The organism is Solidesulfovibrio aerotolerans, assembly GCF_009856865.1.
Classification (GTDB): Bacteria; Desulfobacterota; Desulfovibrionia; order Desulfovibrionales; family Desulfovibrionaceae; genus Solidesulfovibrio; species Solidesulfovibrio aerotolerans.
On sequence record NZ_WVUD01000019.1, the window covers coordinates 1 to 57671 of the forward strand.

Annotated in this window: 47 protein-coding genes (1 of these 47 running past the window's edge); 28 read left to right on the forward strand and 19 right to left on the reverse strand. The window is 65.2% G+C overall.

Annotation, left to right across the window (positions count from 1 at the left end):
• Positions 1-136: 136 nt before the first annotated feature.
• The 6 genes from GTA51_RS11330 to GTA51_RS11355 all read right to left on the reverse strand — a co-directional run bounded on the left by GTA51_RS11330 (position 137) and on the right by GTA51_RS11355 (position 8264).
• Entirely contained in the window at positions 137-2392 is a 2256-nt protein-coding gene (locus GTA51_RS11330; RefSeq protein WP_160961183.1) for a DUF3536 domain-containing protein, read from the reverse strand.
• A gap of 3 nt (positions 2393-2395) precedes the next feature.
• Complete coding sequence (locus GTA51_RS11335) at positions 2396-3859, reverse strand: hypothetical protein (RefSeq protein WP_160961185.1); 1464 nt, start codon at positions 3857-3859, stop codon at positions 2396-2398.
• An 11-nt stretch (positions 3860-3870) separates the two neighbouring features.
• Positions 3871-5034 carry a HAMP domain-containing protein gene (locus GTA51_RS11340; RefSeq protein ID WP_160961186.1) on the reverse strand — a complete coding sequence of 388 codons (1164 nt, stop codon included), beginning with the start codon at positions 5032-5034 and terminating at the stop codon, positions 3871-3873.
• A gap of 232 nt (positions 5035-5266) precedes the next feature.
• On the reverse strand, positions 5267-6028 hold the full coding sequence (pstB, locus tag GTA51_RS11345) for a phosphate ABC transporter ATP-binding protein PstB (protein WP_160961188.1): 762 nt from the start codon (positions 6026-6028) through the stop codon (positions 5267-5269).
• Positions 6029-6107: 79 nt separating this feature from the next.
• Positions 6108-7577: an ATP-binding protein gene (locus GTA51_RS11350; protein WP_160961190.1), complete on the reverse strand. Its 1470-nt coding sequence runs from the start codon at positions 7575-7577 to the stop codon at positions 6108-6110.
• 3 nt (positions 7578-7580) lie between these two features.
• Positions 7581-8264 (reverse strand): winged helix-turn-helix domain-containing protein, encoded by a 684-nt coding sequence (locus GTA51_RS11355; protein WP_160961191.1) that lies wholly within the window; start codon positions 8262-8264, stop codon positions 7581-7583.
• A gap of 247 nt (positions 8265-8511) precedes the next feature.
• On the opposite strand from GTA51_RS11355, the gene GTA51_RS11360 reads away from it, so the two are divergent.
• Positions 8512-9780 carry an ABC transporter substrate-binding protein gene (locus GTA51_RS11360; RefSeq protein WP_160961193.1) on the forward strand — a complete coding sequence of 423 codons (1269 nt, stop codon included), beginning with the start codon at positions 8512-8514 and terminating at the stop codon, positions 9778-9780.
• Between the two features lie 2 nt (positions 9781-9782).
• Positions 9783-12251: an ATP-binding protein gene (locus GTA51_RS11365; protein WP_160961194.1), complete on the forward strand. Its 2469-nt coding sequence runs from the start codon at positions 9783-9785 to the stop codon at positions 12249-12251.
• 198 nt (positions 12252-12449) lie between these two features.
• Here GTA51_RS11365 and GTA51_RS11370 read toward each other — a convergent pair whose 3' ends face one another.
• From GTA51_RS11370 to GTA51_RS11380, 3 genes are all read right to left on the reverse strand, one after another.
• A complete protein-coding gene (locus tag GTA51_RS11370) occupies positions 12450-14000 on the reverse strand; it encodes a SidJ-related pseudokinase (protein ID WP_160961196.1) in 1551 nt (516 codons plus the stop codon).
• Positions 13997-14377, reverse strand: coding sequence for a response regulator (locus GTA51_RS11375; protein WP_160961198.1), 381 nt, complete (start codon positions 14375-14377; stop codon positions 13997-13999). Before GTA51_RS11375 ends, GTA51_RS11370 begins: the two co-directional genes overlap by 4 nt.
• Positions 14378-14552: 175 nt before the next feature.
• The gene (locus GTA51_RS11380; protein WP_160961199.1) at positions 14553-15425 is read right to left on the reverse strand and encodes a transaldolase family protein; all 873 of its coding nucleotides are present in this window, start codon (positions 15423-15425) and stop codon (positions 14553-14555) included.
• A 255-nt stretch (positions 15426-15680) separates the two neighbouring features.
• Between GTA51_RS11380 and rpiA the strand changes: the two genes are divergently transcribed.
• Positions 15681-16412, forward strand: a complete 732-nt coding sequence (rpiA, locus tag GTA51_RS11385; protein ID WP_160961201.1) for a ribose-5-phosphate isomerase RpiA — start codon at positions 15681-15683, stop codon at positions 16410-16412.
• Between the two features lie 315 nt (positions 16413-16727).
• Here rpiA and GTA51_RS11390 read toward each other — a convergent pair whose 3' ends face one another.
• Both GTA51_RS11390 and GTA51_RS11395 read right to left on the reverse strand, forming a co-directional pair.
• Positions 16728-17162, reverse strand: coding sequence for an arsenate reductase ArsC (locus tag GTA51_RS11390; protein ID WP_160961202.1), 435 nt, complete (start codon positions 17160-17162; stop codon positions 16728-16730).
• 147 nt (positions 17163-17309) lie between these two features.
• Positions 17310-17762 (reverse strand): arsenate reductase ArsC, encoded by a 453-nt coding sequence (locus GTA51_RS11395; protein ID WP_160961204.1) that lies wholly within the window; start codon positions 17760-17762, stop codon positions 17310-17312.
• Between the two features lie 625 nt (positions 17763-18387).
• Here GTA51_RS11395 and GTA51_RS11400 point away from each other — a divergent pair.
• The 15 genes from GTA51_RS11400 (at position 18388) to GTA51_RS11470 (ending at position 33706) form a co-directional block, all read left to right on the forward strand.
• Positions 18388-19569, forward strand: a complete 1182-nt coding sequence (locus GTA51_RS11400; RefSeq protein WP_160961205.1) for an iron-containing alcohol dehydrogenase — start codon at positions 18388-18390, stop codon at positions 19567-19569.
• 508 nt (positions 19570-20077) lie between these two features.
• Positions 20078-20638 (forward strand): 4Fe-4S dicluster domain-containing protein, encoded by a 561-nt coding sequence (locus GTA51_RS11405; protein WP_160961207.1) that lies wholly within the window; start codon positions 20078-20080, stop codon positions 20636-20638.
• Entirely contained in the window at positions 20635-21516 is an 882-nt protein-coding gene (locus GTA51_RS11410) for a CoB--CoM heterodisulfide reductase iron-sulfur subunit B family protein (protein ID WP_160961208.1), read from the forward strand. The genes GTA51_RS11405 and GTA51_RS11410 overlap by 4 nt, the downstream gene beginning before the upstream one ends.
• 15 nt (positions 21517-21531) lie before the next feature.
• Positions 21532-23490, forward strand: coding sequence for a CoB--CoM heterodisulfide reductase iron-sulfur subunit A family protein (locus GTA51_RS11415; RefSeq protein WP_160961210.1), 1959 nt, complete (start codon positions 21532-21534; stop codon positions 23488-23490).
• Positions 23478-23966, forward strand: coding sequence for a hydrogenase iron-sulfur subunit (locus tag GTA51_RS11420; protein WP_160961212.1), 489 nt, complete (start codon positions 23478-23480; stop codon positions 23964-23966). Before GTA51_RS11415 ends, GTA51_RS11420 begins: the two co-directional genes overlap by 13 nt.
• Positions 23953-24924 carry a 4Fe-4S dicluster domain-containing protein gene (locus tag GTA51_RS11425; protein WP_160961213.1) on the forward strand — a complete coding sequence of 324 codons (972 nt, stop codon included), beginning with the start codon at positions 23953-23955 and terminating at the stop codon, positions 24922-24924. The genes GTA51_RS11420 and GTA51_RS11425 overlap by 14 nt, the downstream gene beginning before the upstream one ends.
• Positions 24924-25970 carry a 4Fe-4S dicluster domain-containing protein gene (locus tag GTA51_RS11430; RefSeq protein WP_160961215.1) on the forward strand — a complete coding sequence of 349 codons (1047 nt, stop codon included), beginning with the start codon at positions 24924-24926 and terminating at the stop codon, positions 25968-25970. Before GTA51_RS11425 ends, GTA51_RS11430 begins: the two co-directional genes overlap by 1 nt.
• 10 nt (positions 25971-25980) lie before the next feature.
• On the forward strand, positions 25981-26817 hold the full coding sequence (locus GTA51_RS11435) for an FAD/NAD(P)-binding protein (protein WP_160961216.1): 837 nt from the start codon (positions 25981-25983) through the stop codon (positions 26815-26817).
• 115 nt (positions 26818-26932) lie between these two features.
• Positions 26933-27424 carry a ferritin-like domain-containing protein gene (locus GTA51_RS11440; protein ID WP_160961218.1) on the forward strand — a complete coding sequence of 164 codons (492 nt, stop codon included), beginning with the start codon at positions 26933-26935 and terminating at the stop codon, positions 27422-27424.
• A gap of 119 nt (positions 27425-27543) precedes the next feature.
• Positions 27544-28389, forward strand: a complete 846-nt coding sequence (locus GTA51_RS11445) for a hypothetical protein (protein WP_160961220.1) — start codon at positions 27544-27546, stop codon at positions 28387-28389.
• Between the two features lie 24 nt (positions 28390-28413).
• Positions 28414-29841 carry a two-component system sensor histidine kinase NtrB gene (locus tag GTA51_RS11450; protein ID WP_246198102.1) on the forward strand — a complete coding sequence of 476 codons (1428 nt, stop codon included), beginning with the start codon at positions 28414-28416 and terminating at the stop codon, positions 29839-29841.
• Complete coding sequence (locus tag GTA51_RS11455) at positions 29841-31172, forward strand: sigma 54-interacting transcriptional regulator (RefSeq protein WP_160961221.1); 1332 nt, start codon at positions 29841-29843, stop codon at positions 31170-31172. The genes GTA51_RS11450 and GTA51_RS11455 overlap by 1 nt, the downstream gene beginning before the upstream one ends.
• 279 nt (positions 31173-31451) lie before the next feature.
• The gene (locus GTA51_RS11460; protein ID WP_160961223.1) at positions 31452-31784 is read left to right on the forward strand and encodes an HdeA/HdeB family chaperone; all 333 of its coding nucleotides are present in this window, start codon (positions 31452-31454) and stop codon (positions 31782-31784) included.
• 204 nt (positions 31785-31988) lie between these two features.
• On the forward strand, positions 31989-33182 hold the full coding sequence (locus GTA51_RS11465) for a potassium channel family protein (protein WP_160961224.1): 1194 nt from the start codon (positions 31989-31991) through the stop codon (positions 33180-33182).
• Positions 33179-33706: a cyclic nucleotide-binding domain-containing protein gene (locus GTA51_RS11470; RefSeq protein WP_160961226.1), complete on the forward strand. Its 528-nt coding sequence runs from the start codon at positions 33179-33181 to the stop codon at positions 33704-33706. The genes GTA51_RS11465 and GTA51_RS11470 overlap by 4 nt, the downstream gene beginning before the upstream one ends.
• A gap of 340 nt (positions 33707-34046) precedes the next feature.
• Here the strand turns inward: GTA51_RS11470 and GTA51_RS11475 are convergent, their stop codons facing one another.
• Entirely contained in the window at positions 34047-35165 is a 1119-nt protein-coding gene (locus tag GTA51_RS11475) for a DnaJ domain-containing protein (RefSeq protein ID WP_160961227.1), read from the reverse strand.
• 291 nt (positions 35166-35456) lie between these two features.
• Here GTA51_RS11475 and GTA51_RS11480 point away from each other — a divergent pair, with 291 nt between their 5' ends.
• Both GTA51_RS11480 and GTA51_RS11485 read left to right on the forward strand, forming a co-directional pair.
• A complete protein-coding gene (locus GTA51_RS11480) occupies positions 35457-35924 on the forward strand; it encodes a chemotaxis protein CheX (RefSeq protein ID WP_160961229.1) in 468 nt (155 codons plus the stop codon).
• Positions 35925-36028: 104 nt separating this feature from the next.
• On the forward strand, positions 36029-38065 hold the full coding sequence (locus tag GTA51_RS11485) for a cytochrome c biogenesis protein CcdA (protein WP_160961230.1): 2037 nt from the start codon (positions 36029-36031) through the stop codon (positions 38063-38065).
• Positions 38066-38260: 195 nt separating this feature from the next.
• Here the strand turns inward: GTA51_RS11485 and GTA51_RS11490 are convergent, their stop codons facing one another.
• Positions 38261-39403: a D-alanyl-D-alanine carboxypeptidase family protein gene (locus GTA51_RS11490; protein WP_160961232.1), complete on the reverse strand. Its 1143-nt coding sequence runs from the start codon at positions 39401-39403 to the stop codon at positions 38261-38263.
• Between the two features lie 368 nt (positions 39404-39771).
• On the opposite strand from GTA51_RS11490, the gene GTA51_RS11495 reads away from it, so the two are divergent.
• Both GTA51_RS11495 and GTA51_RS11500 read left to right on the forward strand, forming a co-directional pair.
• The gene (locus GTA51_RS11495; protein ID WP_160961233.1) at positions 39772-41253 is read left to right on the forward strand and encodes a sensor histidine kinase; all 1482 of its coding nucleotides are present in this window, start codon (positions 39772-39774) and stop codon (positions 41251-41253) included.
• A 27-nt stretch (positions 41254-41280) separates the two neighbouring features.
• A complete protein-coding gene (locus GTA51_RS11500; RefSeq protein ID WP_160961235.1) occupies positions 41281-41694 on the forward strand; it encodes a lysozyme inhibitor LprI family protein in 414 nt (137 codons plus the stop codon).
• Between the two features lie 153 nt (positions 41695-41847).
• On the opposite strand, the gene GTA51_RS11505 is transcribed toward GTA51_RS11500, so the two are convergent.
• Positions 41848-42282, reverse strand: a complete 435-nt coding sequence (locus GTA51_RS11505) for a hypothetical protein (protein WP_160961236.1) — start codon at positions 42280-42282, stop codon at positions 41848-41850.
• Positions 42283-42380: 98 nt separating this feature from the next.
• Here GTA51_RS11505 and GTA51_RS11510 point away from each other — a divergent pair, with 98 nt between their 5' ends.
• From GTA51_RS11510 to GTA51_RS21250, 4 genes are all read left to right on the forward strand, one after another.
• Positions 42381-43415, forward strand: a complete 1035-nt coding sequence (locus GTA51_RS11510; RefSeq protein ID WP_160961238.1) for a cobalt-precorrin 5A hydrolase — start codon at positions 42381-42383, stop codon at positions 43413-43415.
• Positions 43416-43459: 44 nt separating this feature from the next.
• The gene (cobJ, locus tag GTA51_RS11515) at positions 43460-44161 is read left to right on the forward strand and encodes a precorrin-3B C(17)-methyltransferase (RefSeq protein WP_246198104.1); all 702 of its coding nucleotides are present in this window, start codon (positions 43460-43462) and stop codon (positions 44159-44161) included.
• 119 nt (positions 44162-44280) lie between these two features.
• Entirely contained in the window at positions 44281-44670 is a 390-nt protein-coding gene (locus GTA51_RS11520) for a cytochrome c3 family protein (protein ID WP_160961241.1), read from the forward strand.
• Positions 44671-44754: 84 nt separating this feature from the next.
• The gene (locus GTA51_RS21250; RefSeq protein WP_160961243.1) at positions 44755-46980 is read left to right on the forward strand and encodes a hypothetical protein; all 2226 of its coding nucleotides are present in this window, start codon (positions 44755-44757) and stop codon (positions 46978-46980) included.
• An 81-nt stretch (positions 46981-47061) separates the two neighbouring features.
• On the opposite strand, the gene GTA51_RS11530 is transcribed toward GTA51_RS21250, so the two are convergent.
• Positions 47062-48681, reverse strand: coding sequence for a sensor domain-containing diguanylate cyclase (locus GTA51_RS11530; protein ID WP_160961245.1), 1620 nt, complete (start codon positions 48679-48681; stop codon positions 47062-47064).
• 166 nt (positions 48682-48847) lie between these two features.
• Between GTA51_RS11530 and GTA51_RS11535 the strand changes: the two genes are divergently transcribed.
• Positions 48848-51772 carry a DEAD/DEAH box helicase gene (locus GTA51_RS11535; RefSeq protein ID WP_160961246.1) on the forward strand — a complete coding sequence of 975 codons (2925 nt, stop codon included), beginning with the start codon at positions 48848-48850 and terminating at the stop codon, positions 51770-51772.
• 213 nt (positions 51773-51985) lie between these two features.
• Here the strand turns inward: GTA51_RS11535 and GTA51_RS11540 are convergent, their stop codons facing one another.
• From GTA51_RS11540 to GTA51_RS11555, 4 genes are all read right to left on the reverse strand, one after another.
• Positions 51986-52585 carry a peptidoglycan-binding protein gene (locus GTA51_RS11540; protein WP_160961248.1) on the reverse strand — a complete coding sequence of 200 codons (600 nt, stop codon included), beginning with the start codon at positions 52583-52585 and terminating at the stop codon, positions 51986-51988.
• Between the two features lie 115 nt (positions 52586-52700).
• A complete protein-coding gene (locus GTA51_RS11545; protein WP_160961250.1) occupies positions 52701-54074 on the reverse strand; it encodes a sigma-54-dependent transcriptional regulator in 1374 nt (457 codons plus the stop codon).
• 76 nt (positions 54075-54150) lie between these two features.
• Positions 54151-55599, reverse strand: a complete 1449-nt coding sequence (locus GTA51_RS11550; protein WP_160961251.1) for an ATP-binding protein — start codon at positions 55597-55599, stop codon at positions 54151-54153.
• 68 nt (positions 55600-55667) lie between these two features.
• The gene (locus GTA51_RS11555) at positions 55668-56846 is read right to left on the reverse strand and encodes a pyridoxal phosphate-dependent aminotransferase (protein WP_160961253.1); all 1179 of its coding nucleotides are present in this window, start codon (positions 56844-56846) and stop codon (positions 55668-55670) included.
• A 91-nt stretch (positions 56847-56937) separates the two neighbouring features.
• Here GTA51_RS11555 and sfsA point away from each other — a divergent pair, with 91 nt between their 5' ends.
• Positions 56938-57671, forward strand: the 5' portion of a protein-coding gene (gene sfsA / locus GTA51_RS11560) for a DNA/RNA nuclease SfsA (RefSeq protein ID WP_160961255.1). The gene runs 4 nt beyond the window's last position; only the first 734 of its 738 coding nucleotides appear in the window; the start codon lies at positions 56938-56940; the stop codon falls past the right edge of the window.

Consider the following 57671-nt stretch of genomic DNA (forward strand, 5'->3'; position numbering starts at 1 on the left):
GGCTTCTGCCCGGGGCCAGCGCCCCAATCCCGCCGCCCATTCTCTCACGTACCCCCACCCGCCCCATCGCGGGGGTCCGGGGGGATCATCCCCCCGGTGGGGTTCGGGGCAAAGCCCCGATTCTCTTCGCTTTCGCCTAGACCGCAAACCCGAGCGCCGACGCCAGTTCCCGGGCGCTGCCGGTAAACGGCCGCCGTTCCCACAGGGCGTTTTGGGCGGCCCACCAGTCGGGGTGCAGGTCGAGGTCGGCGGCGTGGGCGATAAGGCGGGCGAGCAGTTGCCAGTCGGGGTCCGGTCGGCTGATGAGCCGGGCGGTTTCGGCGGCCAGGCGCGCTTCCAGGGCAGCTTTGACGGGCGAGTCGTGGCCGGTATTTTTGAGGAACAGGAGCAGCAGTTCGCGGCGTTTTTCGGCCAGGGGCAGTTCAAAGACTTCGTGCCAGATAAGTCCCGGCCACAGCGGCAGCAGCAGCGGCGCCAGGGTGATGGTCTGCTGGGCTTCCTGGCGTTCGGTGACTAGGGACCGGGCAATGGCGGCCTGGGCCAGATTGTCGGCGAAAAAGGCGGCCTCGGCGTGGCGGGTGAAGGCGTCGGCCAGGGCCTGGCGTTTGTTGACGGGCAGGCCGACGTTTTCAAAGCAAAAGCCTTGTTCCGGGCCACCGGTGGCGGGCTGGATGCTGGCGCAGCCCGCAAAGGGGTCGGCGGCGGTGGTCGGGGTGTAGGTCAGGGCGAAGACGTCGGCGGCGGTTTCCAGGCGGTAGAGGATGGCGGCGGTGCCGGAGATCCCTTTGCTGGCGGCGTCGTCGAGGCGGATGGTGACGTCCACGCCGGGCCAGAAGACGGTGGCGTCGTGGCCGCCGGCCGGGAGCCGGTTTTCCAGGGCCAGGGTCAATAACGCCTGGGTGACGAGGGTTTTCGGAGTTTCGCGCCGGGGTTTGGCCAGATTGTTCCAGATGTCGCGGCCGGTGCCCATGGCCGGCTCATTGGAGAGGGCCTCGGCCAGGATGGCGGTCACGTCGGGTTCGGGATCGGCCATGCCGGTGGCCCGGGCCAGTTCGGCGGCGCGCAGGGCAAAGGTCAGGGCATTAACGGGTTCCAGGCGGGATATTTCGTCGAAAAACCAGGCGCAACTGGCAAACGAGGCCAGTCCCCAGGCCTGCATGGAGAGCAGTTTCCAGGCCATGCCGCGCTGGGTGGGGCTGGTTTTGGGGACCATATGGACGTGCTCGAAGGCTTCTTTGGAGACCACGCCGGCCAGGACGCCGCCGTAGGCGACAAGGGCCTTTTCGGCGTCGTTAAAAAGGGACGCGCCAGTGGTGTCGTAGTGGGCGTCCAGACGGGATTTGAGGAGATCAAGAGCGTTGCGCAAGGGGGCGCGCCAGCGTTGGTTGTAGCTGCCGGCGTGATCGCCGGCGGTGCAGCCGCAGTCCGAGCGCCAGCGTTCGACGCCGTGGGCGCAGCTCCAGGCCGAGACTTCGCGGATGCGCACGTATCGGCGGGGCGGGTTGGCGGCCAGATAGGCAGCGTAGTTGGTGAGTGTGAGGCCGTCGCGGCCGGACCGGGCCTGATCGAGGGCATAGGCCAGGGCCATTTCGCCGAATTTGAAATGGTGGCCGTAGGTTTCGCCGTCAGTAGCCAGGGATAAAAGGCCCGGCCCGGCCGCGCTGGAGAGGCGGCGGAAGAACTGTTCACCGTCGGCCAGCAGATGGTCGAAGGCCACGGCCTGGGACAGGGGGCCATGGTAGAAAAAAACGGCGATGCTGCGCCCGGACGGCAGACGCACGGCATAGGGTTCCCGGATATCCAGGGAGCCGGCGTCCACGTCGCGCCAGTTTTTGGCGTCGTCGCTGACCGCCGTGGCCTGGGACGGGGCCAGGATGGTGAAAAGGATGCCGGCGTCGGCGAGTGTTTCCAGGGTCGGGGTATCGACGGCGGTTTCGGACAGCCACATGCCTTCCGGGGCGCGTTTGAAGCGGGCGGTGAAATCGTCCACGGCCCAGCGGACTTCGAGCTGTTTGTCGCGCGGGGAAGCCAGCGGCATGATGACGTGGTGATAGATCTGGGCCAGGGCGTTGCCGTGGCCCAGGCGGGCCAGACTGTCGCGGTCGGCTTCGAGGATGCGCGCGTAGGTGTCCGGGGCGGAGCGGGCCATCCAGGACATGAGCGTGGGGCCGGCGTTAAAGCTCATCAGCGAATAGCAGTTGACGAGTTCGACGATGCGCCCGCTGCCGTCCTGGCGTCTGGCCCGGGCCATGGGGGCGTAGGATTCGCGGCAGATGCGTTCGTTCCAGTGAATGGCCGGGGCGGCGCTGCCTTCGGGCAGGATGCGGCCGAGCCAGGGATCTTCGCGGGGCGGCTGGTAAAAATGGCCGTGAATGCAAAGGGCGCGGTCCATGAATCACTCCTGTCCGTTGGTGCGTTCGATGCGGCTGCCCCCGCTGTCCGGGGGCGTAAAAGTCTTTTGATCCAGGACATCCAGGGCGCGCTCGGCCAGGGAGCCTTCGCGGCGACGCAGCAGCGAGGCGTCGATGTAGTGGACCTCCAGCGGCCCCTGGGCCGGGCGAATGAGCGCCAAGGAGAGTCCCGGCCAGGACCACAGGTGCAGGCGGCTGCCGTCCTCGCCGGGGCGATCCGCGGGCGGGCCGTATTTGGCGGTGTAGGCGTCGAGCACCCGGGCGTAGTCGCCCTGGGCATCGTTGCCCGAGGGCGCGACCGTCAGGGCGACGCCGGAGAGTTTGCCGCCGTCGTAGGCGTACAGCACGGCAAGAAGGGGAATATCGCCCAGCACCAGCCGCTCGTCAGCCCGGCGGAAGTAGCGCCGCCCCCGGTGGCCGAAAAGGTATTCGCCGCCAGGCAAGCTGGATTCGGGCGAACCAAAGGCAGCCCCGCGAAAGGAACGCGGCGGATCGCCCTTGGAAAAGATGCGCAGCCCCCCGGACAGCGACGGCGGCCGGCCGGATGCGGCTTCGGCGGCCACGACTTTGGCCAGCAGGCCCGCGTCGGCGTAGCGGATGGCCAGGCCGCCGGCAGCGGTATCCCGGGACAGGGCGATCTGGGCGGTGGGCCAGCTCCAGACGAGTTCCTCTTCCAGGGTGGCGGGGATGGCCCGGGGAGCGCCGTATTTGGCGGCGTAGGCCTGGCGCAGGGCGTCAAAATCGGCGGCTGTGTCGGCCCGCATGAGCACGGCGAAAAATTTCCCTTCGTAAAAACCGTACAGAATGTCACTTAAGCGCGTTTCGCCCAATTCCAGGCGTTCCCCGGCCCGCCGGTAGTACTCGGCCACGCCTTCCTTGTAGGCCAGGGTCAGACCCGGGAGGCTGGCAATCTCGCGGCCAAAGCGCAGGCCGCGAAAGCCGATGGGGCCACGGGCGCGGACATCTTCGGCGCTTTGCCAGGTTTCGCGCTCCTCGTGGGCCAGATTGGGCAAAAAAACGTAATCCACTTCGGTGGTCCCTTCCCGGGCGAAGTGGGACAGGCTGACGGTCAAGGTCGGCAGCCGCCAGACCAGCCGGACAAAGCCCGGTGCGCCTTCCCGGGCCGGCAGACCGTATTTGGCCTCAAAGGCCTGGACCAAGGCCCCCAGGCCCTGGCAGCCGGCCAGGGTCATGCGGGCGAAAAAAAACAGGCCCCTGGAGAAGCCGTAGCGCACCTCGGTGGCGCACTCTTCACCAAAAACCGGCTTTTCGGTGTCGCGACGGTAAAACGCCACCGGCCCGGCATCGCCGACGTGGGTCAGGCCCGGGTTGTCGGCCAGGGCCGAACCGAAGACGATACCTCGAAATTCCGGTGGTTTGGCCGCTGCCAGGGGGGCAAGGGCCAGGAACAGGAGGGCCAGGGTCAGGCAAAGGATGCGCGCGGTCATGAAACGCCCGGCTAGCGGGCCAGACGCTTGCCGATGCGCCGGGCCATTTCCTTCAGGCTTTCAGCCAACTGCCCCACTTCGTCGCGGCCGGAAACGGTCAGCTTGTCGGTGATGCGGCCAGCGGACAGATCCCGGGCGAAAAGGGAACAGCGGCGAACCGGCACGCCCAGGACCAGGGCCATGGCCACGGCAAAGGCCGCGCCCCCAAGCAGGATGGCCCAGGCCGCGCCGCCGAGGATGCGCCGGGAGATGGTCAAGGCATTGCCCAGCCCCGAGGCGTCGGCCGCCGCTTCGGCCAGGGTGGCACCGCCGAGTTCCGTGCCGGCGGCGACGGCGGCCCGCTCGGCCTCAAGGATCTGACGGCCGGTGGCCCGCAGCGTCTCCCAGTCGGCCAACAAGGTGGTGGCCGACTGCCGGCAGCCGGCCAGGGCGGTAAAGATCGGGCCCAAGCGTTTGGTTTCCTCGTCGCTACCGGCCTTGATGTCGCGAAGCGCTGCCTCGGCCTCGTCATAGCGGGTAAGTGCCTGGGAGAGTTTGGCCGGATCGCGGTCGGCCTTGGCCGACTCGGCGGCCAGACGCACGTCGCGGCCGGCGTCCTGGACGGCCTGGGCGGTTTTTAAGCGCTTGGCGTGCAGCCGCAGGACGTCGGGCTGGGGATATTTGGTCGCCAGTTCCTTGTCCCACTGGGCAGTCTTCAATTCGATATAGCCGGCCACGGCTGCGGCGTAGGCGTCCTGGGCCGTGGTCAAGGCAGTGCGGGCCTGGGCCACCCGGTCGTTGGCGGCAACGGCGGATTCGGCGGCTTTTTTATAGGTGTCGAGAAAAAAACCGATCTTGGCGGCTTCGGCGGCCAGACCTTCCATGCCCGGCCGGGTTGCGGCCTCCTTGGCGGCCTGCAGGGCGTCGGCAGCCTGGGCCAGTTCTTTTTTGGCCCGTTCCAGGGCCTCGCGCTCGCCGGACAGGGCATAGCCCCGGATGGCCTGGGCCGCCAGCAGCAGCCGGCGTTCCACGGCGGCGGCCAGATCGGCCCGGGGGAGCCGAGCGGTTTCCAGATTCCGGGAACGCTCGGCCAATCCGTCCAGGCGGGAAACGGCGAAGAGTCCCAGCAGCAAAGCGGCAACGGCGGGCAGACAGACGGCCACGCCGATTTTGACGGGAAAAAGCGGAAACCTCATGCCGGTGCGTCCTTTGTTTGGAAATGCGGCACGGGGGCAACGGCAACAACAACCCGGCTCCCGGGCAAGAGGCTTCAACCTGTATCGAATATTGAAAGGAAATCAAAGGGGGCCGGGGGCACATTGCCGCCCGGCCCCCGAATTGCTTTGAACCGATGCTCGGTTCCACATCCCCGACAGGGACCGACGCCATCGTGCCGTCCGGCTCCCGAAGAGCCCCTGGGCGCAAGCCTCAACCGAAGCGGCCGGTGATGTAGTCCTCGGTCTGCTTCTGGGCCGGCCGGGTGAAGATGGTTTCGGTGGCGTCTTCCTCAATGAGCCGGCCCATGTAGAAAAAGGCCGTGCGGTCGGACACCCGGGCGGCCTGCTGCATGGAGTGGGTGACGATGATGATGGTAAAGCGTTTTTTCAGATCGTGGATAAGTTCCTCGATCTTTTGGGTGGCAATGGGGTCCAACGCCGAGGCCGGTTCGTCCATGAGCAGGATTTCCGGTTCGATGGCCAGGGCCCGGGCGATGCACAGGCGCTGCTGCTGGCCGCCGGACAGGCCCAGGGCCGAGTCGTGGAGCCGGTCCTTGACCTCGTCAAAAAGCGCGGCGTCCTTGAGGCTTTTTTCCACCTGCTGGGAAATAAAGGTATTGTCGCGCGCCCCGCCCACCCGCAGGCCATAGGCCACGTTCTCGAAAATGGTCTTGGGAAAGGGGTTGGGCTTTTGAAAGACCATGCCCACCCGGCGGCGCAGTTCCACCACGTCCAGCCCCGAAGAATAGACATCCCCGCCGTCGAGCAGCATCTCGCCTTCGACCCGTGCCCCGGGAATGAGGTCGTTCATGCGATTGATGCAACGCAGGAAGGTGGATTTGCCGCAACCCGAAGGGCCAATGAGCGCCGTGGCCTGATGCTCGAAGATGCTCAGGTTGATGTCTTGCAGGGCTTTAAACCGGCCGTAATAGAAATTGAGGCTGCGGGCGACCAACTTTATGATCTCGGACATGGGGCGTTTCCTTTTCTGCTTCCGTTTCGGTGGGCGACACCACCCTGTGACAGGCGGCTTGTCCGGCGTGGACAGGACATCACGACGGCGACGGCAGCGGGTCGGGCCGGACCTCGGCTGCGGTTTGGCCCACGACAGGGGCGGTTTGCTCCTGGGCCTTGGCCAGCGGCAGGGAAAAATGGAAGGCGGCCCCGGTCATCTCGCCCCGCCCGCGTTCCACCCATATCCGACCGCCATGGCGCTCCACGATATGCTTGACAATTGCCAGACCCAGGCCGGTACTGCCGGGGGTTTTGGAGCGATGCCGTTCCACCCGGTAAAAGCGCTCAAAGATGCGCTGGCGCTCTTCGGGTGGGATGCCCGGCCCCTGGTCCAGCACGGAGCAGGTGGCGATTCCCCGGGCCGGGTCGACCTCGGCGGTCATGGCGATGCGCGAGCCTTCGGGGCCAAAGCGGATGGCGTTTTCAAGGAGATTACGCCAGACTTGGCAAAGTTGTCCGCTGTCGCAGGCCACGCCCACACCGTCCGGCGGCAGACGGCGTTCGAGCAGCAGCCCGCGGGCCTGGGCCAACGGTTCGCATTCGCGGATGGCGTCGGCCAGGGCGGTCCCGACCTCGGCCCGGACGTCGGGGGCCGGTCCTTGGGCTTCCTCCATGCGCGCGAGGTTTAAAATATCGTCCACCATCTTGGACATGTGGTTGGCGTTTTTAAGGATCACTTCCAGAAAACGGCGCTTTTCCACCGCCAGTTCCGGCGCGGCTCCAAGGAGCGTCTCGGCGTAGCCCTTGATCGAGGTCAGGGGCGTTCGCAGCTCATGGGTGACGTTGGCCGCGAAATCCCGGCGCACCCGGGAGAGCTTGCGGGTTTCCGAAACGTCGTGAAAGACCAGCACCGCACCCGGATCGGCCGCCCCGCCGCTGGCACCCAGGCGCACCAGGGACACCTCGTAAAACCGGCCCGGACCGAGCTTGGCTTCCAGGGTCACAGCCCCTTCCACCGGCGCGTCCTGTCCGGCCAGCAGCCGGTCGCAGGCCATTTGCAGCTCCGGGCTGGGAATGACCTCGATGGGCCGGCGGCCCAGCGGCGAACCGGCAATGGGGGCGACGCTGCCCAGGGCCGGGTTGGCCGAGCGAATCCGGCCGGCGGCGTCCAGGACCATGACCGCCTCGCGCATGCCGTCGAGAATGGCCTGCAACTGGGTTTTCTGGTCGGTGATGGTGGCAATGTTGGCTTCGATACCCCGGGCCATCTGGTTGACGGCTTCGGCCAGGACGACAAACTCGCCCCCCGGGGACAGATGGAGCCGGCGACGGTAATCGCCGCCGCCAATGGCCCGGGCCACGTCGATGACCTCGGCCAGGGACTGGGATAAGCGGCGGCTTAACAGCCAAAAGGCCATTCCGGCCAGGAGCAGGGCCGCGCCCAGGCCGCCCAGGCGCGCCAGCCGCGTGGCCGAATCGGGCACGAACTGGGCCACGGCAAGGGCGACGGCGGTCACGGCCAGACAGATGCCGGTGGCCCGAAGCCCGGAAGCGACAGAGCCGGCCACCGCTTATTCCTTAAACCGGTAGCCCACGCCCCGGACCGTCTCGATCATGTCGGAAAAATGGCCGAGCTTTTGGCGCAGGCGGCGGACATGGGTATCCACGGTGCGGGCGTAGCCCTCGAATTCGTAGCCCCAGACCGAATTGAGCAGGCGGTCCCGGGTAAGCACCCGGCCGGAGCTTTGCAGCAGTTCGGCCAACAGCCTGAATTCCGTGGCGGTGAGCACGATTTCCTGGCCATCAAGGCTGACCCGGTGGGCGGCCATGTCCACGGACAGGCCGTCGCGGGCCAGCACCTGCCGCTTGTCCGGCTCCGGGGCATGGCGCTTGAGCACGGCCCGCAGGCGCAGGATCAGTTCCCGGGGGGAAAAGGGTTTGACCACGTAGTCGTCGGCCCCCAGTTCCAGGCCGACGATGCGGTCCACTTCCTCGCCCCGGGCCGTTAACATGATGATGGGGGCAGCGGCGGTCTTGGGGTCGCGCTTGAGTTCCTTGCACACCGAAAAACCGTCCAGCCCCGGCAGCATGAGGTCGAGGATGACGCCGGCCGGCGGCGAACGCCGGGCCTTGGTCAGGGCCTCGTACCCGTCGCGTGCCGTTTCGGTGGCAAAACCGGCGCTTTGCAGATTAAAGGCCAGCAGTTCGACAATATCTTCGTCATCTTCGACAATCAGGATGGTATCCTTGGTCATGCGGCCACCTCGGTGTTTAGGACATCACGAAAGAACACGCTGCCTTGACGCCGCGATGAATGACGCGTGACGATTGTGTGACACCACTCGCCGCAAAGCGCAATCCCGCCATCCGGGCCGTTTCAGGCCGCGCAAAGCCTCGGCGTTTCGGTTGCCGCGCCGGTTTGACGCATTTTCCAAATCAGCCTAAGGTGCCATACTTCAAAATTTTGCGCGCCCGGCCGACGCGGCGCAAAGGGCATGGCACATGGCGGGTTGGTTACGCCTTCGGGCACGCCTTGGGGAATACGCGGCAGCCGCCGCGCTGCTCCTGCTGTTAACGGCCGGCACCGGGTGGGCGGACGAGGGTGCTGCGGTCACGAAACTCGGCATGACGGCCGGGTTTACCGGGCCGACCCGGGCCATGGCCGTGGAGTTGTACCGGGGAGCGGCCGCCTGCTTTAACCGCTACAACAGCCAGCGCGCCCCGGGCCAGCCGCCCATCGAGCTGCTGGCAGCCGACGACGGCTACGAGCCCGGCCCGGCCATCGAAAACACCGTGCGCTTTCTCACCCGCGACCGGGTGCTGGCCCTTTTTTCCCAACTCGGCACGCCCACCGTCAGCCGGGTGTTGCCGGTGTTGCGGGCCTACGCCGACCAGGGGGCGCGGCTTTTCTTCCCGGTCACGGGCCTTGAAGCCTCGCGCACCCAGCCTTACGTGCGCTACGTCTACAATCTGCGCGCCTCCTACCGCCAGGAGATCGAGGCCCTGGTGGCCTGTTTCACCGGGCAGGGGATGACCCGCATCGCCATCTGCCACCAGGCCGACGCCTTTGGCCGCAGCGGCTGGGATGGAGCGCGCCGGGCCTTGGCCCGCCGGGGCTTGTCGCTGTGCGGCGAGGCCACCTTTGCCCGGACCGTCACCCAGGGGGACGACCTGACGGCCCAGGTCCGCAGCCTGGCCGCCTGCACACCCCAGGCCATTTTGGTGGTGGGGTCCGGGCCGGCCTGCACGGCACTGATCCGCGATCTGCGCCAGGCCGGCTCCGACGCCACCGTGGGGCTGGTGTCTTTTGCCGGCGGCGACATCCTGCTGCGCCAACTCGTTGGCGAAAGCCTGCGCTGCGGTCTCGACCTGGAAAAAAACCTGGTCCTGTCCCAGGTCACCCCGGACTGGCGCGACGACGCCCTGCCGGCAGCCGTGGACTACCGCCACGCCCTGGCCGAGCTGGGCAACCGCCTGCCGCCGCCCGGCGGCTGGCACACCGAGTCTCCCAGAGAAGGCAGCGCCGTGGGCTTTGAAGGCTACCTAAACGCCCGGCTCCTGCTGGCGATCCTGGCCGCCATGCCCGATCCCACCGATCGGCACGGCCTCGATGCAGCCGCCACGTCCATCGGACCGGCCGACATCGGCATCGGCCTGCCCGTGTCCTTAAGCGGAGCCAGCCATCAGGCCCTGGACATGGTCTACCTGTCCACGGCCCGCAAAGGCCGCCTCGAACCCTTGCTCGCCTCTGTGGCGGCGGTCGAGGAATAATCGTGTCGCGCATCTTTCGCAAAACCCTGCTGGTCATCGTCCTGGTCTTTGGCGTCTCGGCCAATGCCACGGCCCTGCTCTCGGCCTGGCTGCTCCATCGCCACCTCACCGACGAATACGTGACCAAGGGCCGGGCCATCGCCATGGCCATCGCCGCCGCCAGCCCCGACGCCCTGGTGGCCGGGGACGCCGCCTCGGTCCAGGCCATGATCGATGAATTTCTCCACATCGACGGCGTGGGCTATGTCTTCGTGGTGGATCGTATGGGCCGGGTCACGGCCCACACCTTTATGCCGGTCATGCCGCGCAGCGTGCCGGTGGTGACCGTGGGCCACGCCCAGGGCCTGTCCGTGGACGACGCCGTCATCCCGGAGCATGGCAAATTCATCCAGGTCACCGCCCCTATCCTGGCCGGCGAGGCCGGGCAGGTCAGCGTCGGCATGGACAAGGCCGGCATCTGGCGGGTCATGCGCGAGGCGGTCATCCGCCAGGAAGCGCTCATGCTGGTTATTTTTGCCGTGGCCGTGGTGATCTTTTACGCCCTGGTCCGGGGCATCGCCAGACCGCTGACCGCCCTGGCCGGTTATGCCGTCAAGATCCGCGACCACGACTTTTCGGCCGCCCCGCCGCCTGCCGGTGACGACGAGGTGGGCGTCCTGGCCCGGGCCATGGCCTCCATGGCCGACCAGCTCGCGGTGCAGGTCACCGGCCTCAAGCAGGCCGTGGCCAGCACCACGCTCGAACTCAAGGATTCCCTGGCCCACATCCAGGCCATCATCGACAATCTGGTGGACGGACTCCTGGTGGTGGACGACGAGGGCCGCATCACTCTTTTAAACCCGGCCCTTTTGGCCATGTTCGACTTAACCGGTGCCGACCCCACGGGCCGCAATGTGCGCGACGCCTTCCCGGCCGTCCTGGCCGCCCTGGCGGCGGCGGCGCGCCGGGAGTCGGGCCTGTGCGCCGACGAGGTGCGTCTGGCCGGCGGCGGCACGGGCAAGGCCGTGGCCACGCCGTTTACCCTGCCCGGCGAGGCCCGGGCCGCCACCATTTTGCTCGTGCGCGACATCACCGTGGAAAAAGAGGTGGACCGGATGAAGACCGAATTCATCTCCACCGTGTCCCACGAACTGCGCACGCCGCTGACTTCGGTGCTGGGCTTTGCCAAGATCATCCGGCGCAAATTCGTGGACCTCGTCACCCCGGCCCTGGATACGGGCAACCCCAAGCTGGCACGCGGGGTCGAACAGATCCGCGACAATCTCGACATCATCGTGTCCGAAGGCGAACGCCTCACCGAACTGGTGGATGACGTGCTCGACATCGCCAAAATGGAGTCCGGCCGCTGCGAATGGGACATGAAACCCGTCCATCTGGCCGATGTCATCGACCACGCCGTCAAGACCGCCGCCCCCCTGGCCGCCCGCAAAGGACTGTCCCTGACCAGCCGGATCGACCCCGATCTGCCGGCCGTGCCCGGCGACCGGGACCGGCTGGTGCAGGTGCTGCTCAACCTCATCGGCAACGCCATCAAATTTACCGAAACCGGCAGCATCGTCCTGGAAGCCGCCATCCAGGCCGGCGACATCCGGGTGGCCGTGCGCGATACCGGAACCGGCATCGCCGCCGCCGATCTGGAGCGGATTTTCGAGAAATTCAAGCAGGCCGGCGACACCCTGACCGAAAAGCCCAAAGGCACCGGCCTTGGCCTGCCCATCTGCCGCCAGATCGTCGAACGCCACGGCGGGCGCATCTGGGCCGAAAGCACCCCCGGCCAGGGCAGCGCCTTCATCTTTATCCTGCCCGTCCTGGACGGCACTGTGACGGCAGATGCCTGCCCCCTGCCGCTCTACGCCCTGCCCCCCAGGGACGCCAACAGCCGCCGGGTGCTGGTGGTGGACGACGACGCAGCCGTACGCCGTTACCTGGAAACCATACTGACCGAGGCCGGCTACGCCGTGGCCACAGCCTCCGGCGGCGGCGAAGCCCTGCGGCTGGCCGCCCTGTGGCAGCCCGAATGCATCACCATGGATCTGCACATGCCCGGCATGGACGGCCGGGAAACCATCCGGCAGTTGCGGGCCGACGACGCCACCCGCAACATCCCGGTCATGGTGGTGACCGTGGCCTCCAGCCGGGAACGCGCCCAAAGCGGTGCCGACGCGGTCATGGTCAAACCGGTGGACGAAGAGGCCTTGCTGGCGGCGGTCAAGAATCTGCTGGAAGGGCCAGGAGAAGACGATGTCCGGCCCTGTCTGGTCTACGCTGCCGACGGCGGCCGCCGGCTGTCACGGCGCTTTCTCATGTGCCCGGGAGACGTCACCGCCGTGGCCCATGAAGCGCATCTGTGGCAGGCCGTGGAACGAGGCTTCGTCGGCACGGTGTTCGTGCCCGCCTCCCTGGGCCACGACCTGGACCTTGCCCGCCTGTCCGCCTTCCCGGGAGTGTGCGTTATTATCATACCGGATTAAGAGAAGAGAGAAGAGGCCTCCGGCGGCCAAAGGGGTGACCCCTTTGGAATCCCTCCTGGAAGGCAAGGGCTTAAGGGGAAGCCCGGCTGTCCAGGCCGGTAACCGGCCAATGTGCCCGCCAACGTCCAGAACCCCTTGAAAAACTTTTCTCGTTGGGGGGTCCGGGGGGATCATCCCCCCGGCCGCCGGAGGCACTCTTTAATTACCAATACGGTCGTGGGCGTGGCGGGTGGCGAGGCAGGCGGCCACGGCTGCGGCTGTGGCCTCATTGAGTTCGGGCAGGCTGGTGCGGTTGTTAAAGGCCCCAAGATGCGGTCCGGTGGGGATGGCCACGTCGGCCTCGCCCCGGGTCAGGCCGGCGACGGTCTCGGCGGCCATGCCCCGGGCCAGCAGAAATTCCCGAAAGGCCGCATCGGTCATGGCCGCCTGATCATCGCGCCGCAGCAGTTCGTCCATGTGGCGGTCAACCCCCATCTCCTCCACCATGCGCCGGGCCAGTTCCCGGGCGTCAAAGGGCGGCAGCGCGCCCGCAGCGCCCACAAAGCCTTCCTGATAGCCGGCCACGGCCTCGGCCACGACCCGGGCCAGCAAGTCCGGGTCAAAAAGGTGCCGGGCGTCCACCGGCGCGCCATCCGGCCCACGGCCGATTAACTGCGGGTCGCGCATGCGGAAATAGCTCCCGGCCACCAGAAACAGGCTCAGCAGATGATCGCCCATCTGGCGGTACAGGCGTACCGGCCGGCTGCCAAGGGAGGCGAAATGCTCGAAATCGCGCAGGCCCGACAGGCCGAAATTGGGGTGCAGGGCGCTGTGCAGCCAGCGGTCGAGTCGGCCGGGCAACCGCCAGTCGTAAAGCCCGCCGTCCTCGCGCCGGCCCTGCTGGACCCGGTTGTGAAACAGCGGAATGGCGGCCTCGTGGACAATGCCCTGTCCGGCCAGCCAGCCCAACAGCACGGCGGCCCGGGTCATGGCCGCGACAAAGGTGTCCGCGTCCGGGAGGCCGTCCCGCCCCGGGTCGTTGGGATAGGCAAAATAGGCGGAGCTGGCCCGGTAGGCCAGACAGCGCCCGGCCCCATCGAGTCCGGGCAGGGGAGAGGGCGCGTCGGCAACGGCCCACAGCGGCGCGCTCCCCCGGGACAGGGGTGTGGGCACATGGCAGGGCACGGGAAAGGGGAGGTCGGCGCAATGCGTCATCCAGGCCGCCTCCCGGGCCAGGCCCAGGGGATCTTCGTCCCGGCGCAACCGTTTGACCACCAGCAGCACCCCGGGATCGGCCGTGGTCATGAGCAGGCTGCGTCCGGCCACACGCACGCGGCTGTCCGGGGGAACATGGGCGACATCGAGCAGCGCGGCAAACGAAGCCGGCGCGGCCACGGGCTCGGGCAGGGAGACGGCCGGCCCGGCCAGACCGGCCAGGGGCAAGGCACCCACCGCTTCGGCTGTGGCCAGACGCGGCTTTCCCGGCGTGCCCAGGGCCTTGGTCAGGGCGTGGCGCGAGGCCGTGGCCAGAGCGGGCGGGCCGTTGGCCAATAGCGACACCAGCGCGCCGGCAGCGTCGCGGTAGAGGATGCGGGCCTGGGTCTGGCGGACGTGATCGTTGCGGGTGAGCAGCGTGGCCAGGGCGGCCACGGTGTCCGGGGTGACGGCGTCAGGATCGCGCTCGGCCAGATCAGCCACCCGCCGGGCAGCCAGATAGGCGGCGGTAAAATCGCCGTCCAGGCCGTAGGCCGCAAAACCGGCTTCGGTCAATGGTCCCCTACCATCGGCAGCAGACGGGCGAGCAAATCCTTCAGATCGTATTCGTCCAGGGGTTTGGCCATGAAATCGAAAGACCCGGCCTCGGCGGCCCGGTTGCGGGTGGCGTCATCGACAAAGGCCGAGACAAACACCACCGGGACGTTGCTGTCGCGGCGCATGAGCTTGGCCGTTTCGATGCCGTCGAGATCGCCATCGAGGCGGATGTCCATGAGCACAAGATCGGGGCGCTGCCGGCGGAAGGCGTCCAGGGCGTCCTGGCCCGTGCCCACCGCAGCCGACACGACATGGCCCAGGCGCTTGATCATCGCCCCAGTGGCCATAGCCGTAATGGCTTCATCTTCCACGATCATAACGCGCGCCGCAATCATACTGCAAACTCCTTTACCCCGAGGGCAAAATCGTACTGCTCTCCTCTAGAATGGTCGCCCGCCGACGCGTTGTCAATGCTTTGCCGGCAAAAGCGCCAGCTTACACTCCCCGCCGGCCCCAAGGGCCGGCGAAGACGACTCTTTTGCCGCGCAACAGCCGTCGCCCGGACAGGATTTAAGAACCCATGTCAATGAGCGAATTCCAGTCGGCAGCAAACTTGGCCAGCCCGGACTCGGTCAGGGGATGGCCGATGGCGTAGTCCTGCCAGGGTTTGGTAAGGGGCAGCGCCTCGGCCGGGATGGGGGCCAGTCCGACGGGCGCGTAGGCGTAGTCGGCGGCCGGCACGGGCTTTCCGGCCGCAGCCCAGGCCAGCAGCACCGTGGCCGGGGCCGTGATGATATCGCTGCCCTGGGCCAGGGCACACAGGAAATGCTCCATGGAACGCACGCTGGCGGTGAGCACTTCCACATGGCCGTCGCCCGGGGCGTACAGGGCCAGGATGTCTTTGATCAGGTCCATGCCGTTTTCGCCCCGGTCGTCGAGGCGGCCGATAAAGGGCGACAGGAACACGTCGCCGCGCCCGGCACCCTTGGTGGCGGCATAGACGGCGGCGGCCTGGGACTGGCTAAAGACCAGGGTCATATTGACGCGCCGGCCCTCGCCGGTGAGCACGGCCGCAGCCTCCAACCCGGCAGTCGTGGTCGGCAGCTTGATATGGGCGTTGGGAATCCAGGTATCAAAGGACCGGGCCTGGCGCAGCATATTGTCCACCGTGGTGGTGGCGTCGGCGTAGACTTCTATGGAAATGGAGCCGTTTGGCAGCATGGCCGACAGTTCCTGGCACAGCGCCTTGTAGAAGTCGTAGATGGCCGTGCTGCTGAACTTGTTGCCATCGACCTTGTGGGCTTGCGCTTCGGGGTTTTTGGCGAGCAGGCTTGGATTGGTTGTCTGGCCGTCGAGAAAGCCGAGAGCGGCCATGACCGTGCGGGTTTCCTGGGGATCGGCCCCGTCGAGAAAAATACGGGTTTTGAGATTCTCGGGTCGCATATGGGCCTCGCAGCATGGGTTTGACCGTTTTGACGCAAGCGTCGGCGCAAACAGACGCCGGCAGCGCAACAGTGCCAGAACCTAAACACACTTTGGCGGATAATTGCAAACGATTCGGCGGCCACGGCGCGACGCCCGGCGTGCAAGCGCCGCACGCGCCGCAAACGCGGCCTGAACCGCCCGGCCCGGCGATTGTCCCTTGCGCCTTGCCTGTGCTAGCGTGGCTGCCAGGAACCCATCCCACTGGAGGAAACCATGCCCGACGCAAACCCAACACCTTCTCCTGATCCGGAAATCGTGGCGTCCTGGAAACAGGCCGCTGCCGCCCGGGCTGCCGGGCTGGTCCAGGCCGGCATGGCCGTTGGCCTGGGGCACGGGTCCACGGCCGTGGCCATTGTGCCGCATCTGGCCAAGCGGTGGCGGGGGGGCGAGCTGGACGGAGCCATTTTTGTGCCGGCCGCCCATTTCATGGCCGCAGCCTTGCGGCGGCACGGCCTGCCGGTGGGCAGCCTGGATGACTGGCCGGCCCTTGATCTGGGCCTGGACGGGGCCGATGAAATCGATGCGCAGCTTGACTGCATCAAGGGCGGGGGCGGGGCGCTGCTCTATGAAAAGATCGTGGGACAGGCGGCCGAGCGGTTTGTGCTCGTGGCCGACGCCGGCAAACTGTCGCCGCGCCTGGGTACGCGCCACGCCGTGCCGGTGGAGGTCACGCCGTTTGCCCTGGCCCCGACCAAGGATTTTCTGGTCGCCATCGGCGGGCATCCGGCCCTGCGGCTGCGCCCGGACGGCGACCCCATGCGCACCCAGCGCGGCAACGTCATTCTCGACTGCGCCTTCGGCCCCCTGGCCGATCCGGCCGGGCTGGCCGCCGTCCTCGACGCCCGAGCCGGGGTGGCCGGCCACGGCCTTTTTATCGGCCTGGCCGCCCTGGCCATCGTCGCCGGCCCGGACGGCGTGCGGGAACTGGCGCGTCCGGCCGGCTAAGAGAGCCTCCGGCGGCCGGGGGGGATAATCCCCCCCGGACCCCCTTGGCGGGAGGAGTAATTTAAGGGGTTATGGACGGTAGCAGGCAAACTGTTCGGCTGTGGACCGTGAAAGCGCCAAGCCGCATCCCCATAAAAATTTTCCACTGCCAGGGAGGGTCCGCTGGAGAACGGTGTTTCCTGTCAAGCCTGCCATGCGGCCTTGCCTGCTCCTGCCCACCGTCGCGGCAACGCCGTTCCCCCTTAACCCCTGCCTTCCAGGTGGGATTCCAAAGGGCTCAGCCCTTTGGCCGCCGGAGGCTCTTTTCTTTTCTCTCTACGCGTCCAAATTCCCTGGCAAGCCGGCCACAAATTCGCGGATGGCATCGCGCACCCGGCGGTAGTGGCCAAGGGCTTCTTCTTCGGTGGCAGCGTTTGCGGCCAGGGCGGGAGGATCTTCAAAGCCCATGTGGACCTTTTTGACCGGCCCAGGGAAAAACGGGCACAGATCGTGGGCCGAGCCGCACAGCGTCACCACATAATCAAAGGAAACGTCCGGCAGCTCGGACACGAGCTTGGACGTCTGGCCGGCGATATCCACCCCGGCCTCGGCCATGACGGCCACGGCCCGGGGATTGAGCCCGTGCTTTTCCACGCCGGCCGAAAAAGCGGTCAGGACGTCGCTGCGAAGCGCCCGGGCAAAGCCCTCGGCCATCTGGCTGCGGCAGGAGTTGCCGGTACACAGAAACAGGATGTTTTTCTTTTCGTTCATTGGTCTTTCTCGTCCTGTGGAAATGGAGGCCGCGCCCCCTTCACCCCCTGCCTTCCAGGAGGGTTTCCAAAGGGGCCACCCCTTTGGCCGCCGGAGGCATTCTTCCTCTTCTGCCTTCCTCTCCCTCCCCCCGGTCGCCGGGGGCAGTTACGACACGTCGCCCAAGGGCCGGCGGGTTCCCGAGGTCAGTTCCTGGGACAGATCGGCCATGCGCACCTTGATGGCGTCGCGGATGCGGCGCACCTGCTCCAGGCGCTCCTCTGGCGAACCGACGACGGCAGCCGGATCGGCAAACGGCAGATGCAGCCGGTGGGTCACGCCGGGGAACACCGGGCACTGGCCTTCCAGGGACTCTTCGCACACCGTGACCACATAATCAAACAACTGTCCGTCTTTAAAGAGATCAAAAACCTTGCGGGTCTGCTTGCCCGAGAGATCAATGCCGTCCTCGGCCATGACCGCCACCACCAGGGGATTAATGACGGTGGGCGTGAGACCGGCGCTGGTGACGGTCACCCCGTCTCCGGCCATCTGCCGCAGATACGCTTCGGCCATCTGGCTTCTGGCGCTGTTGTGGACACAAATAAACAGTACGCGCATGGCGTCCTCCTTGCTTTCCCGGCTGTCCAGGCTGTAGCCGACGCATATGGCAATCCGGTGACGCCCCGGGTGGCCGGGCCACCGTTTCGACGCCCGGGGCCAGGGGCCGCCCCAGGTTCGTGTGCTCCATCCCGTGCCTGGCTGCGGTTCTGAAAGCCCGGGATACTGCCCCCAAACCCCGGCCAAAGGTGCTCCGTGTCATTTTGTCCCGTCGTGGCAACCACGGCCTAAATCCGCCAAGAGCCCTTGGTTTCGGCGTTTTTTTGGCCCCGGACGGTCCGCTGGCGAGACAACTCGCCCCAACCCCGGGCAGTGTCCCCTTTTTACCCAACCAGGGGTTTGGCCTGGGACAAGTTGTCCAAGACGCGCCAGCCCGCCAACTGCGCGGGTTTTGCGGGACCGCGCCGCCGCAGCCGTTGTTTCCAACCGGCGCAAGGGGCCTGCAATCGGCCAGACTGCCCCCCTTCAAAAAAGGTCTGACGTTTTAAACGCTTGAAATACCAAGGGTGCAGATTTGGCCCGGGAATTGCTCTAGGGGAAACAGCGTTTACGCTTACGCCAAACGGAAATCAGGTTTGGGGTCCGTTCGCAAAAACTAAACCTTAACCACAGTGAGGTTGGCACCATGGCTGTTCGCGAGCAAGTTTACGGTTTCTTCATTCCCAGCGTGACCCTTATCGGTATCGGCGCTTCCAAACAGATCCCTGAGAAAATCAAGGCCCTGGGCGGATCGAAACCGCTGATCGTCACCGACAAGGGCGTGGTCAAGGTCGGTATCTGCAAGCAGATCACCGATCTGCTCGACGCCGCTGGCATGAAGTACCATGTCTACGACGAGACCATCCCCAACCCCACCGACGCCAACGTCCACAAGGGCGTGGAAGTCTACAAAGCCAACGGCTGCGACAGCCTTATCACCCTGGGTGGCGGTTCTTCGCATGACTGCGGCAAGGGCGTCGGCCTTGTCGTCTCCAACGGCGGCAAGATCCATGACTTCGAAGGCGTGGACAAGTCCACCAAGTCCTTCATGCCCTACCTGGCCGTCAACACCACGGCTGGCACCGCTTCCGAAATGACCCGTTTCTGCATCATCACCGACCTGTCCCGCCACGTGAAGATGGCCATTGTTGACTGGCGCGTCACCCCGCACATCGCCATCGATGACCCGGTCCTGATGGTCGGCATGCCCCCGGCGCTGACCGCCGCCACCGGCATGGACGCTCTGACCCACGCTGTCGAGGCCTTCGTGTCCACCATCGCCAACCCGATGACCGACGCTTGCGCCATCGAAGCCTTCAAGCTGATCTTTAAGTACCTGCGCAAGGCCGTTGCCAATGGACAGGACATCGAAGCCCGCGAAGGCATGTGCTTCGCGCAGTACCTGGCCGGCATGGCGTTCAACAACGCCTCCCTGGGCCACGTCCACGCCATGGCGCACCAGCTGGGCGGCTTCTATGACCTGCCCCACGGCGAGTGCAACGCCATCCTGCTGCCCCATGTCGAGAAGTTCAACCTGATCGCCAAAGTCGAGAAGTTCGCCGCCATGGCCGAGATCATGGGCGAGAACATCGCCGGCCTGGCCCCCCGTGACGCCGCCGAACTGGCTCTTAAGGCCATTCGTCAGCTGTCCGCCGACGTCGGCATCCCGGCCGGCCTGATCGACCTTGGCAAGAAGTACGGCAAGGATGTCAAGGCTTCCGACATCCCGACCATGACCGGCAACGCCCAGAAGGACGCCTGCGGTTTCACCAACCCCCGCTGCCCGACCGACAAGGACGTTACCGACATCTTCACCGCCGCCCTGTAAGGGAATCGGACTCACAAACGGGGGGGCTTTGGCCCCCCCGTTTATGCCTGGCGACGCAGGGAACGAAAGCCTGTCCGGCAGGGCGCATTGCCACCGGTTACGGTCGCAACGCCACGGTCAGCCAGGCCGAACAGGTCCAGCGTGACAACATCGGCAACAGCGACATGGTACCAGCCGTGGCAGCGGCGAAGACCATGCCTTTTTGGACGCAGGATGCTGTTTCCCCCTGTCCAAGAGGACTGAGAACGCAGCCCGGAAGGGCTCAAATTTTTTCGACTTTGTTCCGAAGTGATACAAAGCCCACCGCCTGGATCACTCGGATTATGCGCAAGCAACTGAATTTACCAGCTATTTCCTCCAGGCTCGACGCCCGGTCCGGGGTGGAAAACCACTGACCGCCGTGCTATCCACCCCGGGCTGCGGTCGTCGTGTTCACCGGGGGTCTGGACTCCGGGACGCTTCGCTTGCGATCGTGTCGTCACCTTTCACGTCAACCGGATAGGACTGCATGAACATCATCAATCTCACCCGCGACCATGACGAGGATTTCGTACACAGGGTGGAGGAGGAGTCCGGTCAGAAAGTCAGCCTGTGCTACCAGTGCGGGAACTGCACGGCTGGCTGTCCGTACACCTTCGCTTACGACATACCCGTCAGTCAGATCATGCGACTCGTCCAGATGGGCCAGAAAAAGACCGTACTTTCCAGCAAGTCCATCTGGCTGTGCGCCACCTGCGAATCCTGCACCACCCGTTGTCCCAACAACATCGACGTCGCCTGTATCATGGACGTGCTGCGCCACATGGCCCGGCGCGAGGGGCTGGCCGCCGTGCCCCAGGTCAAGACCTTCTGGGACAGCTTTCTGGACTCCGTGCGCGCCCACGGCCGGGTCTTTGAAATGGGCCTTTTGATCAACTACGTGACCAAGACCGGGCGCTTCTGGACCGACATGGATCTGGGCCCCAAAATCCTGCCCAAGGGCAAGCTCGCTTTAAAGCCCCACGACATCCAGGGCAAGGAGCACGTTGCCCGGATTTTCGAGCGTTTTGACAGGGAGTCCAACTCATGAGCGAAGCCATCGCCTACTACCCCGGATGTTCGGGCCTGGGCACCTCCAAGGAGTACGACACGTCCACCCGGGCCGTGTGCGCGGCTCTCGGCCTGTCCCTGGTCGATATCCCGGATTGGAGCTGCTGCGGCTCCACCCCGGCCCACACCAAGGACCACACCCTCTCCGCCGCCTTGTCCGCCAGAAACCTCCAGCTCGTCTCCGACATGGGTCTCAAGGCTGCGGCCACGCCCTGCCCGAGCTGCCTGACCAACCTGCGCACCGCCAACCACCGCATTGAGGGTGACGCATTCAAGGCCAAGGTCAACAAGCTTCTGGACGATCCCTACGGCGGCGACGTCAACGCCATCTCCGTGCTCCAGGCCCTGGTGGAAACCGTTGGCCTGGACACCATCGCTTCGGCCGTGCGCACGCCCTTAAAGGGGCTCAAGGTGGCCTGCTACTACGGCTGCATCATGAACCGGCCGCCGGAGCTGATGGCCTTTGACGACTGCGAGAACCCCATGGCCATGGACAACATCCTGACCGCCCTGGGCGCAACAGTCGTTCCCTTTCCGCTCAAGGTCGAATGCTGCGGGGCCTCCTACGGCATCCCCCGGCCCGATGTGGTGGCGAAGCTGTCCGGCAAGCTCCTGGAAGCCGCCGCTGGCCTGGATGCGGACATGATCGCCGTGGCCTGCCCCCTGTGCCAGATGAACCTTGACCTCAGACAAGGGCAGATCAATCGGGCCATGGGCACCAGCTACCGTACCCCGGTGCCCTACTTCACCCAGCTCATGGGCGTGGCGCTCAACATTCCGGATGCGGAAATCGGTTTCGGCCAACTCAACGTCGATCCGAGGCCCGTCCTTTCCAAGGCCTTGTCGGGCGCGGACTAACAGGGAGCATAGGCAATGCGAATCGGCGTTTTCGTCTGCCACTGCGGCAGCAACATCGAAGGCACGGTGGATACTGCTGCCGTGGCCAAGGCTACCCTGGAGTTTCCTGAGGTCGTCTACGCCACGGACACCATGTACGCCTGCTCGGAACCCGGCCAGGACGGCATCATCCAGGCCATCAAAGAAAAAAATCTCACCGGCGTGGTGGTGGCCTCCTGCACCCCGCGCATGCACGAGCCGACCTTCCGCAAGGCCGTCGAACGGGCGGGGCTTAACCGCTTCATGTTCGAAATGGCCAACATCCGCGAGCATGTCTCCTGGATCGGCAAGAACCGCGAGGCCAATACCAACAAGTCGTTGGATCTGGTGCGCATCGCGGTGGAAAAGCTGCGCCGCGATGCGCCGCTGATCCCCAGCAAGTTCTCGGTCAATAAGCGCGTCATGATCATCGGCGGCGGCGTGGCCGGCATCCAGGCGGCACTCGACTGCGCCGACGGCGGCTTGCAGGTCGTCCTGGTCGAACGCGAATCCACCATCGGCGGCAAGATGGCCAAGCTCGACAAGACCTTCCCCACGGTCGACTGTTCGAGCTGCATCCTGGGCCCCAAGATGGTGGACGTGGCCCAGCACCCCAACATCACCCTGCACGCCTACTCCGAAGTCGATTCCATCGGCGGCTACGTGGGCAACTTCCAGGTCAAGGTCAAGAAAAAAGCCACCTACGTGGACTGGGAACTGTGCACCGGCTGCGGTGCCTGCATCGAGAAGTGCCCGAGCAAGAAAAACCCCGATGCCTTTAACGAAAAAATCGGGCCGTGCACCTCGATCAACATCCCGTTCCCCCAGGCCATTCCGAAAAAAGCCTATATCGACGCCACCACCTGCCGCCAGTTCGTCAAAGGCAAGTGCGGCGTGTGCGCCAAGGTCTGTCCCACCGGAGCCATCCGCTACGACATGACCGATGAGATCGTCACCGAAGATGTCGGTGCCATTGTCGCCGCCACCGGCTACGACCTGTTCGACATCAAAAAGATCCCGGAATACGGTAGCGGGACCTACCCCGACGTCATCACCGGCCTGCAGTACGAGCGTCTGCTGTCGGCTTCCGGTCCCACCGGCGGCCACATCAAACGCCCGTCGGACGGCAAGGAACCCAAAAACATCGTGTTTATCCAGTGCGTCGGCTCGCGCGACAAGTCGCTGGATCGGCCCTACTGTTCCGGTTTCTGCTGCATGTACACGGCCAAGCAGACCATCCTGACCAAGGACCACATCCCCGATTCCCAGTCCTATGTCTTTTACATGGACATCCGTTCCCCGGGCAAGATGTACGACGAGTTCACCCGCCGGGCCATGGAGGAATACGGGGCGCGCTACATTCGCGGCCGCGTGGCCATGGTCTACCCCAAGGGCGACAAGCTCATGGTGCGCGGGGCCGACACCCTGGCCGGAACACAGGTCGAGATCGAAGCCGATCTGGTGGTCCTGGCCGCTGGCGCCGAAGCTGCCAAGGGCGCGCCGCAGTTGGCTGAAAAGCTGCGCATCTCCTACGATAAATACGGCTTTTTCATGGAAAGCCACCCCAAACTCAAGCCCGTTGAGACCAATACCGCCGGCGTCTACTTAGCCGGCTCCTGCCAAGGCCCCAAAGACATTCCCCAGTCCGTGGGCCAGGGCAGCGCCGCTGCCGCCAAGGTGCTGGCACTGTTCTCCAAGGACATGCTGGAAAGCGATCCGCAGATCAGCCGCGTGGACATCAAACGCTGCGTCGGCTGCGGCAAGTGCATCATGACCTGCCCGTTTAAGGCCATCAAGGAAGTGGAATTTAGGGGTCAGAAAAAGGCCGAAGTCATTGAGACCGTCTGCCAGGGCTGCGGCATCTGCACCTCGACCTGCCCCCAGGGCGCTATCCAGCTGTCGCACTTCACGGACAACCAAATCCTCGCGGAGGTCAACGCCTTATGCCAGTCCTGACCGGCAAGGAACTGCGAATCGTCGGATTCCTGTGCAACTGGTGCTCCTACGGCGGCGCGGACACGGCAGGCGTTGGACGCTTTAACCAGCCCACCGACCTGCGGATCATCCGCGTGCCCTGTTCGGGCCGCATCGATCCCCTGTTCATCGCCAAAACGCTGATCAACGGTGCCGATGGCGTGCTGGTTTCCGGCTGCCACCCGCGCGACTGCCACTACGCCGAGGGCAACTTCTACGCCCGCCGTCGTCTGGAAGTCCTCAAGCGCTTTCTGCCCATCCTCGGCATCGATCCGGGTCGGTTCGACTACACCTGGGTCTCGGCTTCCGAAGGCCAGCGCTGGCAGAAAGTGGTGACGGCATTTACCGAACAGATTCACACCCTGGGACCGGCGCCGCGCTTTGATGCCGTGGCACCGGAACTTTTGGCCAAGGTCGCTGGGGCCATCAGCCAAGGAGGCAACCGTGTCGCGGCTTGAGGAACTCAAAACCCGCATCAAGGAGGCCCTGCCCGGCCTTGAATGCGTCATCGGTTGGCAGAAGGGCTACGACGCCCTGCACAACACCCCGCTGTTTATGCGCAGCGCCGAGGATGTCGACAAACTCGAATGGGGAGCGCTTAACGTCCACAACCCCGCTGTCTACCTGCCGACCATGGCCGGCAAGAAAGTCGGTGTGGTGGTCAAGGGCTGCGATTCCCGCTCGGTGGTGGAACTGCTCCAGGAAAACCTCATCAATCGCGACAACATCGTCATCTTCGCCGCCGGTTGCGACGGCGTGGTGGATCTGACCAAGGTCAAGGCCAAACTCGCCGCTGCCGGAACCGGCGCCGGCGTGGTCACGGCTGTGTCCGCTGACGGCAAGACCGTCTCGGTCACGGCCGGGGGCAAGACCGTGGCCATGCCCATGGCCGAAGTGGCGGCGGATAAGTGCCTGCGCTGCCAGTACCCCAATGCCGTTTTGGCCGACACCTTTGTCGGCACGCCGGCCCCGCAGCCGACCCCTGTCCCATCGGCCAATGCCGACCTCGACGCCCTGGACGCCATGAGCGTTCCCGACCGCATGGCCTTTTGGCGCTACCACATGGACCGCTGCATCCGGTGCTACGCCTGCCGCAATGCCTGCCCCATGTGCGTGTGCCGCGACCACTGCATCGCCCAAAGCCGTGAGCCGCACTGGTTGTCCCAGGACGACTCGGTGACGGAAAAGCTCATGTTCCAGGTGGTGCACGCCATGCACCTGGCCGGGCGCTGCACCGAGTGCGGCGAATGCCAGCGGGCCTGCCCCATGGACATTCCGGTCCTGGCCCTTAAAAAGCACCTCAATCGCACCATCCACGACCTGTTCGACTACCAGGCCGGCGTTGACGCTGCCGCGATTCCGCCGCTGCTGCAGTTCAAGACCGAGGAAGTCAACATCAAGGAGCGTAGCTGGTAATGGCCGCCGTCAAATACATCTCCCGGGAGAAACTCCCCGAGTGGCTCAAGGCCCTGGCTGCCGAGCGCCGGCTGCTCGTCCCTGTCGAGGAAGGTGGTGCCGTGGTGTTTCGGGCCTACGATCCGGCCAAAGCGCCGGTCTTTGGCTCCGACGCCACCGCCCCGCCCAAGGGTTCCGTCTTCCCTGCCAGCAAGGAGCTTTTCAGCTACACCTATGGCAAGGAAGGCGAGGACGCCAAACCCACGCTGACCCTCGATCCCAAAACGACCGCCGAACCCACGGTGGTCTTCGGGTCCAAACCCTGCGGCGCACGCGGCTTTCTGATCTTTGACCGCGTCTACATGGGCAAGAAGTTCCCTGATCCGTATTACATCGCCGCCCGCGAAGCCACGGTGTTTGTCACCATGGCCTGCGACACGGTGGAAAACACCTGCTTTTGCCACTGGGTAGGCTCCGGCCCGGCCGATCCGGCCGGTTCCGATCTGCTGCTCACGCCAGTGGCCGGCGGCTGGCTGGTCGAAGCGGTCAGCGCCAAGGGCGAGCCCCTGCTCGCCAGCCCGGCCCTGACCGACGGCGCGGCCAAAGCGGCCGAGGCTGAAGAGGTCAAGGCCAAGACCCGGGCGGCCCTGGGCGAAGCCCCGGACATCTCCACGTCCAAGGAAGCGCTGCTGGCGCGGTTTGACGACATGGACTTCTGGCGTGACCAGTCGGACAAGTGCATCAGTTGCGGGGCCTGCACCTACCTGTGCCCCACCTGCTACTGCTTCTCCATCACCGACGAAGGTTCGGGCATGAGCGGCAAGCGTCTGCGCTCCTGGGACGCCTGCATGCACTTCCAGTTCACCCTGGAGGCCTCGGGGCACAACCCGCGCCCGACCAAGGCCCATCGCCTCAAAAATCGCGTCGGCCACAAGTTCAGCTATTACCCGACCCTGCATGATGGGTTGATCGCCTGTTGCGGCTGCGGCCGGTGCGTCAAAAGCTGCCCGGTTTCCGTGGACATCCGCGAAATCGTGCAAAACGCCGTCGCCAAGGCCAAGGCCTAGAGGTGTCCAGATGAGCGAACCATTCAATCCCTATCTGCCGGAAGTCGCCACCATCCTGGAGACCGTCCAGGAAACGCATAACATCATGACCTTCCGGGTGCGCTTTGACGACGAGGCCAAAATGGCCGCGTTCAAATTCGGACCCGGACAAGTGGGCCAGCTCTCGGCCGCCGGCATCGGCGAAGCCACCTTCGTCATCAACTCGCCCCCCACCCGCATGGACTATTTGCAATTCTCGGTCATGCGGACCGGCGAAGTGACCGCCAAGCTGCACAACCTCGTGGCCGGCGACAAGGTCGGCGTGCGCGCGCCCCTGGGCAAGCCCTTCCCGGTCGAGGATCTCAAGGGCAAAGACATCGTGTTCGTCGGCGGCGGCATCGGCATGGCCCCGCTGCGCACCCTGTTCCTCTACATGCTCGACAACCGGGCCGACTTCGGCAAAATCCGCCTGCTCTACGGCGCGCGTTCGCCGCTGGATATGGCCTTTTCCGCCGAGCTGCCCGAGTGGACCTCGCGTACCGACATCGAAACCACGCTGACCATCGACCGCGAGGCCGACGGTTGGGAGCACAAGGTGGGCCTTATTCCCAACGTGCTCCTGGAAATGGCCCCCAAGGCCGAGAACTGCGTGGCCATTACCTGCGGTCCGCCGATCATGATCAAGTTCACCCTGGAAGCGCTCAAAAAGCTCGAATTCCCGGATGAGCAGATCCTGACCACCCTGGAAAAACGCATGAAATGCGGCATCGGCATCTGCGGGCGCTGCAACATCGGCTCAAGCTACGTCTGCGTGGACGGGCCGGTGTACACCTACGCCCAGTTAAAGGCCCTGCCCAACGAGTTATAGAGCAATCGCGTACGACGCACAGGCTCGGGGGGACACCCATCCCCCCATCCAGGGGGTCCGGGGGGGATGATCCCCCCCGGCCGCCGGAGGCCTCTTACAATCAAGGGAGACGCATATGGCAAGCTTTTTTAGCGCCAGCGACATCGTCGGCACAGCCATTGAGATCGAGCGTCGCGGCCGCAACGTCTACAGCAAGGCCGCTGCCGCCGCGACGAATCCGGACGTCAAAAGCTTTCTGCAGTTTTTCGCCGGCGAAGAGGCCCGCCACCAGGCCATTTTCGAAGCCATGGCCGGGCGCATCGCCAAAATCGAGGTTCCGGCCGGCAGCAACGAAGAAGAATACATGGAATACGTCCAGGCCCTGCTCGACTCCCACGCACTCTTTTGCGGCGGAGCACCCGAGAAAGACCTGGCCGATGCCGCCGACGCCATTGCCGCCATTGAACTGGCCTCGCGGTTTGAAAAAGACACCATCCTCTACTTTCGGGAAATGATGGATCTGATGCCGGTCGCCGAGTCCGGTATTGTCAAACAGGTTCTTGACGAGGAACGCGGGCATCTGCGCCAACTGCGCGGCATGCTCGCCACCCTGCGTCGCAACGCATAGAGCGCCTTGGGCCGGGGGCGTCGCCAGCGACGCCCCCAGCCCATAACCAGCCGGAGAGCCTGACGGCAGGCGAGCCCGCGTCATTGGGGCCAAACAGGTAGAAGCCAGGGGGAACGACCATGTACCACGATGAGATCGGCTTCGACACCATGACCTTGACCAGCCCCTTGGACAGTGCCCATCCGACCTGCGCCGTGGACAGCCTGGAGCAAGGGCTCTCCGGGCGGCTGCTCGGCCTGGTGATGGCCTCGGACCTGTTTGCCGCCCGCAGCTGGTCGCCCCGGCAATGGCAGGAGGGCGTTGCCCTGGAAACCTGCTGGCCGGGTGCTGCCATCCGCTTTTGCGGCGAACGGCTGGACCAGGACGACCTCGACGCTTTTCTCGGCTGCCTGCTGCTGGCCTTTCGCGGGCAGGCCAAGGGCTCGGCCCGGTTTTCCCTGCGCGATCTGGCCCGGCTGATCCACCCCAAGGCCCGGCGCTTCGACGCCAGACGCCTGGAACGCTCCCTGTGGCGGCTGGCTTCGGCCCGCATCGACATCGAAGACGCTGCCGGCTGTTACGTGATCCAGGTGCGCCTGCTCAATACCCTTTTATGCGACCGCGCCGCCGGCATCTGCGCCCTGGACGTCAGCCCCCGCATGCTGGCCGCCTTTGACGACGCGGCCCGTCTGGAGCGGTTGCTGGCCGCCCGCGCGCCCCTTGGCAACGACGGCTTTGCCCGCTGGCTGGCTGCCTTTTTGTCCTCTGGTCCGGCCGCACTGCGCCTGGACTTTGGTGCCCTGCGCCGTCTTTCGGGGTTGTCCCGGCAGCCCATGGCCGCTTTTCGCCTGCGCGCTGTGGCCGTGCTCCAGGATTTTCTGGACCTTGGGGCCATTGCTGCCATAGAGTCCGCCGGTCCCGACCGCCTCATCGTCTCCCGGCCTGCGGCCCGCGGCGAGGAACCGGCTTGCTTGCTCCTGTCCTGACGGCCGTTTCCCATGGACGGCATCATGTCCGCACCCGCCGGAGAGGATGAAAAATCCCGGGACACGCCACAGCGACCCGCTGCGAGCACCACCCGGGACCGCCTCCTGCCAAGCCCCACGCGCACCTTGCCCCTGCGCCGGCTGACCCTTGATGTGGCCCGCGACGGACGGGAGTCCTTCATGACGCCTTCGCGGCTGCGCACCCCCTTACCTCGACGCTCCCTAGCCCCCGAGACCGGCGACACCCTGCCCCAGCCGCCGTCCCTGGAAGATCTCATCGGCATCGAGCACAGCAAACTCGGCTTCTACCAGGAACTGCGCCAGAAGGTGGAGGAGCTCAAAGACGCCCACCAGGAATCGGAACTGCGCCGCCAGGAGATCGCCGCGATCCTCGACGGCATCACCGATCTCATGATGGTGCTGACCAAAGACCTGCGCATCATTTCCGTCAACCACGTCTTTGACGAACTCTTCGACGTGCCGCGCCCCGAAGGCCAGTATTGTTACAAGCTGTTTCGGCAAAGCGCGGCCCCATGTCCAGAATGCCCGGCCCACCGGTCGTTTCGCTCCAATGCCGTGTGCCGCTGCATGGGCACGTTTAAAATCCACGGCGTGCTGCGCCGGTTTGAGATGGTGGCCTCGCCCATTTACAATCCCGACAGCCCCGAGTCGCGCATCCTTATCTTTAAGCGCGACGTGACCCTTGAAAACGAATACCAGGCCAAATATTATCAGGCGGAAAAGATGGCCACCATCGGCATGCTGGCCGCCGGCGTGGCCCATGAGATCAACAACCCCCTGACCGCAGTCTATGGTCTGGCCGAGGGCATCCGCCGCCGGCTGCCGGCCATTGAGTCGGCCGTGGACGGCGAACTTTACGCCGACGTGGCCGAATATACCGAAACCATCCTCATGGAATGCCGCCGCTGCCGCGATATCGTGCGCTCCATGTTGTCGTTTTCCCGGCCCCACACCCTGGCCTTTTCCCCGGTGTGCTTAAACGAGGTGGTCACCGACACCCTCAATATTCTCAAAAGCCGCCTGGAAGAACGCTCCTGCGCCGGTTTGCACCTGACCGTCAACCTGCACATGGGCCTGCCCACGGTGCCGGGCGACGAGGCCCAGCTCAAACAGGTGCTGTTAAATATTTTGGTCAACGCCATGGACGCCATCGAGGCCGAAGGCGAAATCACCATCACCACGCACCCGGAAAACGACAACACCGTCAACCTCTCCGTGGAAGACACCGGACGCGGCATCCAGCCGGAAAACATGGACAAGCTGTTCAATCCTTTTTTCACCACCAAACCCGTGGGCAAGGGCCTCGGTATCGGCCTGTCCACCTGCTACAGCATCGTGCGCGAACACCACGGGGTCATTGAAGTGGCCAGCGAAGTGGGTATCGGCACGCATTTCACCGTGAAACTCCCTCTGGATAGCGGGCACCCCTAGTGAACAGTTCCTATTGCGTTCTCGTGGTCGATGACGAACCTTCCATCGGCAAACTCCTGTTAAAGGAGCTGACAACGCCCGCCCGCTGCGTGCATGTGGCTGCCTCGGCCCGCGAGGCCCGGGAACTTTTGGCCAAAAACGAATACGAGGTCGCGGTTCTCGACATCCGCCTGCCTGATGCCAACGGCCTGGAACTCATGGTCGAATTACGCAAGCGCCAGGAAGATCTGGAAACCATCCTCATCACCGGCCACGGGGCCATCGACACGGCCGTGGAAGCCATGAAGCTCGGGGCCTTTGACTACGTCACCAAGCCGTTTAATCTGGCCGAACTGGAACTGCTCATCGAGCGGGCCTACCAGCGCACCTACCTGCGTCGGGAAAACCGCCGGCTGCGCCATTTCCAGGGCCAGACCCCGCCGGTGCAGCTGGTCGGCAACTCCCCGGCCATCAAACAGGTCCGCTATCTCATCGAAAAAGTCGCCCCCACCGAAGTGCCGGTGCTCATTACCGGCGAATCCGGGGCTGGCAAGGAAGTGGCCGCCCACCTTATTCAAACGCTGTCCAAACGGCCGGACAAGCCATTTTTCATCAAAAACTGCGCTACGTTGCAAAAAGAATTGGCCCGCAGCGAACTGTTCGGGCATTTGCGCGGCTCGTTTACCGGGGCGGTTGAGAACAGCGAAGGTTTCATGGCCTTTGCCAACAAGGGGACGCTGTTTTTAGACGAGATCGGCGAACTGCCCATCGAGGTCCAGGCGGCGCTGTTGCGGGTGCTGGAAAATAAAACCTACCGCCGGGTGGGCGAAAAAGACGAGCGCCGGGTGGATATCCGCCTGCTGTTCGCCACCAACCGCGAACTGGTCCGGGAAGTGGCCGAGGGCCGCTTTCACGAGGCCCTGTTCCACCGCATCAATGTCTTTAATATCGAAATGCCGTCGCTACGCGAACGCCGCGAAGACATTCCGCTTTTGGTGGAATTTTTCCTGTCGCGCCTAACCGCCGGCCAGGCCCCGTTTCGCATCTCCGATCGGGCCATGAAATGCTTAACCAGCTACGACTGGCCCGGCAACGTGCGCGAACTGCGCAACGTTATGGAACGCTCCATCATCCTGTCGGAAAACAGCCTGATTACCGAACACGCCCTGCCACGCGAGTTTCTGGAACCGGCCAGGGCCGAAGAGGAAATCCAGACACTGGAAGCCAAGGAGAAGGAGCACATCACCAAGGTGCTCAACTTCTACGACAACAACCGCTCGCTCGCCGCCGAGGCGCTGGGCATCTGCCGCAAGACGCTCTATCGCAAAATCCGCGAGTACGGTCTGTTTTAGGATTGCCTCTTGCCCACGAGCCCTGGTAGCGCCGCAGTTCGGTGCAGCCCGATGCCCGCTGCCCGCCGTGCGGGACTGGCGCGCCGTGGCCCGATGGCGGGTTTTGCCCCGGACAGTCGCGTCCACCGGCGCAATCATGCTGCCCGGCCAAAGCCTGGACACCCCTGGCGCGTCGCCAGCAAATACACTAGTTTCGGATCGTCCCGCGCACCGCGTCGCCAACTGGCCCGCCGAACCCTCCGGCGGCGCACGGTCGGCGGCCAAACTCTTGGAGATTTCATGAAAGGTCTTGTCTGCCGCCTGCTTTGCGCCTGCCTCCTCATCGCCGCCATGGCCGTTCCCGCCTTGGCCAAGAAATCCCAGCAGCCCCAGAACATCAATTTCGGAGCCATCACCTGCAAGGAATTCGTCGTGGAAATGGCCGATTCCGACGAGGAGTCGGTGGCCTTTATCCTCATGTGGCTGGACGGCTATTTAAGCGGCGTCTCCGGCGACACGACGCTCAACTGGAAGACCCTGGAAGGCTTTTCCGGTGCCCTCATGGAAGCCTGCGCCAAAAAACCCGGCAAGAAGGTTTTGGAAGTGGCCAAGGAAGTCGGTATCAATAACTAATCGGCAACGCAGACCCGGTTTGCCCATGGTTATCTGGCCGCATCAAATACAGTCCCGGACGCGACGGCGTGACGGCGCTGGCAGCAGCGTTGCCACCGGGACGGCTTGCCCGGCTCCTGGCCGGTCTGCTTGCCGGGGACCGGCTGGCGTACGGCGCTTTGGCCGCGCCAGCCGGCTCGCCAGCGCCCGTTGCCGGATGCGCCCATGACCGCGCCCGTCACCCTCCTGCGCCGGCTGCTGGCCTCCACCCTGGCCACGGCCTCAGCCCTGGTTGTCCTTATCCTGGTCGTGGCCTCGTTCGGCTTTTATTACTTCGAACTGCGTCACAACCCCGAACGCACACTCTTTGACGCCCTGTGGTGGGCCATGGTCACCCTGTCCACCGTGGGCTACGGCGATTTCGTGCCCGTCACCGTGCCCGGCCGCCTCATCGGCATGGGCATCATGGGCACGGGCATCGGCATCATGGCCGCTTTGACCGGTAATCTGGCCTCGGCGCTCATTGAGCGCCGCAACCGCAAACGCCAGGGGTTGCTGCCTGTGAAAACCTCGGGACACTGTCTCGTCCTTGGCTGTAACGCCCACGCCCCGGGACTCATAAAGGCCCTGGCCGCCGCCGCGCCACCCTCGCGGGGACCGGCCGTGGTCCTTGTGGCGCCCATCACTCCCGAAACTTTTGCCGAAATCGCCGCCGACATCGGACTGGCCGACCGCCTGGAATTCTGTCGCGGCGACCCATCCCAGGAAAGCGTGGTCGGCCGGGCCTCGCCAACTACGGCCCGGGCGGCCTACATCCTGTCCCAGGACGGCCTGTCCCCGGACGAGGCCGACCAGCAGACCCTGCTCGCCGCCCTGACTTTCCGGGGCCTGGCCCCCAAGGTCCAACTCTACGCCGAGGCGCTGCTGGAAACCAACCGCAAGCATCTGGCCCGGGCCGGCGTGGACGTGACCCTTATTCGCGGCGATCTGGCCGAACGGGCCTTGGGAGCCATGGGCGAACACCCGGCCCTGTGGCAATTCATGGAGCGCCTGCTGGGCGGGCCGGGCGGACGGGGCATGCAGGCCCGCCCCCTGGCCCACGACGAACGCGGCCTGCGCTGGTCCCAGCTCGTGGCCCGGTCCCTGGCCGACGGCCGACGGCTGCCGGTGGCCGTTTTTCGCCTCAAACGCGACATCACCATCAAGGAACTCCTCGACGCCGACTCGGCCCTGGACCAGTTCATCCTGGAGCTGTTTGCCGCCTACGGCCAGGAAGACCGCATCGGCCGGCAAGGGCCGACGGTGGTGGTCAACCCCGGCGACGATGTGGATCTGGCCGGCTTTGACGGCCTGATCGTGCTGGCCAGCTCCGCTCCGGCCGCAACCGCCGCAGCGGGCACCGCAGGAGGTCCGGCATGAGCGACGACGCCTGGACCCGGGCGGCACTGTTCGCCCGGCTCTCTGCCGAGGAACTGGCCCTGGTGGCCCCGTGCTTTGAAACCGTGACCCGGCCGGCCCACACCGCCGTCATCGCCGAAGGCGAACCGGGGGACGACATGTTTCTGCTGGTGGCCGGCAGGGTGCGGGTCAGCAAATCCATGCTGCTTAAAGACATTTCCGCCACCATCCTCGACGCCGAACAGGCCGAAAAAACCCTGGTCGAACTCTCGGACGCCCAAAGCCCCTTTTTCGGCGAAATGGCCCTGCTGGATCGCGATATCCGTTCGGCCACCGTGACGTGCCTGACCGATTGCCGCTTCCTGCGCATCGACCGCGACCGCTTTTTCACCTTCGTGGCCGAAAATCCGGTCATCGGCGTCAAGCTGCTGACCGTGCTGGCCCGGCGGCTGGCCGGCGTTGTACGCAAAAACAACGTGGAACTGGTCAAACTGACCACGGCCCTGGCCCTGGTGCTCAGCCGCCGCGGCGCAGAGCGCAAATAGAGAGTCGGGGGAGCGTGAGAGGAGAAGGCAGAAGATGCCTCCGGCGGCCGGGGGGGGTAATCCCCCCCGGACCCCCTTGATAGGAAAAGTATTCTAAGGGGTTTAAGGGGCTGGCTGGTCAGTTGGCCGGCAGCGCAAGGGCAACTGGAGTAACAGTGGTTCCCGTCAAGCTTGCCTTGCGGCATTGCCCACCCGACGCAAGTGCACTTTGATCCCGCCCACCATCGCGGCAGCGCCGTCCCCCCTTAACCCCTTGCCTCCTGATGGGATTCCAAAGGGGTCACCCCTTTGGCCGCCGCAGGCCTCTTCTCTTTTCTCTTCTTCTATTCTTCTTTTTTATTTACACAGCCCAGGCCGTGGCGGTGCGGCGGCCGGCGGAGAAGCGCATGGCCAGCTCGTAGGCAACGTTGACATCTTTCATGGCTTCTTCGTCGCCGCCGAGATCGGGGTGGTGCAGGCGGGCCATGGAGCGGTAGGCGTTTTTGATTTCATCCACGGTGCAGGGATAGTTGATGCACAGAATGTCGTAGGCGCATTTGAGGTTCATGCCGTTTTTGCGGGCGGTTTCGCGGGCGCGGTGTTGCCGCTCGTTGTCCTGGCGAAAGCTGTCGGCCGGGCGTTCCGGCCGGGGCCGGGCATGGGGGCGCGAGGCTCCGGCGGCCGCTCCCTGGGCCGAAGCCCTGAAGGTGCCTTGCGTGGTGCCCTGGGCGGAGCCGTTTGAACTCCGGGAGGCGCCCTGGGCGGAACCGTTTGCCCCCCGGGAGGCACCCTGGGTAGAACCGGCGGCCCCCCTGGACGCACCCTGGGCGGAACCGGCGGTGGTCCGGGATTGCTGCCCGGCGGCGCGGCCGGCGGCGGGGTCGGGACCGGCTGCTTTGGCCCGAAAGGTCGATTCCGGGCGCGGTCGTTCCCGCTGGGCGCTTGTCGGGCCGGCGGTGGCGCGAAACGTTGCCTGTCCGGGCCGGCTTGTCCCGGCCGTAGTGGTACGGGCCTTGTCGTCGCCGGCGGGCTGGCCGAAACCGGCGGCCCGTTGCTGGGCGGTGCCGGCTGTCTGGCCATTGCCGGCGGCACCGGCGGTTGTGGGGCCTTTGGTCTCGAAAGGGGCGCGCGCCTTGAAGCGGCTGCGTTCGGAAGTGCCGGCCGAGGCCGAAGCGGCGGGGCCTTGGGTCTGGGTTCTGGAAAAACGGTCGGAGGCACCGGCCCCCGGCGTGGCCTGGCTGCGAAAACGGCTGTCCCGGGCAGAGGCATTGCGGGCTTGCTCTGCCCCGGGCCGGCCGGCAACGGTCGGCCCGCCATTGCGGGCCGTGCGGAGATTTTTGAGTACTTCCTGCAGATGGACGAGAATTTCCTGCAGCATGATGCGGGTGCGGTTGAGCTGGACTTCCAGGGCCTGCCAATCCGCCACACCGCCGGCAGTTTTGGCCCCATGGCTCCCGTGTCCTTGGGCGTGTCTATGCATGGGATGCTTCCCGCGCTCCCCGGGGACAATCGCCCACGCACCCCGACACACCGCCCAGGATCACGCAACGCGCTGGTATAGCAGCATTTTTCTGCATCAAAACAACACCTTCCAGTACTATTTCTACGCAATCCCAACCGCCCTGGCAAGGCGAAATTCCCCGGTCGCGGCCGGGTGCAGGCTGCTAGTGACAGAACGGGCCTTTTTGATGTAATGGGAGGGCGCGATACGCATATTCGCTGTCAAGCCCGCCGACGCTGCCGCGCCGGAAGGCAACCCGAGGAAATCCACATGAAGCCGACTGATGCCGATGTAGCCAAGCCCTTTGTCGACGCAACCAGGCATGTCCTGACGATGATGGCCCAGCTCGACCCCAAGCCTGGCAAACCTTACGTCAAAAAAGCGTCAGCCGCTGCTGGCGACGTTTCTGCCATTGTCGGCCTGACCGGCGACCGTAACGGCAGCATTTCCATCAGCTTTTCCAAGAAGTGTGCCATTGCCGTGGTGAAAAACATGCTTGGTGACGACATTGTCGACATCATCCAGGACGCCAAAGACGCTGTGGGCGAGATCACCAACATGATTTCCGGCCAGGCCCGGGCGGGACTGAGCCAGCTTGGACTCAACCTCTCGTCGTCAACGCCCACCGTCATTTTTGGTGACAACCACACCGTCAGCCACATCACCTCCGGTCCGGTGGTGGCCATCCCGTTTTCAACCGAATACGGGGATTTCACCCTGGAGTTTTGTTTCGAGTGATTCCCCGCGCCATGCGCCAGCCACGGGCCGCCCTTTTACCCGGGACTGTGCCAGGGATCGCCGCCAGGGCACTGACCAGCCTTTCGGCGAAAGGCCGCACCGCCATGAAACGTGGAGCTTGCCACACCATGTCGGCCCGGGGTGTTTTGGCCGGTCTGGCACTGCTGGTTCTGCTGGCCGCCGCCGGCCCGGTTCGGGCCGGGCTGGCGAACCTGGACGCGGCCCAGGCCGCATCCCCGGCCAGCGATTCCCAGCCCTCGGGCAGCCAGACCGAAGCTGCAAAAGAGACGCTCCCGGCCAGTCTGGAAACAGCGCTTTTCCGTCTGCCCAAAGGTGACCCCTCCGGCCCGGTACTGGCCGTCCTGACCCTGGTGTCTGCCCCGGGCTGGCACGCCTACGCCGTGGGGCCGGCCGAATCCGGCCAATCGGCCAAAGCCTCCCTGACCGCCGGCGATGTCCAGGCCCCGGCCCTGTTCCCGCCTGGAATACCCACCCCGGATCTGCTGGAACCTGACAAAAACGTCCTGGTCTACACAGGCCGCACCCCGGTGTTTGTGCCGCTCTCCGAGCAAGGTCGCAGCGCCGCCAGTCTGACCGGCGAGGTGCGGGTCTTTTCCTGTTCCGAGACCAGTTGCTGGCCCTCGACCCTGGCCGTGGCCCTGCCCCTGGCCGGGGAAGATGTCGCGGCCCTGCCCCTGGCCGAGGCCCAGCCGTGGTGGCCGCTGTTTCTGGCCCTGCGAAACGCCGCCCTGGCGTCGCCGCTGTCGGCCTGTCCCGAGCCGTCCCTGCCGCCGGGCCTACGCCTGCCGGCGGCACCAAACAGTGTGGACACCGCTGCGGGCAGCGTCCCGGCCGCGAGCAGCCAGGCCGCGCCCGAACTGACCCCGCGCTCGTTCACGCCGGCCCTGGAAGTGTCCGGGCTGCTCAAGGCCGCCATGCTGGCCTTTGCCGCCGGTTTCATCCTCAATTTCATGCCCTGCGTGCTGCCGGTGGTCAGCCTCAAGCTGTCGGGCCTGCTCGCCATCAGCGGCGAGGAGGGGCGGCAGGAGCGCCGCCGCATCCTGCGCGAGCACAATTTCTTCTTTGCCCTGGGCATCGTTGTCTATTTTCTGATCCTAAGCCTCATCCTCGGGGCCTTTGGCCTGGCCTGGGGGGAGATGTTTCAGTCGCCGGCCCTGGCCATCGTGGTGGCTGTGGTGCTTTTCGCCCTGTCGCTGAGCCTTTTTGGCGTGTTTCATCTGCCGGTGGTGGATCTGAAAATCTCCTCCGGCACCCGGGGGCATACCCGGCGCGGGGCCTTTCTGACCGGCATGCTGACGACGCTTTTGGCCACCCCGTGCAGCGGTCCGTTTCTGGGTGGTGTGCTGGCCTGGACCCTGCTGCAGCCCCAGTTGATCATCATGACCGTCTTTGCCACCATCGGCCTGGGCATGGCCACACCCTACGGCATTCTGGCCATCTGGCCGAGGCTGGTGCGCTTTTTGCCCCGGCCCGGCGTCTGGATGCAGGGATTAGAGCGGGCCATGGCCTTTATCCTGGCCGCCACCTGCCTCTATTTCCTGGCGCTTTTGCCACCCGGGCGTATTTTACCGACGCTGGCCGCGTTCTGGGCCACGGCCGTGGGGGCCACCCTGCTTGGCCGCATGCATCTGGCCCAAAGCGCCCTGCGCGGTCTGTTCCTGGGCCTCGTTGCCCTGGTCGTGACCGCAGGCGGCCTGGCTTTCGCCCTGACCTTTGCCCCGCCGGCCGAGGCCGAATGGGTGGCCTATACGCCCGAGGCCTTTGCCGAACGCCTGGGCAAGGACAATCTGGTGCTGGATTTCACGGCCGACTGGTGCCCGACCTGCAAGCTGTTGGAGCGAACGGTGCTGACCCCCCCCCGGGTGGCCCAGTGGGGCACCCGCCACAAAGCGGTCTTTATGAAGGTGGATCTCACCCGCCAGACGCCGCCGGCCATGGCGCTTTTGCGCGCCCTGGGCAGCCAGTCCATCCCGGCGGCCGCTTTTTTCCCGGCCGGACGGGACGCCCAGGCACCGCTGGTGCTGCGCGATCTCTTCACCGCCGGCCAGTTCGAGCAGGCCATGGACGAGGCCTTTGGCGGCCCGGCCAAAACGGCTGCCCCGCAGCCGGCAGACGAGTAGCGCCGCAGAGCCAAGGGCCGTGCAGAAGGCCTGTGGGCTTCGACCCTGGCCAGCTGCGGCAAATCTGTGCGAACGCTGTCGCCAGCCCCATGCTGCCTCCGTATCGGACCCCAAAAAAAGGGAGCGCCCAGGCGCTCCCTTTTTCATTGCGTAACCACCTGCCCGGTCCAAGGGCCGGGAGGAAACCGGGGCCGGTCAGGGATGGGCCGCCGCGCCCACGCCCGGGGCCGCCACTGCCGCGACCGGGGCCGGCGAGGCAGTTTTCTTGGCCTGGACCAGCTTAAAGCCCTTGTCCAGCAGCTTGGCTGTCTCGCGCTCGCGCACCCGGGGATTGCGCGACCCCAGGACCACGGCAATCAGACGCGTGTCGCCGCGTTTGGCCGTGGCCACGATGTTGTAGCCCGAGGCGCAGACAAAGCCGGTCTTGAGTCCATCCACGCCTTCATAGCGGCCCAGAAGCGAATTGGCATTGTGCCGCTGGCGGTTGTTGTGGGTGAAATACTGCATGGAATGGATGGTCAGCGCCTTGGGGAACTGCTCCAGGTAGGCAGCCGCCAGCTTCAGCATATCCCGGGCCGTGGTCACCTGGCCCTCGGCCGGCAGGCCATTGGGGTTGTGGAACACGGAATTGGTCATGCCCAGGCGTTTGGCCGTGTCGTTCATAAGGGCCACGAACGCATCGGCGTTGCCGTTTTCCAGGTTATCGGCCACGGCCATGCAGGCGTCGTTGGCCGAGGCCACGGCAATGCCCTGGATGAGATCGGTAATCTTGATCTGCTCGCCGGAGCGCAGGTGCATATTGGACCCGCCCTGGGTCGCAGCCCGCGGCGAGACCTCGATGACATCCCAGGGGCGCAGCCGGCCCTGGCGGATGGCGTCGAAGAGGATGTAAAGGGTGAGCACCTTGGTCAGCGAGGCCGGCGGAATCTGCACATCGGGATTCTGCTCGTAGAGCACCTCACCGGAGTTCATGTCCCACAGGATGGCCGATTTGACGGTCAGCGTCGGCACGGCGCAGGCACCGATATCGCCCTCTTCGTTCTCGATGTCGGGATTGACCGCAGCGGCCTTTTTGCCGCGGCGCGGCTTCTGGACAGCGGCATCAGCCGCCACTGCCTTGGCCGCCCGGGCGGATTTGCCGACCTTGGCCGGCCGCTCGGCCTTGCCGCGTGGTTCGGCTTTGGCCTGTTTGGCCGCCTTGGCTGGTTTCTGGGCGGCGGACTTGGCCCGTTCCTTATCGGCGTGGCCGGTGTCCTTGGCCAGGCCGTTTAAAGGAGCGGCAACCAAGGTCAGGATGGTCAGAAACGCTATGATGGTGGCGCGAAGTGCGTATTGCATGTGGTTGGATTCCCCTTGCGCGGCGAAGTGCCGAGCGTAATGCCGGGCTGACGCCGGGAGCGACGATGCGCTTTTACCCGCGCCCAAAAGGAAAGTCAAAAGCCCGGATTCCCGGCGTTGCACCGGGCGGCCGCTTGCCGTACTATGCCGGCATGGAGCGGGCGAGGCCGGTGCGCCCTCCGCTCCTTCCAGGGAGCCTTTCATGTCGCGTATCGTCCCCGTCCCGACCAGCCCGGCCTTTTTGACCGGTGCCGGAGGTGTGCCATGTGCCCGTCACGCTGCCCGCTTGCGGGCTGTGGCGGCGCTTGCGGGTGTGGGCCGGACAACCCCCTGTACCGCCTGTCCTGCGGCCGGCGCTGATCCCTTCCATGGCTGATTCATACGATTTTCCCGACATCCAGGAACGCTTGCTCGCCTTGGAAGAGGCCTTTGCCGACCACAACTCCTATCGGTTTAAAAAAACCATGGCCGAGTTGCGCCGGGCGGTCAAAATGCGGGCCAACACCACCGCCCTGGCCCAGGCCGAGATCCTGGACAGTCGCAAGGAAACCGAACGCAACCGCAAACAATGTGTGGATTTGCAAGCCAAGCTCAAGACCGTGGTGGATCGCTTTGAGGGGTCGTTCACGGCCTTTGAAAAATTTCGCAAGGCTATCCGGGTGGTTGAGCTTATGCGCAGCCACGAGGATTTGCCGGCCGTACTGGACCGCATCAAGGAACTGTTCGGGCTGCGGGCTGTGAGCCTGCTCCTGGACGCCGGCGAATACGCCCCCTTCGAGCCACCCGGGGCGCGCCTGGCCGAAGCGACCGCGCTGCGCAAGGGACTGGCTGCGCTTATGCCCAAGGCCACCGGTCCGGGGCCGTTTATGGGATCGATCAAAGCCGTGCCCGATCCGGGTTTTTTTTTCGGCCCGGGGTTTTGTGCGGAGCGCAAGGTGCTGCTTTTGGGCTCGTGCTTTATCTATCCGCTGCGCGACAAATTCGGTCCGCAAAAGCTCGTCGGCATCCTCAGTTTTTTCGACTCCAACCCCGACCGCTACACCAGCGAGAAAGGTTCGGAGTTCGCCACCCATTTTGCCGACATCTTAGGCTACACCATTGTTGACGTCACGGACCGCAAAAAGGCCGAACGCCTGCGCGAGGACGTGGAACGCATGACCCGCCACGACCTTAAATCGCCGCTGACCGCCGTCTTGACCCTGCCCCAGCTCCTGCGCCGCGACGGCAACCTGACCGAGCGGCAAAACGACATGTTAAGCCTCATGCAGCACGCCGGCTACCGCATGCTCCATATGATCAACCAGTCCCTTGATCTCTACCGCATGGAGCGCGGCGTCTACGAGCTTTCGCCCCAGTCCGTGGATCTGCTGCCCATTTTGGACAACATCGCCGGGGAATTGCGCGGGGTCATCGAAGCGACTGATTTGAGCCTGGAGGTGACGGTACGGGGCCGGGCCAGGGCCGAGGACGACGTTTTCGCGGTGCGCGGCGAAGAAATGCTTCTTTATACCATGCTGTCCAATCTGATCAAAAACGCCCTGGAAGCCTCACCGGCCGGAGCCAAAGCCACCGTGGCCCTGACCGAAGGCCGGACCCTGGATGTGGCCGTGCACAATGCCGGGGTAGTGCCGGCAACGATTCGGGACCGCTTTTTCGCCAAATTCGCCACTGCCGGCAAAAAGGACGGCACCGGCCTTGGGGCCTACGGGGCCAAGCTCATCGCGCAAATCCACGGCGCCAAAATCGCCATGGCCACTTCGGAGCAGAAAGGCACCACCGTCACGGTGGCGTTTCCCAAGCCCCGCACGCCGGAGAAAACCGTCGCTGTCCGGGCAGGTATCCTCAAATAGAAAAGCCTGCCGCCGAAGGGGAACCCCATGCGCAAATGCCTGCCTTTGGCGCTCGTCGCCCTGGTCGTGGCCTTGATCGCCCCGGTGATCCCAGTCTTGGCCCAGTCCCAGATGGAACTAAACGCGACCGCCTGCGGCGTGGCCAAGCAGGCCGACGCTGAACTGAACGCCGTGTACGCGGCGATCCTCAAGAAAAACGCCGGGGACAGACTTTTCATCGACAAGCTCAAGGCCGCCCAGCGGGCCTGGGTCGCCTTCCGCGACGCCGAAATGGGGGCGCGCTATCCGGCGCAAGACACGTCGGAATACGGCTCGATCTTCAACCTTTGCTGGTGCAATGCCTTGGCTGCGCTGACCAAACGGCGCACGGCGGATTTAATGCTCTGGCGTGACGGCATTCCCGAAGGGGATGCCTGCGTCGGCAGCTACCCGGTGCGGTAGGCGTGCGCCCCTGCGGTGAGACAGCGCAACGCAACTGCCAACTGGCAGCGCCGCACGGCAAAGCCCCGGGCCTGGCCGGAAACCCGCAACGACACTAAAGATGCTGGCATTGTGGCTGCGTCGGCCGGACAGCGGTGGTGTTCTGGCGCGGCGTCAGGTCCGCCGGGCCACCATGATGCCGCTGGCACTGCCGGCCGGCACCGATGTCCCGGCCCGGCCGTAGGCCCGAAGCGCCCGGGTGGCCGGGGTTGCCTGGGGGGAGGCAGCCGGAGACGCTGCGGCTGCGCCACCCCTGGCCGCACCGGAAGTGGCGACCAGGGCGGTCAAAACAGCCGTCTGCCGGGCTTGGCCCTGGGCGCTGTCGCCGAAATCGCGGCCAGGAGTGGCCGAACCGTCCGCACCGGGATCGGCCGCCGGCAAGGGGCCGCTCCCCTGAGCCAGCACCGACGACGCGTCCTGGGTCGTGCCGGCCGGCTCGGCTGCGGAGCTGGTGACCGGCGGGCTGTCCGGCGGTTCGGGCACGACCGGAGCCCGGGCTGCATACAGCCCAAGGACGCCGAAACCGCCGCTGTCCACCGCATCAATCATGGCCCGCTCCTCAAGGTTTACACCTTTTCATTTCTCTTATCGGCCCCTGCCCATCGCTTCTTTAGTCCCGGGACAAAATAATCTATGCTCCTTGCCTCATGACTATTCCCGACACCGCCGTCTACGCCGTCACCGAAAAAGGCCTGCGCCTGGGCCGGCAACTCACCACTGCCCTGGGCGGCCGCCTCTACGCCCCGGCCCGGCTGGCAACTCCAGACGCCACCCCCTTTGCCTCCCTGGCCGAACTCGTGGCAACGACCTTTCACCACTGCCGCGCCCACATTTTTATCTGCGCCTGCGGCATCGCCGTGCGGGCCATTGCCCCGCACATCCGCGACAAGGCCAGCGATCCGGCCGTGGTCTGCCTGGACGACGCCGGGCGCTTCGCGGTAAGCCTGCTCTCCGGCCATCTGGGCGGGGCCAACGCCCTGGCCGGGCAGGCGGCGGCCATCGTCGGCGCGACCCCGGTGGTCACCACCGCCACCGACGCCGCCAACGCCCCGGCCATCGAACTGCTGGCCCGCGAACTGGGGCTGCCGCTGGACAATCCCCTGGCCACCCGCCGGGTCAACGCTGCCCTGGCTGCCGGCGAACCCGTGGCCGTCTTTGATCCGTTGGGGCTTTTTACCCCCGGCGGGGCCACGGCCGCCCGGCATTTTGCCTGGGTGGCCGGCCCGGACCAGATCCCGGACGACACCCCCCTGGTGGTCGTTGACTGGCGCGTCGGCCCGCTGACCCCGACCCGGCTGTATCTGCGCCCCAAGACGCTCATTGCCGGCGTTGGCTGCCGCCGGGGCACGCCGGCCGCCGACATCCTGGCCCTTATCAGCCATGTCTGCCGGGAGCGCGGGCTGGCCCAGGCCAGCATCACTGCCCTGGCCAGCATCGAGGCCAAACGCGACGAGATCGGCCTGCTGGAAGCGGCCCGGACCCTTGGCGTGGACCTTGTTTTCTATCGGGCCGACCAGTTGGCCGGCGTCAGCGTGCCCCACCCCTCGGCGGTGGTGGCCAAACATATGGGAGTGGGCAGCGTATGCGAAGCGGCAGCGATACTGGCGACAGGCGGGGGCAGGCTGCTCGCCCCCAAGACGCGGACCGGCTTCTCCACAACGGCCATTGCCCTGGCGCGCTGACTGTAGTGGGGCTTGGCCCCGGCGACCCCGTCCTGCTTGCCCCCATGGCCGAGGCGGCCCTTGCCGCCGCCGAGGTCGTGGCCGGCTACACCGCCTATATTGAACTTGTGCCGGCGCAGCTGCTGGCCGGCAAAACCGTGGCCGCAACCGGCATGACCGGCGAAGTGGCCCGCTGCCGGGCCGCCCTGGAAGCGGCAGCCGCCGGCAAACGCGTGGTGCTGGTCTCCAGCGGCGATGCCGGGGTCTACGGCATGGCCGGGCTGGCCCTGGAAATGCTCGAAGCCTTGGGGCTTGCCGACCGCATTGCCTTTTCCGTGGTGCCGGGCATCCCGGCCGTGTGCGCTGCAGCGGCACTCCTGGGTGCGCCGCTGACCCACGATTTCGCGGTTGTCAGCCTGTCGGATCTGCTCACCCCCCTGCCTGTCATCGAACGCCGCCTGGAAGCCGCTTTTGCGGCCGATTTCGTGGTTGCCATCTATAATCCCCGCTCCCGCAAACGCTCGGGATATCTGGCCGCCGCTTTCGCCTGCGCCGCCCGCCATCGCCACCCAGACACCCCGGTGGGCATGGTCAAAAACGCCTATCGCCCAAACCAGGAGATACGCATCACCCCTCTGGCCGCCGCCGATGCGGCCTGGGCCGACATGCTCACCCTGGTTATCGTCGGCAACAGCGCCAGCCGTCTGGCCGCCGGGCGCATCCTGACCCCGCGCGGCTACGCCGGCAAATACGCCCTGGGACAGTAATTTCCGACTGTTGTGGTGAGCAATCTCCCGTCTTTTCCGGGCATTGCACCTTGACAGCCTGTCCTGGCTGGCCGTACACCCTCTAAGTGATAAATTATTCTTGGAAGGAGGCGTGAGGGATGAAAAAAGCGTTGTTATCGTGTGTGATGTGCGCTGCGTTGGTGGGTTTTGTGGGACTGCCCATGGTCCAGGCCGTGGACGCGCCGGCTGACGGTGTCGTCAAGGCCCCTGAGGGCATGACCGCCACCCAGTCTCCGGTGAAGTTTTCCCACAAAGGCCACGCCAAGGTTGACTGCAAAGTCTGCCACCACAAAGGCGAAGCCACCCAGAAGTGCTCCTCGGCCGGCTGCCATGACAGCCTCGACCCCAAGGACAAGACCAGCGACAAGTCGTTCTACCGTGCCTTCCATGACATGAAGAGCGAGAAGAGCTGCGTTGGCTGCCACAAGAAGGAAACCAAGGGCCCCACCAAGTGCCCTGAGTGCCATCCCAAGAAGGAAGGCGCTTAACTTTCATCAACGCCGCGAGGCCGGGTGCCTATCCCCCCGGCCTCGCTTCTCTGCATGACCGCCAAATCGGCCGAGGTATTGCACATGGCGACCGACAAGCCCCTTCCCGACAGCGACGACGACATCATCGATCTCACCGACCTCGTGGAAGAAGGCTCTGCCGCAGGCGGCGCTGCCGGTGCTGCCGCCGACGACGGCGTGGATATGAGCTTTGAACAAGAGCTCGACGACCTCTTCGGCGACGCCGAACCCATGCCTGCCAAAGCCGCACCGGCCGCCAAGGCCACGCCCGCCGCAGCCACTGCCGACGCCGACGAAGACACCGACGATCTGTTCGATCTGGCCGGCTTCGAAGTCGCCGACGCAGACGGCGCCGACGTCACCGACGCCAAACCGGCCCTGGCCGACGCCGATGACGACATCATGGATCTTTCCGGCCTGGGCCTCGATATCGCCGACGACACGCCCGCAGGAGACAGCCTCCCGGACCTCGGCTTCGACGACATCCAGCCGGCCCCTCCGGCCGAGGCCGCGGCCCCTGCCGTTGCCGATGACACCATGGATATTTCCGAGTTGGGTTTCGATGATCTGGTGCCCGACGACACCCCCAAAGCCCAAGACGCGGCAGACAGTTTGGATGCCTTCGACTTTGGCGACCTGGAAGAAAAACCCGCTGCCGCAACCGCTGCGGTCGCAGACGCCCTGGCCGACGATGCCCTTGATTTCGAGGACAGCCAGCCGCCAAGCCCGCAGGCCGCGGCCGATCTCGCCGCCTTGCTGACCAGCGGGGACGACAGCCCGGGCAAAGACATTTCCGACGCCGACCTTGACGCCCTGCTGCCCGAATCGGACGAAGCGGCCAGCGACGCCGCCATGGCCGATCTGCTCGGCGAACTGCCCGATGCCCCGTTGCCCGAGCTGGCCGCGCTTCCTGACGAAGCCGAACCGGCCGGCCAGCCTGACGTGGCCGAAGCACCCGACATGGCCGACATGGCCGACACGGCCGCCTTGGTCGCGCCCTCCGACGAGGCCCATCCGACAATGCCGCCCCTGGCCGCTGCCGCCGGTGTCCTGGCCGCTGCCGCCATTCCCCTGGCCGCCATGGCCGCCGCCGGCACAGCCAAGTCCGATGCCGGCCCCTCAGTCGGTGGCATCGATCTGGGCGCCCTCGACACACTCATCGATTCTTCCAAGGCCCCGTCCGCCGCCGCCGAGACACCAGCCGCCCCGGACAAAGCCCTGCTCGCCCGCCTGGACGCCCTGGAAGCCGCCGCCGCCAGCCTCGGCCAGCGCTTCGACGCGCTGCCCCAGGCCCCCAGCGAGGACGCCCTGGCCCAGGCCCTGGCCGACCGGCTGGAAGACTCCCTGGCCGCCCGGTTTGAAGCCTTGCTTGCCAGCCAGCCCGTTGCCCCGGACCTGGACGACCTCAAAGCCGGCCTTATGGACGAACTCCACGCCGCCCTGGCCGCCCACCGCGACGCCCTGCGCAGCGAACTTCCCGCCCCAAGCGAACTGGTGCGCCCCGATGACCTGACCAACGCCCTGGAAGGCCTGCGCGAAGCCCTGGCCCGGCTGGAAGCGAGCAATCAGGACCGCCAGAGCCAGTTTGACGACTTCACCCGGTCCATGGAGACCACAATCGCCGAGTTGCGCCGGGAATTGCCCGCGCCCACCGATTTCGTCTCGCCCCAGAGCCTGTCCGAGGCCCTGGACAGCCTGCGCCAGACCCTGGCCGATGACCTGACGTCCAGCCTCGAAGCCCGCCTGGACGCCGTGGCCGAGGCCGCCCGGCAGACTGCCGGCGCGGCACTTGAACCGCTGGCCAGCCGCCTGGACGCCCTGGAAGCCGACCGCGTCGATCCCGAAGCCCTGGCCCAGATTCTGCGCCAATCCCTGGCCGACGATCTGGCCGTGGGCCTTGACGACCGCCTGAAAGTCGCTGTCGACGCCGCCCGCGCCGAGGCTGCAAGCTTAAGCGAACCGCTGTCCAGCCGCCTGGACGCCCTGGAAGCCAACCGCATCGACCCCGACGCCCTGGGTGCCAAACTGCGCGAGACGCTGCTCTCCGATGCCCTGGACCCCACAGCGCTCCAGGAAGCGGCCGCTCTGGCCGCCAAGGCCGACGCCGCCGCCCAAAAGGCCCTGGCCGGACTGGACACCCGGCTGACCAGAGCCGACTGCGACGCCGCCCTTGACACCCTGCGGGCCGAGCTGACCGCCAGCATGGAACGCACCGTGCCCCAGGCGGCAGCGGCCGTCATCCGTGAAGAAATTGCTGCTTTATTAAAAGATTTCAGCGAGGAAGAGTAAAGAGGCCTTGGGATTCCAAAGGGCTGGCCCCTTTGGAATCCCTCCTGGAAGGCAAGGGAGCAAGGAGGGGCACCGCGAGCGTCAGGCCGCTGGCGGGACAGCCTGCTCCGCCACCACCCGATTGCGGCCGGCCGCCTTGGCCGCATACAGGGCTGCATCGGCCCGGGCCAGCAGATCGTCCAGATCGGCCTCGCCAAACGCCTGCGAACGCCGCACCTCGGCAACCCCCACGCTCACCGTCACGGCCAGGGTCCGCTCACCGGCCGGACTCGGCTGCTCGGCCATGGCCCGGCGAATACGCTCGGCCAGTTCCAAACCCTCGGCCAGACCGGCGCCGATTAACAGCACCGCAAATTCCTCGCCGCCATACCGGGCCGCCAAATCGGATTTGCGCACCGCGCCAGCCAGCAGCCGCCCCAGATGGGCCAACACCTGATCCCCGGCCTGATGGCCGAAGGTGTCGTTGACCCGCTTGAAATGGTCGACGTCAAGCATGAGACAGGCGCAGGGCTGCCCGGCCCGCAGGGCGGCGCTGAGGAGCTTAAGCCCCCCGGAAAAAAGAAAGCGGCGATTGTTCAAGCCCGTCAAGGCGTCCTGAATACTCAACCGCTCGATGGCGTCGATATGCCCCCGCATCTGGCAGGCCATGTCGGAGAAGGCGTCAAAAAGATCGTGAATCTCCCGGGGCATACGCTGCGGCGCGGCCAGGGAGCAGGTTTCCCCGTAGCCCTTGGAGCGCAACTCCCGGGCATAGCCGGCCAGCGTTTCCAACGGCTCTTCCAGACTGCGGCACAACCGCAGCACCAACGGCGAGGCAATGCAGATGGTGGCCAACGTGCCAAGGGCCACCCACATGGCCTGGTTGCGGTAGCCGGCCAGTGCCAGGGACACCGGCTCCTCGCGCACGAGCTTCCAGCCGCCCCGGTCCAGGGTAACAGCTGCCCCAAGCATCTCCCGGCCGGCTGCGTCGCGGTAGAGCGCCCCTGCCTCGCCCGCCGCCAGGACAGGCTGCGAGACCAGGGCGGTCAGCGGCCCCCCGCCAGCGGCCACTGCCGCACTCGGGGCCAGGATGCGCCCCGCGTTGTCGCACAGCATGACGCCGCCATCCGGCCCGGCGGTCGCCTCGCGCAACCAGACATCGAGCACGTCGAGCTGCACCGACAGGAAGATCAAGCCGCCAAAGCTTCCGTCCGGGCGGGTGACCGGCGAGGAAAAAATACAGATGAATTTGCCTGAGGTGCGGCCCAAAATCCCGGAAACCAAGACCTCACGGCCGGCCTTGGCCTCATGAAAATATTCACGGTCACCCACGTAGACGCTCGGCGAACCATCCGAATCCACGGCCGTATAGCCCTCAGGCGTCACGTACACCACGGCTGATACAGGAGCGTGCGTCAGCTTGTAGATGGCGAAATCGCGGTTCATGGCAGTAAAATCGTTTAATTGCGTGGACTCCAGCCGGGCCAGATACTGGGCGTCGGCAAAGCGTTCACCAATCCACGACCGCACCACGCTGCGTTCCTTGGCCAGCGACTCCCGCAGCCCGTTTAGTTCGTTTTCGATCACCTGGCCGCGTTGGAAAAAGAAAAAAAATCCCGCCGCCAGCACCAGCGGCAGCGAGACAAGCAGCACGGTGTAAAAACGCAACAACCCGCGCAACGTATCAAGCCCAAACGATTGTTTCAGTTGTTTCAGTCGCATCCGCCGCCCTGACATTGGTTGCCATTCCCACAGACGAGGCAGGAACGTACAGTGTGCATAAGGTCTGCTCCTTTACGCGAAACAATTTGGCCCGGCAATGCGGCCACCTTGCACAAAGCCTTTTTTTAGACCATGACCATCCCACCAGAGAAGCCGTGATACCACCATGCCGCCCAACGACGACACTTCCCCACTGCCCGACGCAGCCGCCCCCGACGAATGCACCATCGCCGCCTACGTGGCGGCGCTTATCGATTCCAAACGCCTGGGGCATCTGGTGGTCCACCACCGCATCCTGCCGGCCGCCCCGGCCGTCTATGCCGACCCCATGCGCCCTTTCCCCCGCCCTGTGGCCGGCCTGCTGGCCGGGCGCGGCATCGGCCGGCTCTATGCCCATCAGGCCCGGGCCACCGACCTGACCCGGGCCGGACGCCACGTGGCCGTGGCCACCCCCACCGCCAGCGGCAAAACGTTGACCTATCTGCTGCCGGTCCTGGAAGAAATCATCAAAAATCCCGATTCACGGGCCATTTTCCTGTATCCCTTAAAGGCCCTGGCCCAGGATCAGCTCAAAGCCATCAACGAACTGACGGCCGGCCTGCCCGAATCGGCCCGGCCAACCGTCGCCATCTACGACGGCGACACCACCGCCCACTTTCGCCGCAAAATCCGGGACAATCCGCCGCATATCCTCATCACCAACCCGGAAATGCTCCATCTCTCGCTGCTGCCCGGCCATGACAACTGGAGCACGCTTTTTGCCGGCCTCACCCACGTGGTCGTGGACGAAATGCACACCTACCGGGGGGTCATGGGTTCGCACATGGCCCACGTCTTTCGCCGCCTGGGCCGCGTGTGCCGGCGTTTCGGCAGCCAACCGTCCTTTGTCTTTTCCTCGGCCACCATCGGCAATCCCGGCGAGCTGGCCACGGATCTGACCGGTTTGCCCGTAGAAACCGTCACCGAGTCCGGCGCGCCCACCGCTGCCCGCCATTTCCTGTTTATCAATCCCGAGCAGTCTGCCGCCACAACCGCCGTCATGCTGCTCGCCGCCGCCCTGCGCCGGGGGCTGCGCACCATCGTGTACACCCAGTCGCGCAAGATGACCGAGCTGATCAGCCTGTGGATTCGCGAAAAGGCCGGGCCGTATGCTTCGCGCGTCTCGGCCTACCGCTCCGGGTTTCTGCCCCAGGAACGCCGCGACATCGAAGCGGCCATGGCCTCGGGTAAGCTCCTCGGCGTCGTCTCCACCTCGGCCCTGGAACTGGGCATCGACATCGGGGGCCTGGATCTGTGCATCCTGTGCGGCTATCCCGGCTCGGTCATGTCCGCCTGGCAGCGCGGCGGCCGGGTGGGCCGGGCCGGACGCGAATCCGCCGTGGCCCTTATTGCCGGCGAAGACGCCCTGGATCAGTATTTCATGCGCCATCCGGCCGAGTTTTTTGACCGCCCGCCGGAATCGGCCGTCATTAACCCGGCCAATCCGGTCATCGCCGCCAAACACCTGGAATGCGCCGCCGCCGAGCTGCCTATCCTGCTGACCGAACCCTATCTGGCCGATCCGGCCATCCGCCGCGAGGCCGAAAGCCTCGCGGCCAGGGGCCTGCTCCTGCGCGACAAGGACGGCACACGCTATTTCGCCGCCCGCAAACGCCCCCACCGCGACGTCAATCTGCGCGGCTCGGGCGGCCAGTTTACCATCGAGGCCGGCGGTGCCGTCATCGGCCAGATTGATGAGCTGCGGGCCTACAAAGAAACCCACCCCGGCGCGGTCTACATCCACCGGGGCGTGTCCTATCTGGTTAAATCCCTGGACATCCCCGAACGCCGGGTGGTCGTTATCCCGGGCAAGGCCGACTACTACACCCGGGCGCGCGGCCAAAAGACCACCGACATCCTGGAAGTCCTCGGCGAAGGGAGCGTGCACGGCGTGCCCGTCTTTCTCGGCCGGCTGCGCGTCACCGAAACCGTCACCGGCTACGAGCGCCGCAGCACCCGGGGCGGCCAACTCCTCACCATCGTGCCCCTTGATCTGCCGCCCATGATCTTTGAGACCGAAGGCCTGTGGTGGGTCATCCCCCAAGCCGTCCAGGCCGAACTGGACAAACGCCTGTTCCATTTCATGGGGGCCATCCATGCCATGGAACATGCCATGATCGGCATTTTGCCGCTGCTCGTCCTCACCGACCGCAACGACCTCGGCGGCATTTCCACGCCGCTGCATCCGCAAGTCGGGCGGGCCTGCGTCTTTGTCTACGACGGCGCGCCCGGCGGCGTGGGGTTGACCCGTCTGGCCTTTTCCCGGGCAGGCGAAGCGCTCACCCGCACCCTGGCCGCCGTGGCCGGCTGCCCCTGTGAAACCGGCTGTCCGTCGTGCGTGCATTCCCCCAAATGCGGCTCCGGCAACCGTCCCATCGACAAGATTGCCGCCCGCTACCTCCTGGAGTTGCTCATGTCCGGAAAACTCCCCGAAACCGAACCGTGTCGGCCCGACTGCAACGAACAACCACAAGCCAACGAACCACAGGCCACTTCCCGCCCCAAGGGCAAGGCCCCGGCCCGGTTCGGCGTCCTGGATGTCGAAACCCGCCGCGCCGCCGCCGACGTGGGTGGCTGGGGCAACGCCCACAAAATGGGCATCTCCGTGGCCGTACTCTACGACTCGGGCACCGACGAGTTCATCCCCTACAGCCAGGACGAACTGCCCGCCCTCTACGAAGCGCTGGCCCACCTTGATCTGATCGTGGGCTTTAATATCCTGCGCTTCGACTACAAAGTGCTGGACGGTGCCGCACCACTCAACCACCGCACGCTGCCCACCCTGGACATCCTGGAACGCGTCCACGCCCGCCTGGGCTACCGCCTGTCCCTGGACGGGCTGGCCAAGGCAACGCTTGGCACGCAGAAATCCGCCTCCGGCCTGGATGCGCTCACCTGGTGGAAAGAAGGGCGTCTCGACGAAATCACCACCTATTGCAAACAAGACGTGGCCGTCACCCGCGACCTCTACCTCTTTGGTCGCGACAACGGCTATCTGCTGTTTACCAATAAGGCCGGCAAGATTGTTCGCCTGCCGGTCGAGTGGGCGTAATCGCGTCATTGAGAAGAAAAGAGGCCCCCCCAACGGGAAGAAGGTGTTGCGGGGTCTTGGCGTTGACTGGCGAGCGGGGTGTCTGGGGAGCGGGGCAGCAGAGAGGGCGCCTGACGAAAATCATCGTTATTTGGCGGCCAAAGGGTTTCACCCTTTGGCCAAAATGGTTTGCAGGCTGTGCGGCACCAGCCGCCTGGACGCCCGCTGCTTGCATCAATCCGCCACGTTGATCTCCCCGGCGTCGCGAAGGGCCAGCAGCAAGGCCATGCCGCCGCATTGCTTGCTCACTGCCGTATCGGACCAGGTATGGTCGGCCACATATTTGCCCGATACATACACCGTGGTGAAACTCCACAGATAGGGACTGGGAACAGGCGGCGTGCGACGGCGGTAGCCGAACCCGTTGTAACGCTCCAGGATATAGGCCACCCCGGCCACACTCCAGTCGTCCCAGGCGTCAAGACCGGACAGGAGCAACGCATCTACGGCGCTGTCCTCCCAGGCAAAAGGCGGATTACCGTTTAGGGGGCGAGCCTTGGGCACCCGGACGGTGCGGGCCGAGAGCGGATCGCCGTTGTGCAGGTGGCGGCCAAAATCCAGGCTCGCTTCCAGGGCGTGGAGGATGCCGACGACAAACCAGGGTGCGCCGATCCGGTCGGCCACGGTCCGGTAGCGGTTGGCCCGGACCGGCTCGGCCAGACGCCTGGCCATCCGGGCCACTTCCCCGGCCCGCTCGGGCCGAAGGGTCGCTGCGGCGAACAGGTTGCGGTACGCGTCGGCCAGATCCGCGTTGTAAGGGATCACTCGCGCCATGGGACTCTCCTTGCGATTGTGGGTTTTACGATACTCCCACACCCTGATGAGTCCATGCCCAAGCGTTTTCGTCAAGCCACCGGCACGGCAGTCCACCCGCCGGGGGCCTTTTCGCTTAATGCCCGGTCAGCTTGTATTTTTTGAGCTTGTACTGCAACAAGCTCTTGGAAATGCCCAGCATCTCGGCCGCTTTCACCTGGACGAAGTTGGTGCGGGCCAAGGCCCGGCGAATGAGCGCGGCTTCGATTTTCTCCAGCGTGTCGTTTAAGTTGATGGTCACCGGCAGCAGGTCCACGGCGGATTTGTACTGGCTTTCCTCGTCGCGGATTTCGCTGGGCAGATCCTCCACCTGCACCATGTCGCTGGCTGAGAGCACCACGCAGCGTTCCACCACGTTTTGCAATTGGCGCACGTTGCCCGGCCATTCGTAGGCCGTCAGATAATCCATGGATTCCGGGGAAAACCCCCGGAACTTCTTGTCGTTTTCCCCGGAGTAGCGGCTGAGGAAGTGGGCGGCGAGGATGGGGATGTCCTCGCGGCGCTCGCGCAGCGGCGGGGTCTGGATGTGGACCACGTTTAAGCGGTAATAGAGGTCTTCGCGAAACGAGCCCCCGGCCACGGCCTCGGCCAGATTGCGGTTGGTGGCGGCCAGGATGCGGATGTCCACCTCGATGGAGTCGGAACCGCCCACCCGCTCGAACTTGCGCTCCTGGATCACGCGCAACAGCTTCACCTGTAATTCCGGCGACAACTCACCAATTTCGTCCAGAAAGATGGTGCCCTCGTGGGCCATCTCGAACCGGCCGCGCTTTCGGGCCACCGCCCCGGTAAACGAGCCTTTTTCGTGGCCGAACAGTTCCGATTCGAGCACGCCCGAAGCCAGGGCCATGCAGTTGACGGACACAAACGGGGCGTTTTTACGCGGCGAGGCATAGTGAATGGCCTTGGCCAGCAGTTCCTTGCCGGTGCCGGATTCGCCGGTAATCAGCACGGTCGAGCGGGTGGGCGCGGCCTTGCCGATCATCTCCAGCACCCGCTGCATGGCCTTGCCCCGGCCGATGATGTGTTCGCTGGAGAACCGATCCTCCAGGGACTGGCGCAGCAGCATGTTCTCGCGCTGGGCTGCGGCGAACCGGCTGGCTTTTTCGACGGTGAGCAGCAACTCGTCGTTGGCAAAGGGCTTGGCAATATAGTCAAAAGCCCCGATGCGCATGGCTTCCACCGCGCCTTCGATGCTGCCAAAGGCGGTCATGATGATGACCGGGATGTAGGGGTAGTTGCGTTTGACGTGTTCAAGCACCTGCTGCCCCGTGAACTTGGGCATCTTCATGTCGGTGATGACCACGTCCACTTCGGACTCATCGAGAAAGGCCAAACCGGTCTCGGGGTCGTCCAGGGGCGTTACGGCATAGCCGGCGTCGCCGAGCATGGCATCAAGGATGAGCAGGTAGTTTTTTTCGTCGTCGAGAATCAGTATCTGGCTTGGCATGTGTTTGTATCCGGCATGAGGTGGGCGGGTGATGCGCCGCGAAACGCGGCGGTCGTGGCGGCAGTGTAGCGCAGGTTCAGGCCGCCGGGAAGGTCATGGTGACGCGGGCACCGGAATCCGGGGCATTGTCCAGGGCGAGCGTTGCCTTGTGGCTCTCAACGATATTGCGCACGATAGCCAGCCCCAGGCCCGTGCCGGCGTCCTTGGTGGTGAAAAAGGGGTCCAGGGCGCGGTCCTTGTTGTCCGGGCCAAAGCCGGGGCCGGTGTCGGTGATGGCCAGCACGACCTCGTCCTCGGTCATGGTGCCACCCACGGTGATGACCGGCTCGCGCTTTTTCTCCTTGTCTTCGGCCAGGGATTCCATGGCGTTGGACAGCACGTTGTAGATGGCCCGATAGAGCAGATCCTTATCGCCGCGAACACAGAGTCCCGGGGTGTAGTCGCGCACCACCACCACCCCAAGCTCCTCGCACTTGGCTTCGAGAAAGGTCAAAGCCTGATCGTAGATGACAGCCAGATCCACCTCGTCCTGGCGCGGGGCCTTGGGCCGGGCGTAATCCAGAAAATCGCCCACGGTCTTGGACAGGCGCTTGGATTCGTCGAAAATGGCCGAGAGCAGCCGGATGTTGACCGGATCGGCGTCCTTGCCGCGTTTGAGCAGCAGTTCCGCCGTGGAGCGGATGATGCCCAGCGGATTGCGGATTTCGTGGGCGATGCCGGCCACCATGCGGCCCATGCCGGCCAGTTTTTCCTGCTGTTGCAGTTCGCGCTCCAGGCGTTCGCGGTCGGCGATGCGCTGGGCGTTGATGCGGCCGGCCCGGCTGATGATGACGCGCAACAAGACGAACAGGAGCAGCGAGGAGAGTAGCGACGTCACGATGATGATGCGCTGGAAATCCACGACTTTCTGGTAATCGCCGGTGATGTCCTGGGTGAATTCCAGGGCACCCATGATAAAGCCCTGGGGATTGCCCGGGATCAGCGAGCGTTCCGTGCGCAGGGGGTAGATGGTTTTGAGCGTCACGGTGTCGGGTTGGGGCGTGAAATCGAAGATGCCGCCGAGCATGCCGGCCCGGGTCACCACCTGGAAGCTCGACGTGCCCTGTTCCAGGGCTTCGAGGATGGCCGTGCCGGCGTAGCCGGACTGGCCCACCAACTCTTTGTCCGTGGCGTAGGACACGCGCTTGTCGTGGTCGTAGATGCGCACTTCACTGACATGGAAGCTGTGGATGGTGGAGAGCACGGTCTTGTCCAGGCGGTCGTACTGGGCCGGCTGGGACAGTTCCACCCGGCCAAAGCCGATGACGGTTGGCAGGGTAAACCGCTGATAAATCTGGTGGTTGAGGTTTTCGGCCAGGAGCAGGGCGAATTCCTTCTGCTTGGCCAGCACGTCCTGGCGGGCGTAGTTGGACAGGAAAATGGACAGGAACAGATTGACCAGGAGAATAAGGGCCAGCGAACTCCAGGACAGGAATTTGACGAAGCCCAGGGACTGGTCGGCGTGATCGCGCAGGGGTTTTTTCACGAAGGGCCTTCCCGGGTCCGGTCCGGCGGCCTGTGGCGGCAGCCGGACCGGGGCGCGGGTTGGAAACGTTAGGAGAGCTTTTTCAGGAATGCGCCCATGGCGGTCAGGGCTTTTTCCAGGGTTTCGTCGCTGGTGGCATAGGACAGGCGCACGCACCGGTCCTCGCCAAAGGCCACGCCGGGCACGGTGGCAACGCCGGCTTCGGTCAATAGCGCTTCGGACAGGACCGTGGAATTGGGCACGGCAGCGGTGTAATATTCCGACAGGCTGGGAAACAGGTAGAACGCCCCGGCCGGGGTGGGGCACACGGCCCGATCCCAGGTCTTTATGATGGACAGGCACAGGTCGCGACGCCGGGCAAAGGCTTGCCGCATCTCTTCGACGCACTCCAGCGGGCCGGTCAGGGCGGCGATGGCGGCCTTTTGCACGATGGAGCAGATATTGGAGGTGGACTGGCTTTGCAGGGTGGTCATGGCCCGGATGACGTCAGGATGGGCCACGCAGTAGCCCATGCGCCAGCCGGTCATGGCAAAGCTTTTGGCCAGGCCGCCGACCACGGCCACGTTGTCGGGGTGGATGGCAAAGCTGGCGGCCATGGAAGCGGGCTTGGCCGGATCGTACACGAGCCGGTCATAGATTTCATCCGAGACGATATAGATGTCGCGGGAAACGGCCCAATCCACGATGGCGTCAAGCTCGGCGGCGGTGTAATGCGCCCCGGTGGGGTTGGACGGCGAATTGAGGACCAGGGCGCGGGTGGCCGGGGTGGCGGCCCGGTCGAGATCCTCGACAGACACCAAAAAGCCATTGGCCAGCCGGCTCGGTACCGGCACGGGTTCGGCCCCGGCCAGCCGGATCATGTCCGGGTAGCTCACCCAGTACGGGGACGGCACCAGGACTTCGTCGCCGGGGTTGAGCACTGCCAGAAACAGGTTGTACAGGGCCTGTTTGCCGCCGTTGGTGGCGATGACGGCCTCTTTGGGGATGGGCACGCCGTAGAGTTTTTTATAATAGCCGGTGACGGCTTCCCGCAGGGTGGGGATGCCGGGGACCGGGGTGTAGCGGGTGAAATTGTCGTCAATGGCTTTTTTGGCAGCGTCCTTGATGTGTTGCGGCGTATTGAAATCCGGTTCGCCGGCAGACAGATCGAGAATGGCCTTGCCCTGACGGCGCAGATCGGCGGCCTTGGCGGCCATGCCGAGGGTGGCGGACGGGGCGACGAGACGCATACGAAGCGCGGTGCGCATGGCCCGAAATCCTTGTCTTGGGGTTTGACGACGGGGTGCCGCGAGATGCGGCCGCCAAGTACTCTAGAGCAGAATTGCAAAAAGGTAAATCATGACGGAAACGACAATCGGGCGGGTCTGCCTGCCCCTGGCCGGGGAGCTGGTCCTGGCGCGGTTCGTGCGGCGTTATAAGCGGTTTTTAATCGACGCCGAAACCGACGCCGGCCCGATTACGGCCCATGCCAACAACACCGGCTCCATGCTGGGGCTGTTGCGACCCGGTGCGACCATCGCCCTGTCCGTGTCGGACAATCCCAAGCGCCGGTTGCCCTACACCCTGGAAATGGTGCGGTTGCCGGATTTTCGGGGCGCGTTCTGGGTCGGGGTCAATACACTCACCCCCAACCGGCTCTTTCGCCTGGGTGCCCTGGCCGGGGCCTTCCCGGAGCTGGCCGGCTATGACGCGGTGCGCCCGGAACCACCTTTTGGCGGCGGCCGGCTGGATTTTTTGCTGACCGGCCCGGCCGGGCGGTGCTTTGTGGAATGCAAAAACGTCACGATGGTGGAGGATGGGGCGGCCATGTTTCCCGACGCCGCCACCGAGCGCGGCCGCAAGCATCTGGTTGAACTGACCCGGCTGGCCCGGGAAGGAATCGACAAAGCCGCCATCTTTTATTGCATCCAGCGCCCGGACGGCGACTGCTTCGCCCCGGCGGCGGTCATCGATCCCGAGTACGCAGCACTTTTGGCCGAGGCTTTGGCCGCCGGGGTGCTGGTGCTGCCCTATCGGGCCGCGGCCACGCCGACCGGCATCATCCTGGGCGGGCGCCTGCCCCTGGCCCCGCT

What these genes read in the sequence shown, in the direction of transcription:
- GTA51_RS11330 (WP_160961183.1), bottom strand. Translation starts at nt 2,392, where the DNA reads ATGGACCGCGCCCTTTGCATTCACGGCCATTTTTACCAGCCGCCCCGC.
- GTA51_RS11335 (WP_160961185.1), bottom strand. Translation starts at nt 3,859, where the DNA reads ATGACCGCGCGCATCCTTTGCCTGACCCTGGCCCTCCTGTTCCTGGCC.
- GTA51_RS11340 (WP_160961186.1), bottom strand. Translation starts at nt 5,034, where the DNA reads ATGAGGTTTCCGCTTTTTCCCGTCAAAATCGGCGTGGCCGTCTGTCTG.
- pstB (WP_160961188.1), bottom strand. Translation starts at nt 6,028, where the DNA reads ATGTCCGAGATCATAAAGTTGGTCGCCCGCAGCCTCAATTTCTATTAC.
- GTA51_RS11355 (WP_160961191.1), bottom strand. Translation starts at nt 8,264, where the DNA reads ATGACCAAGGATACCATCCTGATTGTCGAAGATGACGAAGATATTGTC.
- GTA51_RS11360 (WP_160961193.1), top strand. Translation starts at nt 8,512, where the DNA reads ATGGCGGGTTGGTTACGCCTTCGGGCACGCCTTGGGGAATACGCGGCA.
- GTA51_RS11375 (WP_160961198.1), bottom strand. Translation starts at nt 14,377, where the DNA reads ATGATTGCGGCGCGCGTTATGATCGTGGAAGATGAAGCCATTACGGCT.
- GTA51_RS11380 (WP_160961199.1), bottom strand. Translation starts at nt 15,425, where the DNA reads ATGCGACCCGAGAATCTCAAAACCCGTATTTTTCTCGACGGGGCCGAT.
- rpiA (WP_160961201.1), top strand. Translation starts at nt 15,681, where the DNA reads ATGCCCGACGCAAACCCAACACCTTCTCCTGATCCGGAAATCGTGGCG.
- GTA51_RS11390 (WP_160961202.1), bottom strand. Translation starts at nt 17,162, where the DNA reads ATGAACGAAAAGAAAAACATCCTGTTTCTGTGTACCGGCAACTCCTGC.
- GTA51_RS11395 (WP_160961204.1), bottom strand. Translation starts at nt 17,762, where the DNA reads ATGCGCGTACTGTTTATTTGTGTCCACAACAGCGCCAGAAGCCAGATG.
- GTA51_RS11400 (WP_160961205.1), top strand. Translation starts at nt 18,388, where the DNA reads ATGGCTGTTCGCGAGCAAGTTTACGGTTTCTTCATTCCCAGCGTGACC.
- GTA51_RS11405 (WP_160961207.1), top strand. Translation starts at nt 20,078, where the DNA reads ATGAACATCATCAATCTCACCCGCGACCATGACGAGGATTTCGTACAC.
- GTA51_RS11410 (WP_160961208.1), top strand. Translation starts at nt 20,635, where the DNA reads ATGAGCGAAGCCATCGCCTACTACCCCGGATGTTCGGGCCTGGGCACC.
- GTA51_RS11415 (WP_160961210.1), top strand. Translation starts at nt 21,532, where the DNA reads ATGCGAATCGGCGTTTTCGTCTGCCACTGCGGCAGCAACATCGAAGGC.
- GTA51_RS11420 (WP_160961212.1), top strand. Translation starts at nt 23,478, where the DNA reads ATGCCAGTCCTGACCGGCAAGGAACTGCGAATCGTCGGATTCCTGTGC.
- GTA51_RS11430 (WP_160961215.1), top strand. Translation starts at nt 24,924, where the DNA reads ATGGCCGCCGTCAAATACATCTCCCGGGAGAAACTCCCCGAGTGGCTC.
- GTA51_RS11435 (WP_160961216.1), top strand. Translation starts at nt 25,981, where the DNA reads ATGAGCGAACCATTCAATCCCTATCTGCCGGAAGTCGCCACCATCCTG.
- GTA51_RS11440 (WP_160961218.1), top strand. Translation starts at nt 26,933, where the DNA reads ATGGCAAGCTTTTTTAGCGCCAGCGACATCGTCGGCACAGCCATTGAG.
- GTA51_RS11445 (WP_160961220.1), top strand. Translation starts at nt 27,544, where the DNA reads ATGTACCACGATGAGATCGGCTTCGACACCATGACCTTGACCAGCCCC.
- GTA51_RS11450 (WP_246198102.1), top strand. Translation starts at nt 28,414, where the DNA reads ATGTCCGCACCCGCCGGAGAGGATGAAAAATCCCGGGACACGCCACAG.
- GTA51_RS11460 (WP_160961223.1), top strand. Translation starts at nt 31,452, where the DNA reads ATGAAAGGTCTTGTCTGCCGCCTGCTTTGCGCCTGCCTCCTCATCGCC.
- GTA51_RS11465 (WP_160961224.1), top strand. Translation starts at nt 31,989, where the DNA reads ATGACCGCGCCCGTCACCCTCCTGCGCCGGCTGCTGGCCTCCACCCTG.
- GTA51_RS11470 (WP_160961226.1), top strand. Translation starts at nt 33,179, where the DNA reads ATGAGCGACGACGCCTGGACCCGGGCGGCACTGTTCGCCCGGCTCTCT.
- GTA51_RS11475 (WP_160961227.1), bottom strand. Translation starts at nt 35,165, where the DNA reads ATGCATAGACACGCCCAAGGACACGGGAGCCATGGGGCCAAAACTGCC.
- GTA51_RS11480 (WP_160961229.1), top strand. Translation starts at nt 35,457, where the DNA reads ATGAAGCCGACTGATGCCGATGTAGCCAAGCCCTTTGTCGACGCAACC.
- GTA51_RS11485 (WP_160961230.1), top strand. Translation starts at nt 36,029, where the DNA reads ATGAAACGTGGAGCTTGCCACACCATGTCGGCCCGGGGTGTTTTGGCC.
- GTA51_RS11490 (WP_160961232.1), bottom strand. Translation starts at nt 39,403, where the DNA reads ATGCAATACGCACTTCGCGCCACCATCATAGCGTTTCTGACCATCCTG.
- GTA51_RS11495 (WP_160961233.1), top strand. Translation starts at nt 39,772, where the DNA reads ATGGCTGATTCATACGATTTTCCCGACATCCAGGAACGCTTGCTCGCC.
- GTA51_RS11500 (WP_160961235.1), top strand. Translation starts at nt 41,281, where the DNA reads ATGCGCAAATGCCTGCCTTTGGCGCTCGTCGCCCTGGTCGTGGCCTTG.
- GTA51_RS11505 (WP_160961236.1), bottom strand. Translation starts at nt 42,282, where the DNA reads ATGATTGATGCGGTGGACAGCGGCGGTTTCGGCGTCCTTGGGCTGTAT.
- GTA51_RS11510 (WP_160961238.1), top strand. Translation starts at nt 42,381, where the DNA reads ATGACTATTCCCGACACCGCCGTCTACGCCGTCACCGAAAAAGGCCTG.
- cobJ (WP_246198104.1), top strand. Translation starts at nt 43,460, where the DNA reads ATGGCCGAGGCGGCCCTTGCCGCCGCCGAGGTCGTGGCCGGCTACACC.
- GTA51_RS11520 (WP_160961241.1), top strand. Translation starts at nt 44,281, where the DNA reads ATGAAAAAAGCGTTGTTATCGTGTGTGATGTGCGCTGCGTTGGTGGGT.
- GTA51_RS21250 (WP_160961243.1), top strand. Translation starts at nt 44,755, where the DNA reads ATGGCGACCGACAAGCCCCTTCCCGACAGCGACGACGACATCATCGAT.
- GTA51_RS11530 (WP_160961245.1), bottom strand. Translation starts at nt 48,681, where the DNA reads ATGCGACTGAAACAACTGAAACAATCGTTTGGGCTTGATACGTTGCGC.
- GTA51_RS11535 (WP_160961246.1), top strand. Translation starts at nt 48,848, where the DNA reads ATGCCGCCCAACGACGACACTTCCCCACTGCCCGACGCAGCCGCCCCC.
- GTA51_RS11540 (WP_160961248.1), bottom strand. Translation starts at nt 52,585, where the DNA reads ATGGCGCGAGTGATCCCTTACAACGCGGATCTGGCCGACGCGTACCGC.
- GTA51_RS11545 (WP_160961250.1), bottom strand. Translation starts at nt 54,074, where the DNA reads ATGCCAAGCCAGATACTGATTCTCGACGACGAAAAAAACTACCTGCTC.
- GTA51_RS11555 (WP_160961253.1), bottom strand. Translation starts at nt 56,846, where the DNA reads ATGCGCACCGCGCTTCGTATGCGTCTCGTCGCCCCGTCCGCCACCCTC.